The sequence below is a fragment of the Neisseria sp. HMSC069H12 genome, assembly GCF_001812735.1.
Lineage (GTDB): Bacteria > Pseudomonadota > Gammaproteobacteria > Burkholderiales > Neisseriaceae > Neisseria > Neisseria subflava.
On the sequence record NZ_KV810303.1, the window covers coordinates 646 to 47,709 of the forward strand.

The window sequence follows — 47,064 nt, forward strand, 5'->3', positions numbered from 1 at the left end:
AGAACTGTTTTTTACGGTTGAGAAAGATTGATGTTAGATGATTGAACAAAAAACTTAAATTTTTAAGCATTAATCAGCTTGGAATGAAAAAAGAAAGGCCGTCAGAAAATTATTTTTCAGACGGCCTTTGATACTAAGTTTTGTTGGGACGGGACCCAAGCTACGTTTGCTGCTGACTATATTATAATTATTCGGTAACAACAAAAACCGCGTACATACACACGCGATTGGAAAATATGTGAGTTACGGCTTGCTATTTGTTAGATTTCCTTCGGTTGCAGTCCCGGCACAACATCTGGCAATTCTCTTCAACCGTTTTCCCACCTTCACACCACGGTGTAATGTGATCGCCTTCCATTTCCGACAATTCAAATTTCTGTTCGCAGTGTGGGCAAATGCCGTCTTGTTTTTCGTAAATCTTCTGTTTGATGCTGTCTGAAAAAGCACGGATGTTTAAATACTTTTCATTGTGCGTTAGGACATATTGGTAAATCCCTTTTTTGTTTTCTACATCGTCGTCGGCAATCAGTTTGGCAATTTCCGCTTCCAATATATCTTTATCCAAATCGGTATCTTTGAAACGGTTGTATAGAAATCCCCAAGGCTGTCCTTTCATCAGTTTGATGCGTTTATTGGGAAATTTTAGTTTTACCCATTCAATCACATTTTTGAAATATAGCCATAAATCATCAGCATTCTTATCATGTTGGTGAACCGCCATATATTTGCAGACTGCTTCGTCTCCGTCTTGGTTGGCAATCCACCCGATAGCGGTTTTCAAATAGTCTTGGCGGATGGCTGTACCGTTCAAATAGTCTTTTCCGATTTGGTAGGCGGCACAGTTGGTTTTGCTGAAATGACGTTTGGCATCCGTTACCCAGTTGCCCGAATACACGGCGTTGCGCAATTCTTGGTCGGTCAGTTTCTCACCCGCAATATTGATGGTTTTGAACCAGTCCAGCTTTTCGCTGTCTGTTCCTTCACATTGGTATATGGTCAGTTCGTAATCTAAAATTTTATCCTGTTCATCTGCCCGTAAATTGTGGAAGTAACGCATCATATAGGCAAAATCGCCGTTCACATATTGGCAGATAGAAACGGTACGCTGTTGCCCGTCCACGATTTCAAACGTGCCGTCATCGCGCACCGCCCAATACATCACATTAAGTGGAAATCCTTTCAATACGGTATCAATCACGGCATCGCGCTGTTTGTCTTTATAGACGAATTCGCGCTGGTAGGGCGGACGCACGTCCAGTTTGCCGCCATAGGCGAGCACGCCGTTTTCGTTGTTGTCGATGTAGCCCGCCGCTTTTTTGGTTTTGCTGTCGTAGCCCGTCAGTTCGCGGATGGTCAGGGTGGTCATTTGGATTTTCATGGTTACACCTTAAATTTTTTGAATAAGAATGCGTGCATAAACAATACTTAATGCGCCATTTGCATTATCAGCAACGTAATAAATGCCTTTTGGTTTTTCAGATAAGGGCAATGTAGCCCGCGTATTGGCTTTACTGCCATTGCTTTCCGAACCGTCCAGATTAATCTGTTTGGGATTGATATACCGTTTTGTTGGTCTGGCTTCAAATTCATCCCTACCCGCCGTTATACCCATAATCTTAAATTGTTGTGGGTTGTATTTGTCCAAAAACGTAATCGGCACACCCATTACACCATCGTAATCACAGGGAATATCGGCAACTTTGGACACTTCTATGGCATCGTAGTTATCGTATTTTGGATAATCTTCGGGGTTGTAGGTTCGGTATAAAATCAGTTCTTCATGGCGTTTAGCTATATCCAGGTTGGTAAACCAACAGATATTTCCCATACTCCGCCATTTTTGTCCTGTTTCATCCTGCCAATAGCGTGTCGCTTTTGGTTCATAGTAATCAGGTACTTGGAATGCCATATCACCATTATGGTTGCCAAGCCATATTTTGTTTTCTTTTAATAAGGGAAAAATTTCTTTATAAGTAATGGCATTCTGATTGCCGATGATAATGAATTTCTTACTGTATTCGACCAACTGTGCCACATATTCTCGAAACAGCGAAAACGGCGGATTGGTTACGACAATATCGGCTTGCTTCAGCAATTCAATACATTCTTGGCTGCGGAAATCGCCATCTCCTTTCAGCGGTTTGACTGCTATTTCTTCGGGCGTGGGAATGCCGTTGCCGTCTTTGTCCCCTGTATATTCCAACCAAACCGCCTGTTCGCTGTCGTTTTGGCTGAACAGGTCGCTGTTTTGGTTTTTGTAGCAGGTGGCAATCAGCTTTTTCAGGCCGAGATGCTCGAAATTGTAAGAAAAATAATGGAAGAAATTGCTGACGCGCGGGTCGTCGCAGTTGCAATAAACAGTTTTGTCTTTGAAATGGTGTTTGTAGTGCCGCAGCTCGTTTTCGATGTCGGAAAGCTGGGTGTAGAACTCATCGTTTTTGGCTTTGTTCGCCGCGTGAAGGGATTTGTTGCCTGCCATATCAAACCCCTTTAAAAATACAAGAAAGGTTTGATATTGTGTTGATTTTTAAGTTATAATTGCTGTGCTGTGCTGTGCTGTGCTGTGCTGTGCTGCTATATCTGTGTCTGCTGTTCATATGATGTTTCCTTGTCTTAATTTATTCAAACAGGCTGCCTGAAACCCACTTTCAGGCAGCCTGTACATTTCTATATTACAGCTTCTCTTTAACCCAACCTTCCACGTTTACCAGCATTTCAGGCAATTTGTCGGCATCTGTGCCACCGGCTTGAGCTAAGTCAGGACGGCCGCCGCCTTTGCCGCCGACTTGTTCGGCTGCAAATTTAACCAGATCGCCTGCTTTGACTTTGCCAGTCAACGGTTTGGATACGCCTGCGCACAGGGAAACTTTGCCGTCGTTTACTGCGGCGAGTAATACGATGGCTTGTTCTGATTTGCCGGTCAAGTCGGTCACGATTTCGCGTAGGGCTGCGGCATCGGCTTCGATTTGTGCGGCAACGAGTTTGGCTGAGCCCAAGTCTTTTGCATCGTCCAAGAGTTTGGCACCTGCGTGGACGGCGAGTTCGGCTTTGGCGCGTGCTAATTCTTTTTCCAATGCTTTGGCGTGTGCTGCGCCTGCTTGGATTTTTGCCAGTACGTCTTTTTCGGTTTGAGCTTTGGTTTCGGCAATGATGTCTTTCACCAAACGCTCTTGTTCTTGCGCCCATTTGAGTGCGTTCAGGCCGGTGATGGCTTCGATACGGCGTACGCCTGCGGCAATACCGCCCTCGCTGATGATTTTGAAGAGGCCGATGTCGCCGGTGCGTGAAACGTGTGTACCGCCGCACAATTCGGTAGAGAAACCGCCCATTTGCAATACGCGCACTTCGTCGCCGTATTTTTCTCCGAAGAGCATCATGGCGCCGGTTTTTTGTGCATCTTCCATGCTCATAATGGCTGCGTTGACGGCAACGTTGGCCAAAATGGCTTCGTTGACGCGGCGTTCTACTTCGGCGATTTCTTCGGCAGTTACCGCTTGAGGATGGGAAATGTCGAAACGGGTGGATTCGGCGGTAACCAAAGAGCCTTTTTGTTCAACGTGTTCGCCCAATACATCGCGCAGGGCTTTGTGCATCAAGTGGGTGGCGCTGTGGTTGCGCATATTGGCATTGCGGATTTCGTCATCCACTTTAGCGGTAACGCTGTCGCCGACTTTCAGACGGCCTGAAGTTTGTACGCCGAATTGACCGAATACGGCCGCTTTGATTTTTTGGGTATCGCGTACTTCAAAGCGGTTTTCGCCTGTGAAGATATAGCCAACATCGCCGACTTGACCGCCGGATTCTGCGTAGAACGGGGTAAAGTCGATAACAACGGCACCTTCGTCGCCTTCGTTCAATTCGTTGACTTGCTCGCCGTCTTTATAGAGGGTGAGGACTTTTGATTCGGTTTGGCGTTCGCTATAACCTTTAAACTCGGTGTCCTGACCGTCGTAAGGCAGTTGGGCGTTGGCTTTGAAGCTTTGTGCGGCGCGTGCGCGTGCACGTTGGGCTTCCATTTCGCGGTTGAAGCCTTCTTCGTCCAGTTCGATATTGCGCTCGCGGCAGATGTCGGCAGTCAAGTCGTATGGGAAACCGTAGGTATCGTAGAGTTTGAAGATGATTTCGCCTTCCAAAATAGAAGGGGCAGATTCTAACTCTTTGGCAAAATATTCTTGAAGTGCTACAACATATTTTTTAGCATGAATACTATCCCAGTTGTCACTTGCTAATAATAAGCTCTGGTCTTGGAAACATACAACAATGTTACCATTATCAATAGGTATGGCTTTAAAAGTTTTGCCGATATCCTGCTGAAGTTCAATAGATAAAGGATATTCTCCATTTGAATAATCGACAAAAGGAATATCAACACCTTGTGTAAATTTGCCGGTTTCTTGATAAGATTTATCAATACTATTCATTGAAACAACTTCAGTTTTTTTCGATAAGCTAGTCCAATTATTTGATAAATACAATTGGTTAATTGCTTTATTGAATAAACCCATACCTTTTTCTAGTGTCTCACCAAAACGGCTTTCTTCGTTTTTCAACGCTTCTTCGATTTGAACTTGTTTTTCTTTCAATTCAGGGTAGGCATCGCCCATCTCTTTAACCAAATCGGCCACCAGTTTGTGGAAGAATGGTTTGCTTTGACCTAGTTTGTAACCATGGCGTACGGCGCGACGGATAATGCGGCGCAATACGTAGCCGCGGCCTTCGTTGGAAGGCAATACGCCGTCTGCAATAAGGAATGAGCAGGAGCGGATGTGGTCGGCGATGACTTTCAGGCTTGGTTCTTCCATGCTGAAAGCTGCACCGGTTTCGCGGGCAACGGCTTTAAGCAGGTCTTGGAACAGGTCGATTTCGTAGTTGCTGTGAACATGTTGCATGACGGCGGCCATGCGCTCCAAGCCCATGCCGGTATCGACAGATGGCTTAGGCAGCGGATTCATATTGCCTTGCTCGTCGCGGTTGAACTGCATGAACACGCAGTTCCAAATTTCAATCCAGCGGTCGCCGTCTTCTTCAGGGCTGCCCGGAATGCCGCCCCAGATTTCTTCGCCGTGGTCGTAGAAAATTTCGGAGCAAGGTCCGCAAGGGCCGGTGTCGCCCATTTGCCAGAAGTTGTCGGATGCGTATTTTGCGCCTTTGTTGTCGCCGATGCGGACGATGCGCTCGGCAGGCATGCCGATTTCGTTCAACCAGATGTTGTAGGCTTCGTCGTCTTCTGCGTAAACGGTCGCCAAGAGTTTGTCTTTAGGGATGTTCAACCATTCAGGGGAAGTCAGGAATTCCCAAGCGAAGTGGATCGCGTCGCGCTTGAAGTAGTCGCCGAAAGAGAAGTTGCCCATCATTTCGAAGAAGGTGTGGTGGCGGGCAGTGTAGCCGACGTTTTCCAAGTCGTTGTGTTTGCCGCCCGCGCGTACGCATTTTTGCGCGGTAGTGGCGCGGTTGTATGGGCGTTTGTCAAAGCCGAGGAATACGTCTTTAAATTGGTTCATGCCTGCGTTGGTAAACAGCAGGGTCGGGTCGTCGTGTGGCACGAGCGAGGAGGAGCGGACGATGGTGTGGCCTTTAGATTCGAAAAATTTCAGGAATTTTTGGCGTAGTTCGGTGGTTTTCATAATGTCTCGATAAATTTTTTACAAGGATTTCAGACGGCCCGGACGGCACGTTGCGATTAAAAACGAATGGGCGTTATTTTACCGCAAAACCATATTTCAAGCTATCGGCAGAAAGGTTTTAAGTTGGCTGCAATCCGTCTTTCAGACGGCCTCAAGCGGGACGATATCTTTTAACAATGAAGCCTATCCGCTCGGGCTTGCCTGCTTTATAATGCCTCTCTATTTTCAACCGGATACGCAAGGAATGATAATGACCAAACATCTGCCCCTTATCGTACTGACTGCGCTGGCATTGGCCGGCTGCGGCGGCTCGGACAAAACTGCTGCCGACAAGGCGGCTCAAACCGATAATCAAAAGGTATTGAGTATTTACAACTGGTCGGAATATGTCGATCCCGAGACGGTTGCCGCGTTTGAGAAAAAACACGGTATCGCAGTAACTTACGATGTATATGACAGCGATGAAACGCTGGAGAGCAAGGTATTGACCGGCAAGTCGGGTTACGACATCGTGGGTCCTTCCAATGCGTTTGTCGGTAGGCAGATTAAGGCAGGTGCGTATCAGAAAATCGACAAATCCCTGATTCCAAACTATAAAAACCTGAATCCTCAGTTGATGAAGCTGATGGAAGGTGTCGATCCGGGGCATGAATATGCAGTGCCGTTTTATTGGGGTACCAATACTTTCGCCATCAATACCGAGCGTGTGAAAAAGGCTTTGGGTACGGACAAACTACCGGACAATCAATGGGATTTGGTGTTTAACCCCGAATACACGTCCAAACTCAAACAATGCGGCATCAGCTATTTGGACAGCGCGGCGGAGATTTATCCTATGGTGTTGAACTATATGGGTAAAAATCCGAATAGCAGCGAAACGGCGGATATCAAGGCGGCTACGGAAGTCTTGAAGAAAAACCGTCCGTACATCAAGCGTTTTACTTCGTCCGGTTTTATCGATGATTTGGCGCGCGGCGATACTTGCGTAACGATTGGTTTTGGCGGCGATTTGAACATTGCCAAACGCCGTGCCGAAGAAGCAGGCGGCAAAGAAAAAATCCGTGTGATGATGCCGAAAGAAGGCGTGGGGATTTGGGTGGATTCGTTTGTGATCCCGAAAGATGCCAAACATGTGGCCAATGCCCATGCGTATATCAATGATTTCTTAGATCCTGAAGTTGCAGCGAAAAACGGCAATTTTGTTACTTATGCGCCGTCCAGCAAACCGGCTCAGGAGCTGATGGATGAAGAGTTTAGAAACGACAATACGATTTTCCCGACCGATGAGGATTTGAAAAACAGCTTTATCATGGTGCCTATCCAACCTGCGGCGTTGAAATTTATGGTCCGTCAATGGCAAAGCGTGAAAGCAGGGACATAAGCTGATTTGAACGTATTAAGGCCGTCTGAATGGTGTAACCGAAATCCTTGATTTCGTTTTACGGCTGTTCAGACGGCCTTTGGTTTGTGTCAGATTGGCTTGGAAGGTTTAAAAACAAAGGGCGTGTCTATCAATCACGCCCTTTGTGTTTGTTTCAGACGGCCTTAGAATTTCACGCCTTTATGCAGGGCAACGATGCCTGCACTCATGTTGTGGTAATCCACGCTGTCGAAACCTGCATCCAGCATCATTTGCTTCAAGGTTTCTTGGTCGGGGTGCATACGGATGGACTCGGCGAGGTATTGGTAGCTATCGGCATCTTTGGCAATCAGTTTGCCCATAATCGGCAACAGTTTGAAAGAGTAGAGGTCGTACACGCCTTCCAAAGGTTTGTATACTTTGGAGAATTCCAACACCAGCAGGGTGCCGCCCGGTTTCAATACGCGGTACATTTCTTTCAGCGCGGCATCTTTGTGCGTCATATTGCGCAGACCGAATGCGACGGAAACCAAATTGAAATAGTTGTCGGGGAACGGCAATTTTTCAGCGTCTGCCAACGATACAGGCAGAATCATGCCTTCGTTGAGCAGGCGGTCGCGGCCGACGGTCAGCATGGAGGAGTTGATGTCTGTCAGCCAAACTTCGCCTTCTTTGCCCACACGTTTCGCCCAGCCTCGGGACAAATCGCCTGTACCGCCGGCGATATCCAATACTTTGTCGCCTTTTTTCAGGCGGGCGGTATTGATGGTGAAATGTTTCCAAACACGGTGCAGACCGCCGGACATTACGTCATTCATAATGTCGTAGTTTTTTGCCACGGAGTGGAAGACTTCGGCAACTTTGCCTGCTTTTTCGTCTTCGTCAACAGTCGTGAAGCCGAAATGGGTTTTGTGGTCGCTCATAGTGTCTGCCTTCTTAAAATAATACGGATTCAGGTATCGAATACGTCGAAATCGCCAACCACTTTCGACGCGGGAAATATAGTTTGTGCCTGTTGTTCCAGCATCAGGCGTTGTCCTTCTTCGGTATAACGTGCGCTGATGTGGGTCGGGTAAAGTTGTTTCACATTGGCCTGCAAAGCCAGCTTGGCGGCATCGGATACGGTCGAATGGAACACTCGTTCCGCTGTCTTTTCATCACCTGCCGCAAAGGTTGCTTCATGCACCAAAACGTCTGCGTTTTGCACGGCGCGCATTGCCTGCGGACAGGCCTTGGTATCGCCGAATATGGCTACTACCCGTCCTTTTTTTGGGCGGGGAGAGGAATGTTTTGCTGTCAATGATTCTGCCGTCGTCCAATGTTACGGCCTCGCTTTTTTTTTCAGACGGCCTTTCCGCCACAGCCGCCGCTACCGCAGGAATGTGTGTGTTTGGGTTTCAGATCTTCGGCACTTGGCGTTCTGGACGCGCCGGCTTTTTGGAGGCGGTCAAGATAGTCTTGCCAAAGCGCGTCTTGATTGTGCGCCAGTCGGTAGAGATAGTTCCAATCGTAAAGGCCGCTGTCGTGGCCGTCTGAAAAAGTAATTTTCAAGGCGTATTGGCCGACGGGGTCTAAATCGGTAATGCTGACTTCGGCTTTGCCTGTTTGCAAAACATCTTGGCCGGCACCGTGTCCGCGCACTTCCGCGCTGGGCGAGTACACGCGCAGGTATTCGGCAGGAAGGCTCTTGGCACCGTCAACATAGACCAAAGTCAGTACGCGCCGCTCTTTCTGAAGGCGGATTTCTTGTGGGATTTTATCGGCTTGGGTCATGTCATGCTCCGTTCTTTTTACGCAAATAGGCAACGCGTACAGAAAAAATACCGCCAAGTACAGCAAACAGCACGATTGTGTAGAGTGAAAACCGTATCAGGCTCACTTGTGTGTCCGCCGTCAGCCCCAAGGGCAGCAACATCACGGCAACGAACAGTAAAAATGCGGCCAACATGGCGGCAATGCTGGCAAAGGCATAGCGGGTATTGGCTGCTGTTTGCGGATGTTTGGTCATATTGGATAGCTTGCCGTAGGGTAATGAGGCGGTATTTTATCAGTTTTTTGGTGCTTCATGCCGTCTGAAAACGGCTTTATTTCCATAAATAAAGTGTAATGGCGCGCCTGTCTTCGCCTTCTGGCATTAAGCGGATGCTGCTGCCTTTGCTTCCGTTGACACGGATAATGATGCCGCCGGCCTGCCGCTCGATGATGTCGAGTTGGGTGTCGCGGTTCATGCGGTAGTTGTAGCGTTCGCATTGTTTCAAGCACCAAAAATCCTGCCAATGGATAAAATATTTTTGTCCGGATTCGATGGCCAGCGTTTCGCCGCCTTTGACGATGAAGTAAGGGTAATCGGGTTTTTGCGTGCTGAATGTCCATTCGGCCGTTCTGTTTTTTCCGTTTTGACGGTATTCGAACACGGCACGGTAGTCGGTATCGTATTCCAAGGGCTGTAAAGGAAACAGCGCAAATTGGCGTTCGGTCAGGAGGCGGTTTGGGTCATTATCTTTATCTAAGATTTTGACGTTTCTGATTTCTTTTGTGTCCCGATACAGTTTGAACGAACGCATTTTGACCGGAGGCGATTGTTCTGAGAACGCGATGCTGACCGGATTACCGGTCATTTCATAATGCGGCATAGGGTCGGGACGTTCGTCGTGGAAAACCGGCGAAGCGAAGTTGCCTTGCGGATAGGTAATGTAAGGCCGGAGTTTACGGTTGGAAATTTCATCCGCATAAACAATGGCATGACCATGACAGGCATCTTGATAAAACGAACGGCTGAGGTCGGATAGGGGGCGGTTTTTTTGGCAGAGGTTGTTGAATCTGCTGTCGCCCTGATTGATGCTCAACGCGATTTGTTTACCTTGCGATTCGAACGCGGCTCCAGCCTCGTCGATATTTTGATCGAGTAAGGAGAGGCGGTGGTAAATCGCCGTCATCAGGTTGTCCAGCTGATGTTGGGCAGGAAGGTGGTCGTTGATTTTTTCGTTTGGCGGATGCTGGCCGGTACTGACGTTTTCGTGCACGCCTTTATAGGCATAACCGGCTTTGCGCGTGCGGTCTGATGGGCGTGGGCCTGTATAAAAGGGATTGCGCGTATTGTGTTCGTCATGGCCGTCGTCAGGGTTTTGCAGTAGATAGCGGGCATGATTGCGCGCGGCGCGTTCGAGTGTGGCTGAGTGCGCCAGTGCGGGCAGATTGGCTGAGGAGCGGAGGAAGTTTAAATACGCCAAGGCGTCAAAATCGGCAACGGCAGAACGATTTTGCGGCGGTTGGGCGTAGATGAGCTGGTCTTCGGAATAGCGATGGGTTTCGTAGTATTGAAATATGCCGAGGGCGACGACAAAACCACCCAGCCAGTAAAGAATGTGTTTCATTATATGTACTGCGTTCAGACGGCCTTGAGCTACGGCTCTTTCCCCTTGAAACTCATGCCGTTAAATGATTATTTTGATAGCGGCTTGACTTGGAATGCTTCAGGATGGGATTTGAAATATTCGACAGCGATAAATCCGCCGCCAATAATAATCAACAGGGCAATGGCCATGCCGATCATCGCTAAAATGAATTTGTCCATATTTGTCCGTTTGAATGAAGGCCGTCTGAAACACTTGAAAGTGTTCAGACGGCCTTAAAGTCAGGTTAATTAACGTTCGATTTGCGATACGTCGCGTACTGCGCCTTTGTCGGCGGAAGTCGCCATCGCGCCGTAGGCACGCAGGGCCGCGGAGACGTAGCGGTCGCGGTTTTCCGGTTTCCACGCTTTGCTGCCGCATGCTTCCATTTCGGCACGGCGTGCGGCAAGCTCTTCATCGGAAATGACAAGGTGGATGCTGCGGTTTGGAATGTCGATTTCGATGGTGTCGCCTTCGTGTACCAAACCGATTGCGCCGCCTTCTGCCGCTTCAGGAGAAGCGTGGCCGATGGATAGACCTGATGTGCCGCCGGAGAAGCGTCCGTCTGTCAACAAGGCGCAGGCTTTGCCTAAGCCTTTGGACTTCAGGTAGCTGGTCGGATACAGCATTTCCTGCATGCCCGGGCCGCCTTTCGGGCCTTCGTAGCGGATGATGACGATGTCGCCGGCGACGATTTGGTTGCCCAAAATACCTTCTACTGCGGCTTCTTGGCTTTCAAACACGCGGGCGCGGCCGGTGAATTTGAGGATGCTCTCGTCCACGCCTGCGGTTTTCACCACGCAGCCGCGTTCGGCGATGTTGCCGAACAAGACCGCCAAACCGCCGTCTTGCGAGTAGGCGTGTTCGACGTTGCGGATGCAGCCTTTTTCGCGGTCGAGGTCGAGGGTTTTCCACATGCGGTTTTGCGAGAACGCCTGAGTAGTACGCACGCCGCCGGGTGCGGCTTTGAAACGTTCGATGGCATGGGTGTTTTCAGGATTGGTCACGTCCCATTTTTCAATCGCATCTTTCAAGGTCGGCGCGTGGATGGTGTACACGTCGGTGTGCAGTTTGCCCGCTTTGTCCAATTCTTTCAGGATGGCGAAGATACCGCCTGCGCGGTGCACGTCTTCCATGTAGTAGTCGTGGTTGTTTGGCGCGGTTTTACAGATGCAAGGTACAACGCGGCTTAAGCGGTCGATGTCGGCCATTTTGAAATCGACACCGGCTTCGTTGGCAACGGCGAGCAAGTGCAAAATGGTATTGGTAGAGCCGCCCATGGCGATGTCCATGGTCATGGCGTTTTCAAACGCTTTTTTGGTGGCAATGCTGCGCGGCAACACGGTTTCGTCGTCTTGCTCGTAATAGCGTTTGGTGATTTCGACAATCATGCGGCCTGCTTCGAGGAACAATTCTTTGCGGCCTGCGTGGGTCGCCAAGTATGAACCGTTGCCCGGCAGGGAAAGGCCGAGTGCTTCGGTCAGGCAGTTCATGGAGTTGGCGGTAAACATGCCGGAGCAGGAGCCGCAAGTCGGGCAGGCGTTTTGCTCGACTTCTTCGACTTGTTTGTCGCTGATATTGTCGTCAGCCGATTCGATCATGGCATCAATCAAGTCCAAACGGCGTTCTGGTTGAATATTGGCCACGCCGATAACTTTACCGGCTTCCATCGGGCCGCCGGAAACGAAGATGGTCGGAATGTTCAGGCGCATGGCGGCAATCAGCATGCCCGGGGTGATTTTGTCGCAGTTGGAAATGCACACCAACGCGTCGGCGCAGTGGGCATTGACCATGTATTCGATGGAATCGGCAATCAAATCGCGGCTGGGCAGGGAGTACAGCATGCCGCTGTGTCCCATGGCGATGCCGTCGTCGATGGCGATGGTATTGAATTCTTTGGCGATTGCGCCCGCTTTTTCAATCTCGCGGGCAACCAGTTGACCCATATTATGCAGGTGCACATGGCCTGGAACGAATTGGGTGAAGGAGTTGGCAATGGCGATAATCGGTTTGCCGAAGTCGGTTTCCATTACGCCGGTCGCACGCCACAATGCGCGCGCGCCTGCCATATTGCGGCCGTGGGTAGAGGTTTTGGAGCGGTATTCAGGCATTTTTGTTCCTTTGTTTTATGCTGAGGCCGTCTGAAATAGGCTGGTTGGTTGGCGGCCCGTTGTAGAAATAACTGGCTATTTTATACCAATTACGAGCGATGAAGCACGCTATTTTGTAATAAAACTAAACTGTATTTGCTTCACCTGAATTTGCTGCTCATTATTTCAGACGGCCTGAAGTTTTCTTAAGATGAAACGCTGTCTTTCTCAGTTGCAAAAGATGTTGGCATCAAAAAGTGATATGATAGGGAACTTCTCACATTTCTAAGGATAAGACGATGAAAAAAATCATGTTTGCATTGTGTTCGGCCATGTTGGCTTCTGCTGCGTCTGCCGCTGTTTATAAAGTGGACGAATTTCATGCCAATGCCCGCTTTGCCATCGACCATTTCAACACCAGCACCAACGTCGGCGGTATTTATGGTTTGACCGGCAATTTGGAATTTGACCGTGCCAAACGCCAAGGCTCTATCGATATCGTATTGCCTTTGTCAAAACTGCAAACCGGTTCTGACCACTTTACCCAACACTTGAAATCTGCCGATATTTTCAATGCAGACAAATACCCTGAAATCCGTTTTGTATCCACTAAATTCAATTTCAACGGCAAAAAACTGCTTTCCGTTGACGGCAACCTGACCATGAACGGCAAAACTGCGCCGGTGAAACTCAAAGCCGACAAATTTAACTGCTACCAAAGCCCGATGGCTAAAGCTGAAGTGTGCGGCGGCGACTTCAGCACCACCATCGACCGCACCAAATGGGGCTTGGATTATTTGGTGAGTGCCGGTATGAGCAAAAAAGTAAACATCAATATCCAAATCGAAGCCGTGAAACAATAATCCTGCTTGATTTCAAAATAAAGGCCGTCTGAACGGAATCTGTTCAGACGGCCTTATAATTATACGTAGTTAGGAGTGTTGATTTTTGTCGGCTTTGGCTGCCCAATAAGTTGCCAGAAGCGAGCCGGAGATATTGTGCCACACGCTGAACAATGCGCTGGGAACGGCAACAACCGGCGCGGCGGCAAAGTGTGCGGCGGCAAGGGCGGCGCCTAATCCTGAGTTTTGCATACCGACTTCGATGGCCAGCGTTTTTTGTGCATCATAAGGCAGGCCGGTCCATTTGGCGGCAAAAAAGCCGAGCAGATAGCCGATACCGTTGTGGAGTACGACAACTGAAAAAATCAGCAGGCCGCTTTCAATAATCTTGCCTTTGCTGGCGCCGACTACCGCGCCGATAATCAGCACGATGGCGGCAACGGAAACCAGCGGCAGCGCATCGGTCAGTTTTTCAGTTTTGTTGCCTAAGGCTTTATGGACAATCAAGCCCAAAACGATGGGGAGCAAAACCATTTTGACGATGGACATCAACATACCGCCCGCTTGGATTTCCAGCATTTCACCGGCAAGCATCAGGAAGATGGCAGGGGTCAGCAATGGGGAAATCAGGGTGGAAACCGACGTAACGGCAACCGATAAAGCCACATTGCCGCGCGCCAAATAGGTTATCACATTGGAAGCCGTACCGCCCGGACAGCAGCCGACCAAAATCACACCGACCGCGATTTCGGCGGGCAGATTCAACACTTTCGCCAGCAGATAGGCAGTTGCAGGCATGATGGCGAATTGGGCAATCACGCCGATAATGACGGCTTTGGGGTGTTTGAACAAAATGTCAAAGTCGGAGGGTTTGAGGGTCAAGCCCATGCCGAACATGATGACGCCCAGTAGCCAAGGAATGTAAGGGCCGACCCATTTGAAGGTGTCGGGTGCGAAAAAAGCGATGCCGGCAAAGAGCGCGGCCCAGAGGGAAAAGGTCTTTCCGATAAAATTACTGATTTTGTTGAGGGTATTCATGATGATATGTTGTGAAGTTGTTTTTAAGGGAAACCAAGGATACACGCCTTAACCTTAATTTGCAAAATGGATTAAAATAAATAAGGCCGTCTGAAGATAAGAATTGATTTTCAGACGGCCTGTGATTTGTATTTGCTATATAGACGGCATTATTCTTTTGATAAAATATTGCGCAGCCATCGGGCGACAGGTGCGATTTCTCCGGCGAGCATACCGGTTTCGATTTGGCTGCTGTATTTGATGACATCGGCCGCCGCTCCGTGCAGCCATACGCCGGCGCAGGCGGCTTGGAATGTCGGAATGCCTTGCGCCAGCAGGCTGCCGATAATGCCGCTTAAGACATCGCCGCTGCCCGCGGTGGCCAAACCGGCATTGCCGCTGGTGTTGGTATAGACTATGCCGTCTGCCGTGGCCACCAATGTATGATGGCCTTTCAATACAACGGTCGCGCCATATTTACGGCTGATTTCGGTCACGGCTTTTTGCCTGTCGGCTTGAATTGATTGGGTATCGGTGCAGAGTAGGCGGGCGGCTTCGGCCGGATGAGGTGTCAGGACGATATGTTTGTACAATTTGAGGCGTTCGGTTAATTCGGAAGAGCGGGCAAGCAGTGTCAAAGCATCTGCATCGAGCAATAAAGGCTGGTCATGGTGTGTAGACAGGATTTGGGGCAGCAGCTGCTCTGATAATCCATCCAAACCAAAGCCGCAGCCGATTACGCGTGCGCTGACATCGTTGCGCTCCATCAGTTGGGCCGCAGTGGCGAGCATAATTTCAGGGCGTTTGGGAATAATGGCAAAGGGCAGCGTGGCTTGATTGAAGCCAGCCCAGACCTTGCCGCACCCTTGATACATCGCGGCTGTGGCTGCCAAAACCACCGCACCGCTCATTCCTGTTGCGCCGCCGATAATGGCAAGCGTGCCGTATGTGCCTTTGTGCGATTCTTGGGCGCGGGGGCGGAATACGTCGGGAAATGCTAAGGCCGTCTGAAAAGCTTGAAGCGATTCGGGAAGCGTGTAGATGGGCTGCATGGCGTAACCTTCCAAGATAAGAAATTTAATTTTAAATCAGAAAGTAAAAGGTAATGAAGCAAAAAATAAAAGTTTGGGACGCACCAACGCGCCTGTTCCATTGGCTCTTGGTATTATTGATGGGATTCATGTGGTACAGCGCAACCCAAGGCGGCGATATGCTGGTATGGCACTTGCGCGGCGGCTTGTTGATGCTGGCTTTGGTGTTTTTCCGCTTGTGTTGGGGGATTTGGGGCAGCGATACGGCAAAATTCAGCCGATTTGTGCGCCCGTTTTCCGAAATCCGCCGCTATACGCAAGGCCAAATGTCTGAAGACGAATTGGTCGGCCACAATCCTTTGGGTGCGCTGATGGTGATCGCTTTATTGGCAGCCTTGGTTTTTCAGACGACCACAGGCTTATTTGCCGCCGATGAAAATACGTTTACCAATTCCGGCTTTTTGAATCATTTGGTCAGCGAACACGCCGGTACGCTGGCGCGAAAAGTCCATGTCAATTTCTTTAATGTCTTAGCTGTTTTGGCGGGCGTACATATCGCGGCTGTTTTGCTGTATCGCTTTGTGAAAAAACAGGATTTGATTACGCCGATGATTAACGGCTTTAAAACCATCGATGCCAAGCAGCCTAAATTGGCCGGAATGGGACAACTGTTTGCCGCTTTGTTGGTGGCGATTGCTTTAGTGTGCGCAGTATGGATGTTGCGCGGCTGATGTTTTAAGGCTGATACCTAAAAACAAACCGACCCCGATAGCCGAAATGGCTGTTGGGGTCGGTTTCTTTTTAGGGTTTAAAAGATGATGTTCAGACGGCCTTAACGCAGCGCAAGATGCTGTGGCCTCGGCCGATGCCGTCTGAAATTTCCGCGACTTTCAATCCGGCTTTTTCAACGCAACGGATCAGGTCTTCAGAGTGGAAGATTTTGCTGTTGCCGTTGGCCATGGCAGTGAAATACAGGCTGGTCATGGTCAGGCAGTAGGCGGCGGTTTCGTAGCGTTGTCTGTCCCAGAAAGGTTCCATGATGTAGAGGCTGGTGTTTTCGCTCATAGATGCAGCGGCGCGTTGAAGAATGCTGGTGGCTTGTTCTTCGGTGAAACAGTCTAGGAATTGGCTCATCCAGATGGCGTCAAAACCGGTTGGGAACGGAATTTCAGGATCAAGCAGGTTGGCCGGATGAGCATGGATACGGTCTGCGCCGTTTTTGCCTTTGGTCGCTTCGCGCATCAAGCCGATTTGTTGCGGCAGATCCATGATGGTTACTTCGACTTCGGCATTGTGGTTGACGCATTGCTCCGCCCAGCGGCCGGTATTGCCGCCGACATCGAGCAGTTTTTTAACCGGTTTGGCGAACACGGTGTTGAGTGCTTCTGCGAAGGAGTTGTCGGAATAATAATGGTCGAATGCAAACCATTTTTCCTGCGCGATGCTTGGCAATGAAGACAAGCCTTCGTAAATGGTCGGCCAGTCGCCGAATACTTTCAGGCCTTCGGGCTTGCCGGTTTGCAGGGTTTTTTCCAGATCAAACATGCCTTGGTAGCAGATTTCCTGCGTGAAATCCATATTGACGCGGGCCATTTTGTCTTTGAGGACAAACCAACCGGCCTTGCTGATGAAATAGCGGTTGTCGCGAGTCAAGACAGTGCCGATAGACAGCGAGGCTTCCAGCAGGACTTGTGCCGCGTAGTTGCTGATTTTCGCTTTTTCGGCAATTTCGGCTTGAGTGAGGCCGTCTGGATGGTCGTTCAGCAGGTCCAGAATGCCAAATTTCACCATCAGGCGGGAAACTTGGAACACAATCGGTGCAAAAGCGATTTCTTGAGCCAGACGTTGAGCCTCGCCTGCGGACTGGTGTTCGTGGGAATAGCGTTGTTCTAGGGCAGGGAAGAGTTGCATATTGTTGGTTTTCCACTAAAAAGTTAATAAGTATATTCAGACGGCCTCAAACACAATCCGTCCTGATGCACACGGATGCTCTCCGTTGTTGATTTTAAAGCTCAGTTTGTTTTTACCTTCATCATATTTCAGCTCTACCGACACTTCATCGTGAGGACGGATAAACTGCTGATATTTTAGATTTTCAATGCGGATAACGCGCTGTTTACTCCATGGCTTGGACGCGATCAGGTTGCGCACCCATTGCAGCTCGACCACGCCTGGAACCAGCGGGAAGGTGGCAAAATGGCCGCCGAAATAAACCAAATCCAAAGGCACGCGCCCGATAAAAGTTTCGGTATTGGTTTCGTCGTCAGATGATGTTTTCGACCAAACGGGCGAAGTTTGGGCAACGGTAAAGGCCGTCTGAAAATCCGCCGCAGCGATTTTGGCTTGGGCGTTGCGCGGCAGGCTATCGGTAAAACGCCAGTAGCGCGGCAGGGCGATGGTGTCCTGCGTGGCGGCCAGATGGCGTTTAAGCGTATCGGCAACCGCAGCACGGCCTTTCTCACGCAAGGCGGCGATACCGTCTGCGTTCAATGCCGCCCATATGGCAATGCGTTGATGTTGCGGATGGCGGCCGCAGTGGGCATCGGCAATCCAAGGGTGTTGTAAAAGTTCGTGTTCGATTTGGGTCAGCGACACGCGTTTGTCCTCAAATTTAATAATGCGGTCTTGGCGACCGAGTAACAGAAAACCGTCATCTTGCGGCTCGATCAAATCGGCTGTTTGACGGCGTTCGGGCGACCAAGGCGAAGAAGCCCAAAGTGCGCCTTCTTCGTTTTGTCCGATTTCCACGCCTTTGAAAGGCTGCCATTCTTGGCGTTCGCAACGTGAGGCAATCACGCCGGTTTCGGTGCTGCCATAGACTTCAAACGGGCGGACGGCAGCTTGTTGCAGCAAATCCGCCGTGGCTGCGGGCAATGCACCACCGGCCGAGACAATGCCTGCAATTTTATGGCCGATACTTTGCCAGTTGCGGTTTTCACCCAAGCGGTTGAGTACGGCCGGGCTGGCAATCCAAACCACTTTATCATGTGCGGCCGTGCTGGAAAGCAGGTTTTCCGGATAAACCGCCTGCTGTCGTTCCATAGTCCAACCCATTGTCAGCGCGAGTGCGAAGCGGAACGTGAAGCCGTAAAGGTGTTGCGGGATCACGCTGCCAACCACAGTTTCACCATGTTGTCCAAATGGCAGCGTATTTGCTAAAGTCAGGGCTTCTGCCTGCATTTGCGCGGCGGTTTTCACAATAATCTGCGCTTCGCCGCTGGAGCCCGACGTTTTCAGCCATGCTTCGGCATGGTCGGGAATCAGATAGTTTTCAGGATAGGTGTTCAGCCCTTCCAAATCTGTTTTAGCTAATACATCAGGCAAGTGCCAGATGTTTAGGCCGTCTGAAGACAGCTTTTTATCTGTTGAATCCGTTAAAAACGCTTCTGCCGTTTTCCCCCACGCCACATTGTCTTGCGCCAAATTGGGCAGCAATAAAACCTTTCCGCCAGAATGCCACACTGCCAACACAGCACAGGCAAACAGCGCGGCATCATCAAACCACAACGCGGCCGTTCGCACGCCTGCCTGTTTCAGACGGCCTGACAGATGAAAAACCGCACGGTTGAAATCAGCACGCGTCCAATTCGGATGGGTGGCGATAAGGTCATGTTGGGGTAGATCGGGGGATAGGATTTGGGTAAGGCGCATAATTATAATTTATTAATTAATAAAGAAATTAATTGCATCGGAAATGCGATTAATGGCTTTCATATCTTGTTTATTAATAGCTTGATGCAGTAAACCTGCAAGGATTGCGGAACGTGTTTCAGCAGGTATGACGCAAGGAGCCAAAATACCTCTTGATTGAGGGTAATCTCCCCAATGAATGCCCAATGCTTTTTCGGCTTTATTTTGGTTTTTGTGATTATATGTACCAATAATAAAGACTAGCCCCTCTTTGTCTTCATAAATCTCCAAGGGTTCTGGTTGACCGTCAATCCCTTTCCAGTAAGAAATCATTTTCATTGATTGTTTCCTTTTTATTAATATCTTAGGTAAGTTTAGGTTGGGTTGGAAAAACAACATTCCAAAAGTAAAGAAGCAAAGGTATGTTGCAGTTGTCTGTCAAAATCTAACTACCGTCATTCCGGTCAGTACAGGAATGGTGGTAAAAAGGGTAACCACAGCCTGCGGGGTTGATAATCTAATCTGAAAACTCTCTCCAATACCAAGTTATACCAAACCTTTCGCGTGCTGTGATTCGAGAATGCCCTCGTTGTTGAAGCTGTATTTTCCTTTGATATGAAATGAGTAATGATTGATGCGTTTTCAGACGACCTACACCTTCAATACGGCTTTCCGATACACCCACTCTCCAGCAAATAAAAGCCCCATTAACACATACGACACGATGCCTGTATAAGCCGCCCACCAATCGTAATATTGCAAGCCTGCCAAAATGGCAGCGGTTGCGCCGTTGAAGATAAAGAACGCGCACCAGATTTGCGTAACGCGTCGAGTGTGGCGCACGCCTTCGGGCGGCAGGTCGGGATGTTGCAGTCGGGCGAGGCGTTCGATGACGGTTTGTTTGGCAAACAGGCTACCGCCGAAAACGGCAAGCATCAGCGCGTTGACGGCGACGGGATACCAATACATCGAGTCGGGTCGTCTGAAAATCAGTACGGCGGCGAAAAAGGCGGCAAGGATAATCGCCGTAATGCGTTGGGCTGTGGTTTGCGGCATGGCGGCGCGTATCAGCCACAGGATGCACATGGCGGCGGCAAGCCAGACGAACGCGCCGTTTTCCCTGCCGTAATACCATAGGAGCGGATAGGCGAGGCTGGCGAGGGTCAGTAGGAGTTTTCCTAATATTTTCATGGTTATGATTGATTTTCAGACGGCCTTGCGGATTGACAAGGCCGTCTGAAAATATGCTGATTCAAAGCGGAATCAGGAATCTTGTTGTACTTTCAAAACCGCTTGAACCACGTCTTCTACAGTACGCACATTACGGAAGTCTTCGGCTTGCAGTTTGCGGCCGGTTTCGCGTTTGATGTGGTCGATAAGGTCGATGGCGTCGATGCTGTCGATTTCCAAATCTTCGTAGAGGTTGGTTTCGGGTTTGATGCGTTCCGGTCCGATTTCAAACAGGTTGACCAGTGCATCGGTCAGAAGGGTGCGTACTTCTTGTTCGGTCATATCGCTTCTCCTTTTATGCCTGACGGCTTTTGACGAATTCTGCCAGTGTTTTGACGTTGGCGAAGTTTTCGCGCAGGTTGTCGTTTTCGCCGTCGAGCTGGAAGCCGAAGGTTTTTTGCACTGCCAAACCGAGTTCCAGCGCGTCGACAGAATCCAGACCCAAGCCTTCGTCGCCGAAGAGCGGGTCTTCGCTGCCGATGTCGGCAGGGGTGATGTCTTCCAGCCCCAAGCTGTCGATGATCAATTCTTTGATTTGGTTTTCTAAGTTATTCATGTGGTTTTCCTTGTGAAATAGTCTTGAAGGTATTCGTTTAAACGCCTTGCGGCGATGGGTAAGGGTTTTTCCTCCAGCCATTCTTCGGGCAGGATGTCGTCGCCGACGGTGATTTCATAATGGATTTTGTGCGGCGGTATTTTGTACCAAGGCTGGCCTTTTTTGAAATTGGGCGGCGTCATTTTGATGCACACGGGGGTGATGACCGATGCGCTGCGCAAACCGAGCGATACCGCGCCACGGTGCATTTTAACCTGTCCGTCCCAGCCTGTGCGCGTGCCTTCGGGGAAAATCAGCATACTTTGCCCGCTTTTGAACACGGCGTCGATTTCTTCCAACATTTCCATGCTTTCGTCGTTGGGGATGTAGCCTGAAGCGATAATCTGGCTTTTCATGCTGGGGTTGTGCAACAGGTCTTTTTTAACCAGTACGTTCGGCTCGGAATAGTGGCTGATCAGCAAGACGATATCCAAAAGCGAGGGATGGTTGGCAAGAATGAGCTGGCCGGGCCTGCCGAGTTTTTCCAATCCGTTGAAACGGACGCTTAATACTCCCGACCATTGCAGGTAGCCGACAAAGAAACGCCAAACTCTGCCTATCATGCGTCTTGCTTCAAGTTGGCGTTTGATGTCGCCTTTGGTTGATTTGAGTGTATAGGGTAAAAGTGCGATTTTGAACAATACGCCTGCAACGCCGAAGAGGATGAAGCCGAAGAGTGTGGCAAAAAAGCGACGGAAATAGTCTAAAGTCTTCATGCGTTTTTCTGCCAGTGCCAGTTTCTACCGGCATAGTGTTGCGTGTGTTGTCGGCCGTCTGAAAGTAGGAAGCGTACCCACTCCAAGCTGCTCCAATAGGGCTCGACTGTTGTATCGTTAGGGTTTTCAGAGGGTCTTGCTGATGTGGTTTCCAAGCTTAAGGTATAGTCTTCGCCTTTGGTGATGACCAGTGCCAATGCATAGGCAAACGGCGCACGGGTAGCCAAGACGGGATAGTCTTCAGACAACGGATCATTGGCGACAATCACTAAAACGGATGTTGCATCGTCTTGTAAAAGCGCAAATGCCTCGGCCAGCGCGGTTTCAAAGGAATCGGCGGCAACGGCCAACGCGGTATGCTCGCTCATGTCTTTGCGCAACATCGACCATTGCCCAATCGTTGCATTGTGAACGGACAGGCCGAATGAGGTTGGCGATACGGTATGCGTGTTCAAAAGCTCTTGCCACAATTCAAAGCTGCGGTTGCTTTCGCCGTCGTGCGAAACGTACACCGGTACGCTTTCAGGATATTGGTCGGCCAGATTCCATGCGGCATCACAAACCAAGCGCGCCGCTTTTCCCAAGCGGCGGCGTTGCATAGGCGGCAAAAAGGAGAGCGCGGGTTTGCACTCCGGTAGTGAGGCGGTATCGAGTTTTCCCTGCGCCCAGTCCTGCCATTGCTCCGGCGTACTGATTTTGCTGGAGGAGGCCTGCCATGCGGCGATATTGAAGCTGAAACGGCAAACGTTTTGAGGCATGATGTCTTTCAATGTTTTACATTTTCATACATTGTAATGAAATGGGTTAGTAAAAGCTAGGCTCTGTTATAATGCATATTGTAACGTAATTTATTCCCGGATGACATTTTATGCCTTCAATACCGAGTGCCCCGATTTATGATGTGGCTTCGCTGCTTCCGCACAGCGGACATATGGTGCTAATCGATTGTGTGAAAGAATTTGGCGATGACTACACGGTTTGCCGTGCGCCGGTTGGCGACAAGCATATTTTGCTGAAGGATGGCGTGTTGCCGTCTATAGCTTATATGGAATTGATGGCGCAGGGCATAGGCGCGTTTGCAGGCATTGAGGCTTTAAAGGCCGGAGAACCTGTCCGCTTGGGTTTTTTATTGGGAACGCGCAAGCTGGATTTGTTTGCCGATTCCGTGCCTGTCGGTACTGAGTTGGAAGTCAGGGCGCATGTGTCCATTCAGGATTTGGGCGGCATGGGTGTATTTGATTGCGAGTTGCGCTGGACGGATGCGCCGGAGGATGTGAAGCATCTGTTGCCGCCGGACGGTTTACTGGCAAAAGCTTCTTTGAATGTGTACAGTCCGAAAGACGGTCAAATCATTTAAACCGTTTACAAGGCCGTCTGAAAAGACAAAGATTCAGACGGCCTGTCGATATAGTGAGAAAACGTATGAGTGAAACTATTTTAATTACAGGGTCTAATCGCGGTATCGGCAAAGCCGTCGCGCTTGGTTTGGCGCAGGATGGCTTTGATATTGTCGTCCACTGCCGCAGCCGCCGCGATGAAGCGGAAGCCGTCGCGGAAGAAATCCGTATATTGGGTAGAAATGCGCGCGTGTTGCAGTTTGACGTGTCCGACCGAGAGGCCTGCCGTGAAATTTTGACTGCCGACATTGAGGCAAACGGCACATATTACGGCGTGGTGTTGAATGCCGGCCTGACGCGCGACAATGCGTTTCCTGCGTTTACTGATGACGATTGGGACTTGGTGCTGCGTACCAATTTGGACGGTTTTTATAATGTGTTGCACCCTTTGACCATGCCGATGATCCGCCGCCGCAAAGCCGGACGGATTGTGTGCATGGCGTCGGTGTCCGGTTTGACGGGCAACCGCGGTCAGGTCAATTACAGCGCGTCCAAAGCGGGCCTAATCGGCGCGGCAAAAGCCTTGGCGGTTGAGTTGGCAAAACGCAAAATTACCGTCAACTGCGTGGCGCCGGGCCTTATCGATACTGATATTATCGATGAGAACGTACCTGTTGAAGAAATCTTAAAGGCCGTCCCTGCCGCACGTATGGGATTGCCCGAGGAAGTGGCGCATGCGGTGCGCTTTTTAATGGATGAAAAAGCGGCGTACATTACGCGCCAAGTGATTGCTGTGAACGGAGGTTTGTGTTGAATACCAGAAGAGTCGTTGTAACAGGTATCGGCGGTATTACCGCTTTCGGCCGTGATTGGCAAAGTATTCAGACGGCCTTTAAAGCCGAAAAAAACGCAGTCAAACACATGGACTGGAGCGAACGCTTTCCTGAATTAGAAGCGCAACTGGGTGCGCCGATTGAAGGCTATTCTCCTCCCGAACATTGGACGCGCAAGCAGCTCAGAAGCATGGGGCGCGTATCGCATTTGTGTGTCGATGCGGCGGAACAAGCTTTGACGGATGCAGGTTTGCTGGGGGATGAACGCATTACCGACGGCCGTATGGGCGTAGCGTGCGGTTCGTCTGTCGGCAGTACTAAAGACATTGGCGATATGGGCGAACTTTTGCTGACAGGCACATCGCGCAATTTTAACGCCAATACTTATGTGCGCATGATGCCGCATACGACTGCCGCCAATATCGGTATTTTCTTCGGCTTGAAAGGCCGCATTATTCCGACTTCAAGCGCGTGTTCTTCGGGCAGCCAAGGCATTGGTTATGCCTATGAAGCGATTAAATACGGCCTGATTGATATGATGCTGGCTGGCGGCGGCGAAGAGTTTTGTCCGTCCGAAGTGTATGTATTCGACTCGCTTTATGCCGCCAGCCGCCGCAACGGCGAACCTGAGCTGACGCCACGCCCTTACGACAACGCTCGAGACGGCTTGGTCATCGGCGAAGGTGCAGGCATATTCGTATTGGAAGAATTGGAACACGCTCGTGCGCGCGGTGCGAAAATCTATGCCGAGCTTGTCGGCTATGGCGCCAACAGTGACGGCAGCCACGTTACTCAACCGCAAAAAGAGACCATGCAAAAATGTATGGAGCTTGCGCTGAAAGATGCAGGTATTACGCCTGATAAAGTCGGCTATGTCAGCGGTCACGGTACGGCGACCGAAAAAGGCGATATTGCCGAAACATTAGCGACCGAAGCCGTGTTTGGATTCATTCCCATGAGTTCGCAAAAAAGCTATCTCGGCCATACACTCGGCGCCTGCGGTGCATTGGAAGCCTGGTTTACCATCGAAATGATGAACAACGGCTGGTTTGCGCCGACCGTCAATTTGGAAAACATCGATCCGCGTTGCGGTAAGGTGGATTACATTCAAACAGGCGGACGCGAGATTCAAACCGATTATGTGGTCAGCAATAACTTTGCTTTTGGCGGCGTCAATACTTCGCTGGTGTTCAAACGTTGGCAAGAATAATCATTGCTTGATGTTATGATTAAAGGCCGTCTGAAACTTATCTTGAGTTTCAGACGGCCTTTATTTTATTAAGAGTTTGAGCCGCTTTTGGATTTTATTCGTTTGTTTTCTTCTGATTCAAATCCACCAGCCTTGTTCCAGCCAAGAAGTCGTAGAGGAACTGGCGGTCGGGATGGAACAGGGCGAAACCCCATGGCAGAATGAGCCAAATGAGCGCGGCGCCGAATGCGCCTTTAGGAGGGATATTGAGCAGATGGCGCAATCCGGCGTAGGCAAATAGGGGAATGAACACAATGAAAATGCTTGCCCAAATAAAGCGCAGGCGCAGCTGTGGCAGAGGCGGTTGGGTATCGTTTTTATCGGCTAAACCGATTTTCCATGTCTGCATGGCGAGGGTTTGGCCTTTTTTGTGCCAGTTGGCGCGAAAGTAGAGCCACCATGCGTAGAACAGAATCAGACAGGTTGTCAGCATGGACAGACGCGTGGAAATGGGATTGAGAAAGATGGCGACAATGCCGGCTGCAAGGGCGGAAATGCTGGTAACGGCGCCGGTCAGCAGAAGTTCGTAAACCAATGCGGCGAGGCGGCGTTTGAGTGGGGCGGTAGGAAGACGGGTCATAATGCGATGGAAACGGAAATGGGTTTGTTGGAAATAAAAACAGGCCGTCTGAAACGGGATAGGATGTTCAGACGGCCTGTTACTGTCGGGATTAGCGATGTGGACGTTTTTGACCGCGTGCCTGTTGGGCAGCCATTTGGTTCATTTCCTGACGGGTCGGACGCTTTTTGAAGATGGCGTGCGCTTCGTCAACGGAACATTTTTGTGACAGGCAAACCAAGGTAATCGCGTCTTTTTGATGTTGGCCGCCGCTGTGGTACATGCGGCGCAGGTTGGCTTCGTTGATACGGCCTTTTTCCGGATCGATGTCGAATTTTTTCAGGCGCTCGAGGAATTGGCGTTGCTGACGGCGTGAAGTCCAAACGAAACCGCCTGCGGCAGCGGCCACGATGATGACGGCCAACAGAATGGCCAGCGGCCATGAATCGGCGATCAGAACGATGATGAGGCTTAATACGGCAGTGGTCAGCAGGGCCAGACCGCCGATGCGAAGTTTGGTTTTATTATCCATATGGTTGGTGTTTCCTTGTTTTTTGCTGGAAGAGGCCGTCTGAAATGCGAGGTTCAGACGGCCTGAATTTAAGTTTACGCTATTTTACAGTATTTTCTGTTTTTGGGGCGTATTGCGTGCAAGTTTCTTGACGCGTGGCAACGGTTTCAGGCGGCCAGCGAGGTAACGAGCTGTTTGAACTCGATCCATGCATCGCCTTCTTCCGCGCCTTTGATGATACGGTCGATTTTGGAGCAGGTTTTGAGCGCATCGAGCAGGCGGTTGATGGAAATGCGTTTGGCAGCCATCGGTGCAAGGGTCTGTTTGTCGCCCCATAAGCGCAGGCTGTTGCGCAGGCTTTGGATGTTTTGGCCTTGCTTGAGTGCGGCAGTGAGGCGGATTAGGGTGCGGATGTCTTCGGCAACCGCCCACAACAGCAAAACCGGCTCTTCGCCTTCTTCTTCCAAACCGTCCAGCAAACGGGAAACGCGCAGGGCATCGCCTTTCATCCATGCGCCTGCCAGTTGGAATACGTCGAAGCGGGCGACAGTGGCAACTGCGGCTTCTGCGTCGGCAATATTGATTAAATGGCCTTGGGGATGGAGCAGGGCGAGTTTTTCGATTTCCTGACGGGCGGCCAAAAGATTGCCTTCGACGCGCTCGGCAAAAAGGGCGAGTGCTTCAGGTTCGATATCCAAACCCTGCTGTTTCAGGCGGCCCTGTATCCATTGCGGCAAAGCATATGGCGCAACGGCTTTGGCTTCTAAGACGATGCCTTTGCCTGCCAATGCGGAAAACCATTTGGACTGGATTTGCGCTTTTTCAAGCTTAGGCAGGAGGATGAGCGTAACCGTATCTTCGGGCAGGCGTTCGGCGAAGGTTTGCAGGGCATCGCCTCCGTTTTTGCCGGGCTTGCCGTTGGGGATGTGGATTTCCAGCAGTTTTAAATCGGCAAATAAACCTGCGCTGCCGGCACTTTGCAACAGCTCGTTCCAGTCAAAATTGTTTTCGGCGGTATAGACTTCGCGGTTGAGATAACCTTGTTTTTTTGCGGCTGCGCGCAGCGTATCCAAAGCCTCGATGCGCAACAAATCCTCTTCGCCGTGAATAATGTACAACGGTTGGAGCGGCGTATCCGGGCGCAGGCTCTCAATGGGTGCGGCAGCCATTATTGCGCCTTCAGGAAAGTCAGGCGGCGGACGATTTGATCTGCGGCGTCGATGCGCATTTCAGACCAAATGGTTTCTTCCTCTTCCTGTTTGCCCAAAACTTCGCTGTCGGCGTAATCCATGGTGCGGTGAACCTTAACTTCCATCGGTTCGCCAACCGGCTCGCCATTGCGGAAGGCTTGGGCTTTGACGGTCATGGCCAGCAGGTATTCGTTAATCGCGGCAGCGCGGGTGATGGTGTAGATATCACGGCGTTTTTGAAAGTCGACAACGCGCAGGGTGATTTGTGATTCGGCTTCGCTAACCGGATGACCGTCGGCACGGCGTAAGGCATTTTCCAGCGCTTTTTGCATGACGGCTCCGCCTTCTACATGCCAGTTTTGATAAGGTAGCGGCTGCGAAGTTACGCCAGTGCCTTTCAGGTGGAAACCGCAAGAGGCAAGCAATAGGGCGAGTGCAGGCAATAGGATTTTTTTCATTGGATATTCCTTCGTTGAAACCAGTTACGGTATCGTCGGATTATAACGAATAATGTTTAGGCCGTCTGAAACCGTAAACGGAAAGTATTTCAGACGGCCTTGTCTTTGATGGCGCAAATCTTATTTTTCCAACCAAATCAGGCTGACCATGCGGCCGGTTTGTCCGTCGCGGCGATAGGAGAAGAAAGTATCGCGTTCCAAGACGGTGCAATGGGTGCCGCCATAAATCATGTTCACGCCTTCGCGATGCAGAATCATACGCGCCAAAGCGTAAATGTCGGCAAGGTATTTGCCGCCGCCGATGTCTTCAAACGCATCGACAGCTTCCGGCATGGGGGTGCAAAACGCATCAAATACATCTTGCCCCACCTCAAACGCATCAGGGCCGATGGCAGGGGCGAGATAGGCCATGATTTCCAGTGGCTCGACATTCATTGCCGCAATGGTATTTTGCAAAACGCCACAGGCCAAACCGCGCCAACCTGCATGAGCCGCCGCAACAACGGTCCCTGCTTTGTCGCAAAATAAGACAGGCAGGCAATCGGCAGTCATTGAGGCGCAGGCAACCGTACCCGTCGTATCAACCGAGGCATCGGCGTCAGGCGTATTGCCTAATGCTTCTGCGGCATTTACAACAATGCTGCTGTGGATTTGATTAAGGTAGGCTACGGGCAGGCCGACTTGTTCCTGTACGATTTCGCGGTTGCGGAGTACGGCTTCCAGATTGTCGCCGACGTGCGAACCGACATTCAGGCTGCGGTACACGCTTTCGCTGACACCGCCGTTGCGCGTGGTAATAAGCGTTTTGACATTGGCAGGGGCAGGCCAGTCGGCAGTCAAAAAATTCTTGCCTTGGGGAGCGAGGTTTAGGGTATCTGTGATGGTTTTCATAATCTTTGAATCGCTGAGATAGTTGGAACGGATTGATTTCAGACGGCCTCAGATAATATTTTAGGCCGTCTGAAAAATGGGTTTAATCCCTTACATAAACGACTTCGACATCGTAGTCGTCTTCATTCCAATCGTCGTCATCGTCCATGCCGAATTTCTCTTGCCATTCTTCCTCGTTGCTTAGGGACGAATCTAAACCGGCTTCCAGACGCAGGACGGAAAGCAGGTGGTACATATCGTCAGGTATAGGCGCTTCAAAGGAAACGGTTTCGCCGGTTTTCGGGTGTACAAAGCTCAAGCGGTAGGCATGCAGGGCTTGGCGCGCGCCTAGGGCTTTGATGGCTTCTTTAACCGCATCGCTGCATGGATGGCGCAGGTTGCCGTAAACAGGGTCGGCGGCCAGCGGATGGTTGGCTTCGCGCATATGAACGCGGATTTGGTGTGTGCGGCCGGTTTCGAGCGAGCATTCGATGTAGCTGTGGGAAAGATAGCGTTCTAACACTTTGACGTGGGTAATGGCAGGTTTGCCGCCGAATTTGACGACTGCCATTTTCAGGCGGTTGTGCGGATCGCGGCCGATTTGGGTTTCGATTTTGCCGTCGAAAGGAACAATGCCGTTGGCGACTGCACGGTAAATGCGTTTGACTGTGCGCTCTTGAAGCTGTTGAACCAGTGAGTTTTGCGCTGGCAAGGTTTTGGCGACCACCATCAGACCGCTGGTTTCTTTGTCCAAACGGTGTACGATGCCCGCACGCGGCACTTGGCTTAATTCGGGACAGTGCGCCAACAGGCCGTTGAGCAGGGTGCCGCTCCAGTTGCCTGCGGCAGGATGGACGACCAATCCGGCCGGTTTGTTGATGACGATGACGGTATCGTCTTCATAAATGATGTCTAAATCCATAGGCTCGGGCGTGAATGCGAGGTTTTCTTCGCTCGGACGTACCGTAACGGCAATCAATTCACCGCCTATCATTTTATCTTTGGGTTGCGCGGGCTTATCGTTTACAATGACTGCACCCTCTTTAATCCACGAACTCAGGCGGCTGCGCGAGTAGTCGGGCATGAGTTTGGCCAATACGGCATCCAGCCTTCCGCCTGCCATTTCGAGCGGAACGGTCAAATTAACACAACTTTCTGTTTCAGGGGATGACGGAAAGTCTAAATCATCGCTATAATCTGCTTCGTTATCAAAGGAAGTATTCTGCATGAAAAAAATTCTTTTAGTAGTTTCTTTAGGTTTGGCACTGAGTGCCTGCGCAAATAAAGGCACAATCGATAAAGACGCCCAAATTACTCAAGATTGGAGTGTGGAAAAGCTTTATGCCGAAGCGCAAGACGAATTGAACAGCAACAATTATACGCGAGCTGTCAAGTTATACGAAATTTTAGAGTCCCGTTTTCCAAACGGCCGCTATGCACAGCAGTCCCAGTTGGATACGGCGTATGCCTATTATAAAGACGATGAGCCGGAAAAAGCCTTGGCTGCCATTGCGCGCTTCCAACGCCATCATCCGCAACATCCGAATATGGACTACGCGCTGTACTTGAAAGGTCTGGTCCTGTTTAACGAAGACCAGTCTTTCTTGAACAAGCTGGCTTCCCAAGACTGGTCCGACCGCGATCCGAAAGCCAACCGCGATGCTTATCAGGCGTTTGCAGAGTTGGTTCAACGTTATCCAAACAGCAAATACGCTGCCGATGCAACCGAGCGTATGGCTAAGTTGGTGGACGCTTTGGGCGGTAACGAGATGTCTGTGGCGCGTTATTACATGAAACGCGGTGCTTATGTCGCAGCGGTCAACCGCGCGCAAAAAATCGTCGCCCGTTACCAAAATACCCGTTACGTCGAAGAAGCTTTGGCGATGATGGAATTGGCGTACAAAAAACTGGACAAGCCGCAACTGGCTGCCGATACGCGCCGCGTTTTGGAAACCAACTTCCCGCAAAGCCCGTTCTTGCAACACGAATGGCGATCTGACGATATGCCTTGGTGGCGTTACTGGCGTTAATCGTCGAGTTGTTCAGGCATGAATAAGGCCGTCTGAAAACGATGCAGCTATGCATTTGGTTTTCAGACGGCCTTTGTTTTTAATGTTTTTTACGCTCTCTGTAAACAGGGTGCAAAATTCGTTTTAATATGGTAAAGTCTGATTTTAATAACTCGACGGTTTGAAGCCGTTACTCAGGGGCTGTTTAAATTTAAAATCAGTTTTGTTGAAGCCGCATCAGATTTGCTATTGATGCATTCAGGAAAATTTCAGTCGTCAGGCTGATTTGGTTTTAAATTTAAGCAGCCCTTTATGTTTACAAAAAAACAGAGGTAGATTCTCATGAAGTCTTGGCAGCTTCCTGAACACGTTGCCGACGTGTTACCGACCAATGCCCGACAACTGGAAAGCGCCCGTGAGCGGCTATTGGCTTTGTTCCGCGTGCATGGTTATGAATTGGTGCAACCGCCATTGATGGAATACAGCCATTCCTTATTAACGCATATCGATGCCGGTTTGTCGTTGAAAACCATTTTGGTCGTTGATCAGCTCAGTGGCCGTCAACTCGGTATCCGCGCGGATATTACACCGCAGGTGGCGCGTATTGATGCCCACTTGCTTTCCGCCAATCAAGGCATCAACCGCTTATGCTATGCAGGTTCAGTGCTTCATGCGCGGCCTGACGGATTGCTCAATATGCGCGAGCCTTTACAGGCCGGTGCGGAAATGTACGGCTTGGAAGGCATTGAAGCGGATATTGAATTGATTGATTTGATGCTGAAAAGCATGAAAATCGCCGATATGGGCGAAGTTTTGCTTTCATTGGGTCATATCGGCGTATTCCGTGCTTTGGCAAATGCCGCGCATTTGGATGAGCAACAATCGGCAACCCTGCTTTCATCAATGCAGGACAAAGATGCCGAGGTCGTCAGCCAGTTGGTCAAAGAGTGGAAACTCGACGGTATGTGGGCAAAAGCGTTTTCATTGTTGCCCCGACTGTACGGCGGTCGTGAAGTGCTGACTTTGGCTAGAGAGAAATTACCGGAATTGTCCGCAGTCAGTGCGGCCTTGGATGAATTGCAGGCAGTATGCGATGCGTTCCCAAATCAAAAAGTGCATATCGATTTGTCGGAACTGCGCGTTGACAATTACCATACCGGTTTGCTTTACGCGGCTTATGGTTCGAACCGTCATGATGCCGTGGCACGCGGCGGCCGTTATGACGGATTGGGTGGATACTTTGGACGCGCGCGTCCTGCAGCCGGATTCAGTTTTGATTTACGCAGCTTTATCGGCCGCCTTCCTGCTATCGGACGGGAATCCGTGGTGGCTGTCGATGTAAAAGACATGCCTGCGGCTCAAGAAGTGGTAGATGCTTTGCGCGAACAAGGACAATGTGTCGTTATCGATTACGGTATCGGCTATAACGGTTCGGAAGAGGTTACAGGCCGTCTGAAACAGGTAGACGGCGTTTGGAAAGTAATCGCTTTGAACGATTGAGTTTTATTTTGAAATTTTGTATCTGAAATAAGGTTAGATGGCTATGGCTAAAAATGTTGTCGTAATCGGTGCCCAATGGGGTGATGAAGGCAAAGGTAAGATTGTTGACTGGCTGGCGGAAGAAACCAGTGGTGTAGTACGTTTCCAAGGCGGCCACAATGCCGGCCATACTTTGGTCGTCGGTGGCAAAAAAACCATTTTGCGCCTGATTCCAAGCGGCATTTTGCATGAGACTTTGGACTGCTTCATCGGCTCAGGTGTTGTCGTTTCTCCTGAAGCATTGTTGGGCGAAATCGATGAATTGAACGCTGCCGGTGTGAAAAACGTCGAAGGCCGTCTGAAAATTGCGCCAACCTGCCCATTGATTCTGCCTTACCACATCGCGCTTGATCAAGCTCGCGAAGCTTCCCGGGGTAAAGGCAAAATTGGTACAACCGGTCGCGGCATCGGCCCCGCTTATGAAGATAAAGTTGCCCGCCGCGCGATTCGCGTGGTGGACTTGTTGCACCCTGAAAAACTGGTTGAGAAACTGGAAGCTGTTTTGGCTTATTACAATGTTCAGTTGCAACACCTGCACAATGCCGAGCCGGTAAAAGTTGAAGATGTGATGGCGGTCATTGAAAAAGTTGCACCGCGCATTACGCCGATGATTACCGATGTTTCCCGTGTTTTGAACGAGAAAAACCGAAAAGGCGAAAGCCTGTTGTTTGAAGGTGCACAAGGTACGTTGCTGGACATCGACTACGGTACTTATCCGTTTGTGACTTCCTCCAACTGCTTGGCTGGTGCCGCTTCTGCCGGTGCAGGTGTAGGTCCGCAAATGCTGGATTACGTTTTGGGTATCGTTAAAGCCTATACTACCCGCGTGGGTTCCGGCCCATTCCCGACTGAATTGTTTGACGAAGTGGGCGCAGGCTTGGCTGAACGCGGCCATGAATTCGGCTCTGTAACCGGTCGTGCGCGTCGTTGTGGCTGGTTTGACGCGGCTGCTCTGAAACGCTCTATTCAAGTTAACGGCATTTCCGGCATGTGCATTACCAAGCTGGACGTGATGGACGGTATTGAGAACATCAATATCTGTGTAGGTTATGAATTGCCTGATGGCAGCAAAACCGACATTCTGCCTTGCGGCTCCGATGCGGTAGAAACCTGCAAACCGATTTACGAAACCATGCAGGGTTGGAGCGAGTCGACTTTCGGCGTGAAAGAATATGACAAGCTGCCTGAAAACGCTAAAGCTTATCTGAAACGTATTGAAGAAGTGTGCGGTGCACCTGTAGCCATTGTTTCAACTGGTCCTGACCGTGAAGAAACCATCGTTTTGCACCACCCGTTTGCTTAATTGATTAAGTGAATAAAAGGCCGTCTGAATGTTTCAGACGGCCTTTTATATGAAATGCAATAAAAATTCAGCCCTGAAGGATGTCTGTCTTCAGGGCTGATTTTTGTATTCTACGCCGTTTTTAAACACGAGTGTTTGGAAACCGAGATGTAGTGCCAAGTAACAATTATTCTCATTGATGTAAGTCAAGAAAAGGCTAGTCTGTAATTTTATTTCAAGAAAACTCCTGTAAATGGAAGGGTATTAGTGCTATCCTTTCAGAAAATTTACGGTCTATATTTTCAATAAAATTAGGAGCTTGATATGTCAAATGATGTTCAGCAACGTCCAGCCGCTTGGGAAGGTTTTACTGGCGGCAACTGGGAAACCAACGTAGATGTTCGCGATTTTATTCAGAAAAACTACACGCCTTATGAAGGCGATGCCTCTTTCTTGGCACCTGCAACCGAAGCCACAACCAAACTGTGGGCGGACGTATTGGAAGGTATTAAAGTAGAAAACCGTACGCACGAGCCGTACAAAATCGACGCGCAAATCATATCCGGTATTACCAGCCACGCTCCAGGCTACATCAACAAAGATTTGGAAACCATCGTCGGCCTGCAAACAGACGAGCCTTTGAAACGCTCCATCATGCCGTTTGGCGGTTTGAAAATGGTGCAAGACGCATGCAAAGTGTACAACGTTGAATTGAATCCTGAAGTCAGCGAAATTTTCACCAAATACCGCAAAACCCATAACCAAGGCGTGTTTGACGTTTACACTCCCGACATCCGCCGTTGCCGTAAATCAGGCGTGATTACCGGTCTGCCGGATGCTTATGGCCGTGGCCGTATTATCGGTGACTACCGTCGTGTTGCATTGTACGGTATCGACTTCTTGATGAAAGACAAACTCAACCAGTTCAACTCACTGCAAGCCGATTTGGAAAACGGTGTGGACTTGGAAGAAGTGATCCGCCGCCGCGAAGAAATCAATGAGCAATACAAAGCATTGGGCCAAATGAAAGAAATGGCAGCTTCTTACGGCTACGATATTTCCGGTCCTGCAAAAAATGCACAAGAAGCCATCCAATGGACTTACTTTGCCTACCTCGCTGCCGTTAAATCCCAAAACGGTGCGGCAATGTCTTTCGGCCGTGTATCTTCATTCTTGGATATCTACATCGAACGCGACCTGAAAAACGGTGTGATTACCGAAACCCAAGCGCAAGAATTCATTGACCACTTGGTGATGAAACTGCGTATGGTTCGTTTCCTGCGTACTCCGGAATACGATCAACTCTTCTCCGGCGACCCGATTTGGGCAACCGAATCTATCGGCGGTATGGGCTTGGACGGCCGTACCTTGGTAACACGCACCAACTTCCGCGTGTTGCACACCTTGTACAACATGGGTCCGTCTCCTGAGCCGAACATCACCGTATTGTGGTCTGAACAACTGCCACAAGGCTTTAAAGAGTACTGCGCAAAAGTATCCATCGACACTTCGTCTATCCAATACGAAAACGACGACTTGATGCGTCCTGACTTCAATAGCGATGACTACGCTATTGCCTGTTGCGTGAGCCCGATGATTGTCGGCAAACAAATGCAGTTCTTCGGCGCTCGTGCCAACTTGGCAAAAACCCTGCTGTACGCAATCAACGGCGGTGTGGATGAAAAATCTAAAGAACAAGTTGGTCCGAAAACCGAACCGATTATGGACGAAGTCTTGGACTACGACACTGTCTTTGCGCGCATGGACAAATTCATGGATTGGCTGGCAACCCAATACGTTACCGCGTTGAACATCATTCACTACATGCACGACAAATACAGCTACGAAGCCGCATTGATGGCATTGCATGACCGTGATGTGATCCGTACGATGGCTTGCGGTATTGCCGGTTTGTCTGTGGCTGCCGACTCTCTGTCTGCCATTAAATACGCCAAAGTGAAACCGATTCGCGACGAGAACGGCATTGCCGTTGACTTCGAAATCGAAGGCGAATACCCACAATTTGGTAACAACGACGACCGCGTGGACGACATTGCCTGCGACTTGGTGGAACGCTTCATGAAAAAAGTGGCAACCCACAAAACTTACCGCAACGCCACTCCGACTCAGTCCGTACTGACCATTACTTCCAACGTTGTTTACGGTAAGAAAACCGGTAATACTCCAGACGGCCGCCGTGCAGGTGCTCCGTTTGGTCCGGGTGCAAACCCAATGCACGGCCGTGACGTCAACGGTGCAGTCGCTTCATTGACTTCCGTAGCCAAACTGCCATTTGAGTTTGCCAAAGACGGTATTTCTTATACCTTCTCCATTATTCCAGGCGCGTTGGGTAAAGACGAGCATTCTCGCGAACGCAACCTTGCCGGTCTGATGGACGGTTATTTCCACCATGAAGACGGTATTTTGGAAGGCGGTCAACACTTGAACGTCAACGTATTGAATCGCGAGACTTTGGAAGATGCGATGCACCATCCGGAGAAATATCCGCAGTTGACCATTCGTGTGTCCGGTTATGCGGTTCGCTTCAACTCGTTGACCCGTGAACAACAGCTTGACGTGATTACCCGTACGTTCACAGAAACCATGTAATTCGGGGGAAAAACAAACCGGAAGCTAAATTTGCATTTGGTTTGTTTTGAAACAAAGCTCCAAGGCCGTCTGAAATGTTCAGACGGCCTTTATTATCGTACAATCCATATAAGCAAAAATATTTTTGAGCCGAACACTATGTCCACGACTTTTGCCATTACCCCCGAGCCGGAACTGAAAGACCTTGGCCACCGTCACTATAACGGCAAAGGCATTATTCATTCGATTGAATCTTGCGGTGCTGTCGATGGTCCGGGCTTGCGCTACGTGCTCTTTTTGCAAGGTTGTCTGATGCGCTGCCTGTATTGCCATAATCGCGACACATGGGATCTCCATACCGAGCAGGCGCAGGAATTGGATGTGGCAACCGTGATGAAGCAGGTCATGACCTATCGTCATTATCTGCGTGCGACAGGCGGAGGCGTAACGGCAACCGGCGGCGAGCCGTTATTGCAATATGAGTTTGTACGCGATTGGTTTACGGCCTGTCGGGAACACGATATCCATACTTGTCTCGACAGCAATGGCTATGCTTTGCACTATGACTCTATTTTAGATGATTTGCTCGATCATACCAATTTGGTTATGCTCGACTTAAAACAAATCGATCCTGAAATCCATAAAGTGCTTGTCGGTATCCCAAATACCAAAACGCTGAAATTTGCGTGCTATCTTGCGGAACGCAATCAGCCGACACGGGTACGTTATGTGGTTGTTCCCGGTTATACCGATGATGAGCGTTCAGCGCATTTATTGGGCAAGTTTATCGGTGATATGGATAATGTCGAAATGGTCGAGCTTTTGCCGTATCACGAATTGGGCGCACACAAATGGGCTTTGTGCGGCGACAAATACAAATTAAAAGGCGTACATCCGCCGCCTAAAGAAACCATTTTGAAAATCAAAGAAATATTAGAGAGCTACGGAAAAAACATTATTTATTAAAACAGAAAAAGGCCGTCTGAAACGAAATAATCAGTTTCAGACGGCCTTGTCATGATTGAAAAGACTTAAGCGTTCAATGCGGCCAGAACCTTGGCGACAACTTCTGATACTGCAACAGCTTGCGCCTGATTGTCACGGCGTTCGGCATATTCGACATTGCCTTCTTTCAATGCGCGATCGCCGATCACTATGCGGTGAGGAATACCCAACAGCTCGGAGTCATTCAGCAATACGCCTGCACGTTCGTCGCGGTCATCCAACAATACATCCGCACCGGCAGCCAAAAGCTCGGCATAGATTTTGTCAGTGGCTTCGCGTACGGCTTCTGATTTTTTGTAGTTCATCGGCACGATAACGACTTCAAACGGCGCCATTGCTTTGGTCCAAACAATGCCTTTTTCGTCGTTGTTTTGCTCGATGGCGGCAGCGACAACGCGGGTAATACCGATACCGTAGCAGCCCATTTCCATGATTTGGGATTTGCCGTTATTGTCCAAGAAGCTGACATTCATGGCTTGGGTATATTTGTCGCGTAATTGGAAAACGTGGCCGACTTCAATACCGCGCGCCAGTTTCAGACGGCCTTGTTCGTCGGGGCTGATGTCGCCTTCGATGACATTGCGCAAATCGACAAATTCAGGCTCGGCAGCATCGCGGCCGAAGTTGAAGCCGGTATAGTGGTAGTCGTCTTCGTTCGCGCCGATAACCCAGTCTGCGCCTTTTTCGGTGGCGAAATCGGCATAGACTTTACCTTTGAAGTTGACAGGGCCGAGAGAGCCGCCGTTTGCACCGAACTGTTCAACAATCGCGGCAGGGCTTGCCATGGTCAGTGGCGATTTCACACCAGCCAGTTTTTCTGCCTTGATGTCGTTAAATTCATGGTCGCCGCGTAACAGCAGCAGAACGAGTTCGCCTTCGTTTTCGCCTTCAACCACGATGGATTTGAGGGTTTGTTCAACCGGAATATTGAGGAATTCAACCAAAGACTCAATGGTTTTGACGTTTGGCGTATGTACTTTGGTTAACTCGGCCTGAGCAGCGGCGCGTTCGCCTTTAAGCGGCAAAGTTGGTGCCAATTCGATATTGGCGGCGTAATCGGAAGTGTCGCTATATGCAATAACGTCTTCGCCGCTTTCAGCCAATACTTGGAATTCGTGAGAGCCGGTACCGCCGATGCTGCCGGTATCTGCGGCAACAGGACGGAATTCCAAACCCAAACGGGTGAAGATACGGCAGTAAGCGTCGTACATGGCATCATAGGTCGTCTGAAGCGAGGCGTAGTCGGCATGGAAGGAATAAGCATCTTTCATGACGAACTCGCGCGCGCGCATCACACCAAAACGCGGACGTACTTCATCGCGGAATTTGGTTTGGATGTGGTAAAAGTTTTTTGGCAGTTGTTTGTAGCTGTTGACTTCTTTGCGCACGATGTCGGCAATCACTTCTTCACAAGTTGGACCCATACAGAAATCGCGGTCATGACGGTCTTTCAGGCGCAGCAGTTCTTTACCGTAAAACTCCCAGCGGCCGGATTCTTGCCACAGTTCGGCGGGTTGTACCACCGGCATCAGCAGCTCTACGCTACCCGCGCGAGCCATTTCTTCGCGCACGATATTTTCAACTTTGCGCAATACGCGCAGGCCCATCGGCATCCAAGTATAAAGACCGGATGCGTTGGCTTTGATCAAACCGGCACGAATCATCAGCTTGTGGCTGGCAAGTGCGGCTTCGGCAGGGGCTTCTTTAAGGGTAGAAATGAAGAACTGGGAGGCTTTCATGGCGTATTTTTCTTTCTTAAAAATAAGTGCGTATTGTAACGCAAAATGTATGGCCGCGTGTCTTTTGAATGGCATCTGATGAAATTGGCCGTTGTTTCACAGAGCTTTTGATTCGGGGCGATTTTTAGGGATGTCAACCCTAATTTATGCACAAAGCCGCATAACCTTGTTTTACCTATAAATTTTCACTGTATGATTATAGTAAAATTCTATAAATATAACTACTTGATTTTATTATAGTTTATTTGATTAAATTTTAGTCAATTTAAGACTTGGTTTGTTCCTAAAGAAAATTTTACGATTACCCAAAGCTTATCAACAGATTTATCCACAGAGATTGTGTATAGATTTTAAATGCTGTCAGCGTAATGATTTCGCATGATTGGCAAGCCTTGTTTAAAGCAGATTTGGTTGCTTTAAAAAGAAGGGGCAACAACACGATGGGCAGGTTTTGCGCTAACATTCTGCTTATTGTTGTTTCCTTACAAGGAATAAAATGAAAAATTCAGAATTGCATTTGCTGGAACGCAGAAAGATGTTTAACGGGCATCAGGAACGCTACCGCCACTTTTCTCAAACCTGCCGGACGGATATGGTATTTGATGTCTATCTGCCGCCACAAGTCTTAAAAGGTTATCCTGCGCCTGTTTTATATTTTCTTTCCGGCTTAAATAGTGATGGTTCTGAATTGGTTCGGCAAAGCGGAATCCAGCGTTTTGCGGCGCAATGGAATATTATCGTGGTTTTTCCGGATACCTCGCCACGCGGTCAGCATGTTGCCGACAGCGAGGAATATTATCTTGGACAGGGTGCCGGATTTTATGTTAACGCAACTGAAGCACCTTGGGCGCAGCATTACCAAATGGAAAGCTATATCAGCCAAGAATTGCCTGATTTGATCGAGCATAATTTCCCAGTAACAAAAGAGCGCAGCATTGCAGGTTTCAGCATGGGAGGGCATGGTGCGCTGCATTTGGCTTTGAACTATCCCGGCCGATATGCCGCGGTTTCCGCTTTTGCACCTTTATGTCATCCTATCGATACGGAAGGCGGCAGGCAGGCGTTTTCAGCTTATTTGGGTCAAAACGTAGAAACATGGAAATGCTATGACAGTACAGAGCTGCTTCAGGCGGCCTCGCATAAATTGCCTGTTTTGATTGATGTCGGCAGTGAAGATGCTTTGTATCCTGAAGTCCTGCAACCGGAAGCATTTGTCCGCTCAGCGCGTGAAAAAGGTTTCAATATCCAATATAAAGTACGTCCGGGCTATGGGCATGACTATTTCTTTATTGCCAGCTTTATTGATTCGCATATTGAGTTTCATGCCCAAGCATTGGGGCTTTAAACCATATTAAATAAAAGGCCGTCTAAAATCCGATTAATGGTCGGATTTCAGACGGCCTTTATTTGGTCTTTTTTGACCTTTTATTTCAAACAGACTTATTCCTCAGGACGTTCGCCGTCGGTATCGTCTAATTTGCCTTCGGTAATATCGACATTGATACCGACTGCTGCACGGATTTTGGCATTAATTTCGTTGGCGATATCAGGATTTTCTTTCAGCCAAACGCGTACATTGTCTTTACCTTGGCCGATTTTTGCGCCGTTGTAGCTGTACCATGCACCGGATTTTTCAACGATGTCGTGTTTGACGCCCAAGTCGATCAATTCGCCTTCCCAGCTGATTCCTTCGCCGTAAAGAATATCGAATTCGGCTTGACGGAATGGAGGCGCAACTTTGTTTTTGATGACTTTGACTTTGGTTTCGTTACCAATGACGTCATCGCCTTTTTTAATCTGACCGGTACGGCGGATGTCGAGGCGGACGGAGGCGTAGAATTTGAGCGCGTTACCGCCGGTTGTGGTTTCAGGGCTGCCGAACATCACGCCGATTTTCATACGGATTTGGTTAATGAAAACAACCAATGTATTGGTGCGTTTGATGTGGCCGGTCAGTTTGCGCAGGGCTTGGCTCATCAGGCGGGCTTGCAGGCCGACGTGGCTGTCGCCCATTTCGCCTTCGATCTCGGCTTTAGGCACAAGTGCGGCTACAGAGTCGACAACGACCATATCGATACCGCCTGAGCGCACCAATGTATCGCAGATTTCCAATGCCTGCTCGCCGGTATCCGGTTGGGAGAGATAGAGTTCTTCGACTTTTACACCGAGTTTGCGGGCGTAAATCGGGTCAAAAGCATGCTCGGCATCGATGAATGCGCAGATGCCGCCATTTTTTTGGCATTGGGCAATGGCTTCGAGACAGAGTGTGGTTTTACCGGAGGATTCCGGGCCGAAAATTTCAACCACGCGGCCGCGGGGCAGACCGCCGACGCCGAGTGCCAAGTCCACGCCGAGGGAGCCGGTGGAAATAACATCAAGGTTTTCTTCCTGTTGGCTGCCGTCCATTTTCATGATGGAGCCTTTGCCGAAGTTTTTTTCGATTTGGGCAAGGGCGGCGGCTAAGGCTTTGCTTTTTTCGTCTGACATGTTTTCTCTCCGAAAGGAAATATGAATCGCTAAGAATTTATTTAGCTATTATCGCATAAATTAAGAAAAAGTATAGTTTTATTTTTATTTTTCAGACGGTCTGTGTTTTTTGTATGCAACAGGCCGTCTGAAACGTTGAATAATCAATCAGTTGGTCAATGATGCAAAAACTTGGAAATAGTCGGGGAAAGTTTTATGCGTACATTTCGGGTCGTTGATGATGACGGGGACGCCCAAAAGCGAAGCCAGTGAGAAACACATGGCCATGCGGTGGTCGTCGTAAGTATCGATGACGGCATCAGGAGTAAGTGTTTCGGGAGGCGTAATATGAATAGCTTCGGCTTCTTCAACGACTTCTGCACCCAGTTTGCGCAGTTCGTTTGCCATGGCGGCGATACGGTCAGTTTCTTTGACGCGCCATGAGCCGATATTACGCAGGGTGCAGGGCTGTTTGGTGGCCAGTGCGACGATGGCCAAGGTCATGGCCGCGTCTGGAATATGGTTGGCATCCAAATCAAAAGCCTGAATCTTGCGTTCGGCAGAACGGGAAATTTCAACAAAATTTTCGCCCCAAATGATATCCGCACCGATTTTCTCCAGTTCGCGTGCGAAGGCAATGTCGCCTTGAATGCTGTGTGCGCCGACGCCAGTCACGCGGATGGGTGTACCGGCAATCAGACCTGCGCCTAAGAAATAAGACGCGCTGGAGGCATCACCTTCTACATATAAATGTTCGGGCGCATGATATTTGGCACCAGCCGGGATTTTAAATACACGGTAGTCTTCATTGATGATGTCCACACCGAACTGCGCCATCAGCTTGAGCGTGATGTCGATATAAGGTTTGGAAATCAATTCGCCTACCATGTGGATTTCAAAAGCTTGTCCGGTCAAGGGCAAAGCCATCAGCAGGGCCGTCAGGAATTGGCTGGACACATTGCCTTTAATCGGAATAACGCGCTCGCCGTTGTCTTGGCGTTTGCCGATCTGAAGCGGAGGGTAGTTTTCATTGTCCAGATATTGTACATCTGCACCGGCAATGCGCAACGCGTCCACTAAATCGCCGATGGGGCGTTCGTGCATACGCGGTACGCCGTGCAGATGATAGTCGCCACCCAAAACGGCAAGCGCGGCAGTCAAAGGGCGGAATGCCGTACCGGCGTTGCCTAAAAACAAATCGGCGGTTGAGTTGGGAAAGTGGCCGCCGGCGCCATGAACTTTCAGACGGCCTTCAGGTAAAGATTCAATTTGTACGCCGAGTTTGTCGAGTGCTTCAAGCATTCGGTCGGTATCGTCGGATTTGAGCAAAGAATGGATTTCGCAAACGTTGTCGGAGAGTGCGGCTAAGAGCAGCGTGCGGTTGCTGATGCTTTTGGAACCGGGCAGGGCAACGGTGGAGGGCTTGAGTGTAGAAGCGGGCAGGCGGATGGATTCGGTCATGGCTGGGCTAAGCTCGTTTGAATTGTAAATCAGACCGATATTATACGCAGGCAAAGGCCGTCTGAAAAATGAAGAGAGCACAATTTATTTGTGAAAAAATGAATTTTTATATCGTTACACTATTTTCCAATCGTTTATTTTGAAATTTTCTGCTCCTGTTTTGTGTTTGTCGCTATAACTTATTTTGTTGTGGCAGGGATATAACCAAACACCATAAGAAAATCAGAAACCATTCTTTCCTATTTTTTCAGACGGCCTTGCCTTATTTAAAAGCTTGGCAATATTGCTGATAACGTTCTGCCAGTCCATATAGGATGATTGCTGTCAGTCCCCAAATGTCGTAGTGCCGAAAAGGTAGGGTGGGGAGGGCGAGGGTTTGATTGTTGTGATGAAGCTGACGGAATGTGTAGTTTCTCAGGTTTAAGGCGAAGCTCAAAGGCAGATAAAAAATTTCTGCTACTTCGTCGGGGTTGACTTTGGGGTTGACGGAATGGGTGCAAATTGCCGGAATAGGCGTAACACGATAGCCGGAAGGCGTGTCATAGAAGGGTAGCGGCGCAAAAGTCTGCCATGCGGTAATCGGAATGGCAGTTTCTTCATAAGCTTCTCTTAACGCCGTTGCCGTTAGGCTGTCGTCTTGAACATCTTTGCGGCCGCCGGCGAAGGCGATTTGTCCGGTATGCTGCCTTAAGGTCTCGGCCCTTTTGGTCAGTAAAATTTGCCATGCTCCTTCATGCAAGACAATGCTGACCAAAACGGCTGCTTCTTTAACCGTTTTTGGGGTAACTAATTGATTGCGCTCTGCTTGTATACGGCTACTGAAGTGTGAAGCTTGAGTTAGAAAATGGATAAGTTGGTCGGTATTCATCTTTGATGCTGATCGTTTTATGCAGATGAGGATTACACAAGGTTTACGGTTACCGTGTCAACAAAATAGGGTGCGTGTGTTACAGTTATGCCTGAATGATAAATAAAGCTTTGCGTCTGTTTTGCAAGTGCTTAGGCCGTCTGAAAATGTCGGCAGGTTCTCAAAAAGGATAGTTATGTTGTTTTCCCCATCCCGTATTCGAGTAGCAGCTGCGGCTGTAATGATGTTGTTTGCTACACAGACTTTTGCCGCGCCCAACGATTCAAAAACAGTTTTTGAATCGGCTAAGATTATTAAAAAGAAAAGCCGTGCCGACCGTTTTTCTCCTGAAGAGCGCGAGCAGGAGCGGATACGTCTGTTGGGTATACAAAACCGTACCTCGCAGGTTTTCACTTTGTTAAATTCAGAACTGGTCCTGCAAAAGGGTGATGCGGCTTCTGCGCTGTTTACGTATATTTTGACGTTGCATCGCACCAAATCTCCCGAAGTGGCCGAACGCGCTTTGGAGATGGCAGTTTCTTTAAATGCCTTTGAACAGGCTGAAGCCATTTACCAAAAATGGCGCGAAATCGAGCCGGAGCCTGGTGAAACACAAAAGCGTATGACTTGGTTGCGCAATTTGCTGTTGGGCAAAGCCGATAAGAATTTGAGCGGATTGGACAAGGTGATTGCCGGCGGTAGTGAAGACGAGCAAAAGCGCGTGTTCCTGCTTTTGGCACAAACCGCAGCACAACAGCCGAATCTGACCAGCGATGCGGTCAAGCAGGTACATAAAACGGCACTGAATTATAAAGACTTTCCAGAAGCAGCGATTGCGGATGCAATTTTTAGTGCAAAAGACGGTCAAAAGAAAAACGCCATTGCAGCATTGCAGCGATTGGCTAAGTTGGACAACGAAATCCTGCCGCCGACTTTTGTTACGTTGCGACTGATGGCGCAACGGCATCCTGATATTCTGGACGGCTTCTTCAAAGATACAGACACCAAAACCTTATCTCCGATTTGGCAGGAGTTGGACATCGCCAATTTGATCGCCCATGGTCAAAATGATCAGGCCTTTAAGCGTTTGCAGACTTTGTTGGAAGAAAATCCAAACCCTGATTTGTATATTCAGGCCGCCTTATTGTCCGCCAGCAAGACGGAAAATATTTCTGCGGTAAACAGCTATCTGGAAAAGGCTTATAAAGCCGGTACGGAAGAGCAGCGCAGCCGTGCGGCGTTGATTGGTGCGGTTTCTTATAATGATGCTGAAGAATTTGCGAAAGCCAAACAATGGCTGGACAAGGTAACGGCAACGGCTTATACGTTTGATAAAACTATTTTGGCCGCTTCTATCGAAGCCAAACAGGGCAACCATAAAGAGGCTTGGGCTTTGGTGCAACGCGCACAAAAAATGCCCGAGCAAAGAGGACGTTATTTTGAAGCCAGTGATTTGCTGAATACGGCTTTGTTTGTATTGTCTAAAAATACCAATCTTCAAGAATCGTTGAACGCTTTGAACAGCTTGGTAAATTCCACTGAAAAATCCTTGAAAACCCAAGCTTCTCCCGAGCTGCTTGCCAATGTGTTGTATCAGCGTTCGATGGTGTATGAGAAGCTGAATCAGCCAGGCAAGGCGATTACCGATTTGCGCCGAGTTGTTGAGTTGTATCCGGATAATCCACACGGTTGGAATGCTTTGGGCTATACCTTGCTGTCCAACGGCAAGGATTTGGAGGAAGCGTTTAAAATGGTTCAGACGGCCTATCAAATGGAGCCGGAAAGCGCAGCAATTAATGACAGTGTAGGCTGGGCGTATTATCTTAAAGGCGATGCACAAATGGCGCTTCCATATATCCAATATGCCTATGAAAAAGAACCTGAAGCCGAAGTCGCCGCGCATTTGGGCGAAGTCCTATGGACGCTTGGAGACCAAGACAAGGCCAAAGAAATCTGGAATGATGGTTTGAAGCGCGGAAGCAATCTCCGAGTATTAAAAGAGACAATGTCCAAATTCGGTATAACGTCCAGCAAACCACATCCTCAAAAACACAAATAAAACCAAAAGGCCGTCTGAAAAGTGTTTGATTTCAGACGGCCTATGAAGGAATGTCCATGAATGTAAAACAATTATCATCGGTTGCAGCCTTATTGCTTTTAGCTGCCTGTGCGCAGCCAAATTTGCCTCAGCAAAACAGTTGGCAAGCAGCAGAGCAGGTGCAGGATTTTAGCGCAGACGGTCGATTGGCTGTTAAAGCGGAAGGAAAAGGCTCTTATGCCAATTTTGACTGGACTTATCAGAATGCGGTTCAAACCATTGATGTTAATACACCGTTGGGCAATACCGTTGGCCAGCTGTGTCAAGACAGTGAAGGCGTATTGGCAGTGGACAGTAAGGGTAAGGTTTATCAAGCGGAAACGGCTGAGGAATTAAGCAGACAGCTTTTGGGCTTTGCTTTGCCGGTTCAATATCTGCATATTTGGGCGGATGGTAAACGCGTCGCCAATGCGCCATACAAAATCCTGCCTGATGGCCGTCTGGAGCAGTTTGACTGGACAATATCGCGTACTTTAAATAGTTCAGGACAGCCTAAAACGCTTCAACTTGAGAATGCTAAGTTTAATATCCGCTTGGTGTTCGATACAGTAAATCACTCTTTGGATAAGAATGGACAAACCCGATGCGCAGCACGCAAATAGAGGATGCCATGTCTGTTTCAGAGGAAATCCAAGCCTTTCCTGCGCCGGCCAAATTAAATTTGGATTTGAGAATTACCGGCCGTAGGAGCGATGGTTATCATAATTTGGAAAGTATTTTCTGTTTGATCGGCTTATACGATACCGTTCATTTGAAAATGCGTACTGATGGGCAGATTATTCTGCATACGCCGGTCGAAGGGCTTGAGCCCGAACAGGACTTGACTTATCGGGCGGCTAAATTATTGTTGCCATATGCAAACGTACCGCACGGTGTTGAAATTTGGTTGGATAAAGTGATTCCGACGGGCGGCGGATTGGGCGGCGGCAGCTCCGATGCGGCCACAGTTTTAATGGTTTTAAACCAATGGTGGCAATGCGGTTTGAGCAGGCAGCAACTGATTGATTTAGGTGTAAGTCTTGGTGCGGATGTTCCTTTTTTTATTTTTGGAAGAAGTGCTTTTGCCAAAGGAGTAGGCGAGAAGCTGGCTGAAATAGATGTCCCTAAACAATGGTATGTTATCGTTAAGCCCCCCGTCCATGTGGCAACAGCTAAAATTTTTGCACATGAAGGCTTGACACGTGATTCCAAACCCAGCATAATGCCGACTTTCCAATCATTACAGCCGTTTCAAAATGATATGCAGGCGGTTGTATTTCAGGAATATCCTGAAGTTTGGAAGGCTTATGTTGAGTTATCCCAATATGGTTATGTAATAATGACAGGTTCTGGGGCTTGTTTGTTTATAGCAAGTGCATCTCATCAAGAAGCAAATACAATTTACCAACAGGTTTTTCAATCATATGAAGCTTATTGTGTGGAAGGATTAGATATTCATCCTCTGTTTCATATGATTTAGTAAGTTGGGGAGTCGTCAAGCGGTTAAGACACTGGA

Annotated in this window: 44 protein-coding genes and 1 pseudogene; 15 read left to right on the forward strand and 30 right to left on the reverse strand. The window is 49.3% G+C overall.

All coding sequences use genetic code 11. The annotated features are described in order from the left end of the window. Positions 1–253: 253 nt before the first annotated feature. From HMPREF2872_RS10705 to alaS, 3 genes and pseudogenes are all read right to left on the reverse strand, one after another. Positions 254–1,378 (reverse strand): HNH endonuclease family protein, encoded by a 1,125-nt coding sequence (locus tag HMPREF2872_RS10705; protein ID WP_070633515.1) that lies wholly within the window; start codon positions 1,376–1,378, stop codon positions 254–256. Positions 1,379–1,387: 9 nt separating this feature from the next. Next, complete coding sequence (locus HMPREF2872_RS10710) at positions 1,388–2,479, reverse strand: adenine-specific methyltransferase EcoRI family protein (protein WP_070633517.1); 1,092 nt, start codon at positions 2,477–2,479, stop codon at positions 1,388–1,390. Between the two features lie 193 nt (positions 2,480–2,672). After that, positions 2,673–5,624: pseudogene (alaS, locus tag HMPREF2872_RS10715) on the reverse strand (alanine--tRNA ligase); the annotation flags it as partial. 250 nt (positions 5,625–5,874) lie between these two features. Between alaS and HMPREF2872_RS10720 the strand changes: the two are divergent. Next, entirely contained in the window at positions 5,875–7,005 is a 1,131-nt protein-coding gene (locus tag HMPREF2872_RS10720; RefSeq protein WP_070633521.1) for a polyamine ABC transporter substrate-binding protein, read from the forward strand. Positions 7,006–7,169: 164 nt separating this feature from the next. Here the strand turns inward: HMPREF2872_RS10720 and ubiE are convergent, their stop codons facing one another. The 7 genes from ubiE to ilvD all read right to left on the reverse strand — a co-directional run bounded on the left by ubiE (position 7,170) and on the right by ilvD (position 12,487). Continuing rightward, a complete protein-coding gene (gene ubiE, locus HMPREF2872_RS10725) occupies positions 7,170–7,907 on the reverse strand; it encodes a bifunctional demethylmenaquinone methyltransferase/2-methoxy-6-polyprenyl-1,4-benzoquinol methylase UbiE (protein WP_003746386.1) in 738 nt (245 codons plus the stop codon). Positions 7,908–7,936: 29 nt separating this feature from the next. After that, positions 7,937–8,284: an MBL fold metallo-hydrolase gene (locus HMPREF2872_RS10730; protein WP_083311794.1), complete on the reverse strand. Its 348-nt coding sequence runs from the start codon at positions 8,282–8,284 to the stop codon at positions 7,937–7,939. A gap of 41 nt (positions 8,285–8,325) precedes the next feature. Next, positions 8,326–8,757 carry a gamma-butyrobetaine hydroxylase family protein gene (locus tag HMPREF2872_RS10735; RefSeq protein WP_070633528.1) on the reverse strand — a complete coding sequence of 144 codons (432 nt, stop codon included), beginning with the start codon at positions 8,755–8,757 and terminating at the stop codon, positions 8,326–8,328. Position 8,758: 1 nt separating this feature from the next. Beyond that, positions 8,759–8,992, reverse strand: a complete 234-nt coding sequence (locus HMPREF2872_RS10740; RefSeq protein WP_070633530.1) for a cytochrome b6 — start codon at positions 8,990–8,992, stop codon at positions 8,759–8,761. Positions 8,993–9,068: 76 nt separating this feature from the next. Further along, positions 9,069–10,358 (reverse strand): CAP domain-containing protein, encoded by a 1,290-nt coding sequence (locus HMPREF2872_RS10745; protein WP_070633533.1) that lies wholly within the window; start codon positions 10,356–10,358, stop codon positions 9,069–9,071. A 68-nt stretch (positions 10,359–10,426) separates the two neighbouring features. Then, complete coding sequence (locus HMPREF2872_RS12115) at positions 10,427–10,558, reverse strand: hypothetical protein (RefSeq protein ID WP_256388404.1); 132 nt, start codon at positions 10,556–10,558, stop codon at positions 10,427–10,429. A 69-nt stretch (positions 10,559–10,627) separates the two neighbouring features. Beyond that, entirely contained in the window at positions 10,628–12,487 is a 1,860-nt protein-coding gene (gene ilvD, locus HMPREF2872_RS10750; RefSeq protein ID WP_070633536.1) for a dihydroxy-acid dehydratase, read from the reverse strand. 278 nt (positions 12,488–12,765) lie between these two features. Between ilvD and HMPREF2872_RS10755 the strand changes: the two genes are divergently transcribed. Next, positions 12,766–13,329 (forward strand): YceI family protein, encoded by a 564-nt coding sequence (locus HMPREF2872_RS10755; protein WP_070589246.1) that lies wholly within the window; start codon positions 12,766–12,768, stop codon positions 13,327–13,329. Between the two features lie 69 nt (positions 13,330–13,398). Here the strand turns inward: HMPREF2872_RS10755 and HMPREF2872_RS10760 are convergent, their stop codons facing one another. Beyond that, positions 13,399–14,346, reverse strand: coding sequence for a bile acid:sodium symporter family protein (locus tag HMPREF2872_RS10760; RefSeq protein ID WP_070633539.1), 948 nt, complete (start codon positions 14,344–14,346; stop codon positions 13,399–13,401). 149 nt (positions 14,347–14,495) lie between these two features. Further along, complete coding sequence (locus HMPREF2872_RS10765; protein ID WP_070633548.1) at positions 14,496–15,377, reverse strand: NAD(P)H-hydrate dehydratase; 882 nt, start codon at positions 15,375–15,377, stop codon at positions 14,496–14,498. Positions 15,378–15,430: 53 nt separating this feature from the next. On the opposite strand from HMPREF2872_RS10765, the gene HMPREF2872_RS10770 reads away from it, so the two are divergent. Next, positions 15,431–16,087 (forward strand): cytochrome b/b6 domain-containing protein, encoded by a 657-nt coding sequence (locus HMPREF2872_RS10770; protein ID WP_070633552.1) that lies wholly within the window; start codon positions 15,431–15,433, stop codon positions 16,085–16,087. A 91-nt stretch (positions 16,088–16,178) separates the two neighbouring features. Here the strand turns inward: HMPREF2872_RS10770 and HMPREF2872_RS10775 are convergent, their stop codons facing one another. The 8 genes from HMPREF2872_RS10775 to HMPREF2872_RS10810 form a co-directional block, all read right to left on the reverse strand. Then, positions 16,179–17,267: a FlxJ family methyltransferase gene (locus tag HMPREF2872_RS10775; RefSeq protein ID WP_003685414.1), complete on the reverse strand. Its 1,089-nt coding sequence runs from the start codon at positions 17,265–17,267 to the stop codon at positions 16,179–16,181. A gap of 36 nt (positions 17,268–17,303) precedes the next feature. Next, positions 17,304–19,007, reverse strand: coding sequence for an ApeI family dehydratase (locus HMPREF2872_RS10780; RefSeq protein ID WP_070633555.1), 1,704 nt, complete (start codon positions 19,005–19,007; stop codon positions 17,304–17,306). 12 nt (positions 19,008–19,019) lie between these two features. Next, a complete protein-coding gene (locus tag HMPREF2872_RS10785; protein WP_241479487.1) occupies positions 19,020–19,325 on the reverse strand; it encodes a hypothetical protein in 306 nt (101 codons plus the stop codon). Between the two features lie 312 nt (positions 19,326–19,637). After that, positions 19,638–20,177 (reverse strand): COG4648 family protein, encoded by a 540-nt coding sequence (locus HMPREF2872_RS10790; RefSeq protein ID WP_070633558.1) that lies wholly within the window; start codon positions 20,175–20,177, stop codon positions 19,638–19,640. Positions 20,178–20,249: 72 nt separating this feature from the next. After that, positions 20,250–20,498 (reverse strand): acyl carrier protein, encoded by a 249-nt coding sequence (locus HMPREF2872_RS10795; protein ID WP_070633561.1) that lies wholly within the window; start codon positions 20,496–20,498, stop codon positions 20,250–20,252. A gap of 13 nt (positions 20,499–20,511) precedes the next feature. Then, positions 20,512–20,772: a phosphopantetheine-binding protein gene (locus HMPREF2872_RS10800; protein ID WP_003757545.1), complete on the reverse strand. Its 261-nt coding sequence runs from the start codon at positions 20,770–20,772 to the stop codon at positions 20,512–20,514. Continuing rightward, the gene (locus tag HMPREF2872_RS10805) at positions 20,769–21,527 is read right to left on the reverse strand and encodes a lysophospholipid acyltransferase family protein (protein WP_070633564.1); all 759 of its coding nucleotides are present in this window, start codon (positions 21,525–21,527) and stop codon (positions 20,769–20,771) included. Before HMPREF2872_RS10805 ends, HMPREF2872_RS10800 begins: the two co-directional genes overlap by 4 nt. After that, on the reverse strand, positions 21,524–22,285 hold the full coding sequence (locus tag HMPREF2872_RS10810; protein WP_070633566.1) for a beta-ketoacyl synthase chain length factor: 762 nt from the start codon (positions 22,283–22,285) through the stop codon (positions 21,524–21,526). The genes HMPREF2872_RS10805 and HMPREF2872_RS10810 overlap by 4 nt, the downstream gene beginning before the upstream one ends. 110 nt (positions 22,286–22,395) lie before the next feature. Here HMPREF2872_RS10810 and HMPREF2872_RS10815 point away from each other — a divergent pair, with 110 nt between their 5' ends. The 3 genes from HMPREF2872_RS10815 (at position 22,396) to HMPREF2872_RS10825 (ending at position 24,907) form a co-directional block, all read left to right on the forward strand. After that, positions 22,396–22,884 carry a hotdog family protein gene (locus HMPREF2872_RS10815; RefSeq protein ID WP_141752889.1) on the forward strand — a complete coding sequence of 163 codons (489 nt, stop codon included), beginning with the start codon at positions 22,396–22,398 and terminating at the stop codon, positions 22,882–22,884. Positions 22,885–22,949: 65 nt separating this feature from the next. Beyond that, positions 22,950–23,678 carry a 3-oxoacyl-ACP reductase FabG gene (gene fabG, locus HMPREF2872_RS10820; RefSeq protein ID WP_070633570.1) on the forward strand — a complete coding sequence of 243 codons (729 nt, stop codon included), beginning with the start codon at positions 22,950–22,952 and terminating at the stop codon, positions 23,676–23,678. Next, the gene (locus HMPREF2872_RS10825; protein WP_070633573.1) at positions 23,672–24,907 is read left to right on the forward strand and encodes a beta-ketoacyl-ACP synthase; all 1,236 of its coding nucleotides are present in this window, start codon (positions 23,672–23,674) and stop codon (positions 24,905–24,907) included. Before fabG ends, HMPREF2872_RS10825 begins: the two co-directional genes overlap by 7 nt. 94 nt (positions 24,908–25,001) lie before the next feature. Here HMPREF2872_RS10825 and HMPREF2872_RS10830 read toward each other — a convergent pair whose 3' ends face one another. The 6 genes from HMPREF2872_RS10830 to rluD all read right to left on the reverse strand — a co-directional run bounded on the left by HMPREF2872_RS10830 (position 25,002) and on the right by rluD (position 29,762). Then, complete coding sequence (locus tag HMPREF2872_RS10830; RefSeq protein WP_070633575.1) at positions 25,002–25,526, reverse strand: RDD family protein; 525 nt, start codon at positions 25,524–25,526, stop codon at positions 25,002–25,004. 91 nt (positions 25,527–25,617) lie between these two features. Further along, complete coding sequence (locus HMPREF2872_RS10835; RefSeq protein ID WP_070633577.1) at positions 25,618–26,037, reverse strand: hypothetical protein; 420 nt, start codon at positions 26,035–26,037, stop codon at positions 25,618–25,620. A gap of 146 nt (positions 26,038–26,183) precedes the next feature. Next, positions 26,184–27,185: a DNA polymerase III subunit delta gene (gene holA, locus HMPREF2872_RS10840; protein ID WP_070633578.1), complete on the reverse strand. Its 1,002-nt coding sequence runs from the start codon at positions 27,183–27,185 to the stop codon at positions 26,184–26,186. Continuing rightward, positions 27,185–27,664 (reverse strand): LPS-assembly lipoprotein LptE, encoded by a 480-nt coding sequence (gene lptE, locus HMPREF2872_RS10845; protein ID WP_003680809.1) that lies wholly within the window; start codon positions 27,662–27,664, stop codon positions 27,185–27,187. The genes holA and lptE overlap by 1 nt, the downstream gene beginning before the upstream one ends. Before the next feature lie 120 nt (positions 27,665–27,784). Beyond that, positions 27,785–28,555: a peptidoglycan editing factor PgeF gene (gene pgeF / locus HMPREF2872_RS10850; RefSeq protein ID WP_070633580.1), complete on the reverse strand. Its 771-nt coding sequence runs from the start codon at positions 28,553–28,555 to the stop codon at positions 27,785–27,787. Positions 28,556–28,637: 82 nt separating this feature from the next. Next, on the reverse strand, positions 28,638–29,762 hold the full coding sequence (gene rluD / locus HMPREF2872_RS10855) for a 23S rRNA pseudouridine(1911/1915/1917) synthase RluD (RefSeq protein ID WP_070633583.1): 1,125 nt from the start codon (positions 29,760–29,762) through the stop codon (positions 28,638–28,640). Here rluD and HMPREF2872_RS10860 point away from each other — a divergent pair. The 5 genes from HMPREF2872_RS10860 (at position 29,761) to pflA (ending at position 36,919) form a co-directional block, all read left to right on the forward strand. Next, on the forward strand, positions 29,761–30,564 hold the full coding sequence (locus HMPREF2872_RS10860; RefSeq protein ID WP_003685748.1) for an outer membrane protein assembly factor BamD: 804 nt from the start codon (positions 29,761–29,763) through the stop codon (positions 30,562–30,564). The two genes, rluD and HMPREF2872_RS10860, sit on opposite strands and share 2 nt — an antisense overlap. Positions 30,565–30,885: 321 nt before the next feature. Further along, positions 30,886–32,043, forward strand: a complete 1,158-nt coding sequence (locus HMPREF2872_RS10865; RefSeq protein ID WP_070633585.1) for an ATP phosphoribosyltransferase regulatory subunit — start codon at positions 30,886–30,888, stop codon at positions 32,041–32,043. A 43-nt stretch (positions 32,044–32,086) separates the two neighbouring features. Next, on the forward strand, positions 32,087–33,385 hold the full coding sequence (locus HMPREF2872_RS10870) for an adenylosuccinate synthase (RefSeq protein WP_049351236.1): 1,299 nt from the start codon (positions 32,087–32,089) through the stop codon (positions 33,383–33,385). Positions 33,386–33,688: 303 nt separating this feature from the next. Continuing rightward, positions 33,689–35,974, forward strand: a complete 2,286-nt coding sequence (pflB, locus tag HMPREF2872_RS10875) for a formate C-acetyltransferase (protein WP_070633587.1) — start codon at positions 33,689–33,691, stop codon at positions 35,972–35,974. Between the two features lie 138 nt (positions 35,975–36,112). After that, complete coding sequence (pflA, locus tag HMPREF2872_RS10880; protein ID WP_070633641.1) at positions 36,113–36,919, forward strand: pyruvate formate lyase 1-activating protein; 807 nt, start codon at positions 36,113–36,115, stop codon at positions 36,917–36,919. A 65-nt stretch (positions 36,920–36,984) separates the two neighbouring features. On the opposite strand, the gene HMPREF2872_RS10885 is transcribed toward pflA, so the two are convergent. Continuing rightward, positions 36,985–38,697 (reverse strand): proline--tRNA ligase, encoded by a 1,713-nt coding sequence (locus HMPREF2872_RS10885; RefSeq protein WP_070633643.1) that lies wholly within the window; start codon positions 38,695–38,697, stop codon positions 36,985–36,987. 496 nt (positions 38,698–39,193) lie between these two features. On the opposite strand from HMPREF2872_RS10885, the gene fghA reads away from it, so the two are divergent. After that, positions 39,194–40,042, forward strand: a complete 849-nt coding sequence (gene fghA / locus HMPREF2872_RS10890; protein WP_070633589.1) for an S-formylglutathione hydrolase — start codon at positions 39,194–39,196, stop codon at positions 40,040–40,042. 95 nt (positions 40,043–40,137) lie between these two features. On the opposite strand, the gene recA is transcribed toward fghA, so the two are convergent. From recA to HMPREF2872_RS10905, 3 genes are all read right to left on the reverse strand, one after another. Next, positions 40,138–41,184, reverse strand: a complete 1,047-nt coding sequence (gene recA / locus HMPREF2872_RS10895; RefSeq protein WP_070633591.1) for a recombinase RecA — start codon at positions 41,182–41,184, stop codon at positions 40,138–40,140. A 147-nt stretch (positions 41,185–41,331) separates the two neighbouring features. After that, entirely contained in the window at positions 41,332–42,624 is a 1,293-nt protein-coding gene (gene aroA / locus HMPREF2872_RS10900; RefSeq protein ID WP_070633592.1) for a 3-phosphoshikimate 1-carboxyvinyltransferase, read from the reverse strand. A 262-nt stretch (positions 42,625–42,886) separates the two neighbouring features. Beyond that, complete coding sequence (locus HMPREF2872_RS10905; RefSeq protein WP_070633594.1) at positions 42,887–43,492, reverse strand: CoA pyrophosphatase; 606 nt, start codon at positions 43,490–43,492, stop codon at positions 42,887–42,889. 175 nt (positions 43,493–43,667) lie between these two features. On the opposite strand from HMPREF2872_RS10905, the gene HMPREF2872_RS10910 reads away from it, so the two are divergent. From HMPREF2872_RS10910 to ispE, 3 genes are read left to right on the forward strand one after another with little or no spacing between them, the layout of a single operon-like run. Further along, positions 43,668–45,530, forward strand: a complete 1,863-nt coding sequence (locus HMPREF2872_RS10910; RefSeq protein ID WP_070633596.1) for a tetratricopeptide repeat protein — start codon at positions 43,668–43,670, stop codon at positions 45,528–45,530. A 56-nt stretch (positions 45,531–45,586) separates the two neighbouring features. Next, on the forward strand, positions 45,587–46,171 hold the full coding sequence (lolB, locus tag HMPREF2872_RS10915) for a lipoprotein insertase outer membrane protein LolB (RefSeq protein WP_070633598.1): 585 nt from the start codon (positions 45,587–45,589) through the stop codon (positions 46,169–46,171). 8 nt (positions 46,172–46,179) lie between these two features. Further along, positions 46,180–47,028, forward strand: a complete 849-nt coding sequence (ispE, locus tag HMPREF2872_RS10920; RefSeq protein ID WP_070633645.1) for a 4-(cytidine 5'-diphospho)-2-C-methyl-D-erythritol kinase — start codon at positions 46,180–46,182, stop codon at positions 47,026–47,028. The last annotated feature ends 36 nt before the right edge of the window (positions 47,029–47,064 follow it).

Coding starts and splice junctions, on each gene's coding strand:
- HMPREF2872_RS10705 (WP_070633515.1), bottom strand. CDS start 1,378: ATGAAAATCCAAATGACCACCCTGACCATCCGCGAACTGACGGGCTAC.
- HMPREF2872_RS10710 (WP_070633517.1), bottom strand. CDS start 2,479: ATGGCAGGCAACAAATCCCTTCACGCGGCGAACAAAGCCAAAAACGAT.
- HMPREF2872_RS10720 (WP_070633521.1), top strand. CDS start 5,875: ATGACCAAACATCTGCCCCTTATCGTACTGACTGCGCTGGCATTGGCC.
- ubiE (WP_003746386.1), bottom strand. CDS start 7,907: ATGAGCGACCACAAAACCCATTTCGGCTTCACGACTGTTGACGAAGAC.
- HMPREF2872_RS10735 (WP_070633528.1), bottom strand. CDS start 8,757: ATGACCCAAGCCGATAAAATCCCACAAGAAATCCGCCTTCAGAAAGAG.
- HMPREF2872_RS10740 (WP_070633530.1), bottom strand. CDS start 8,992: ATGACCAAACATCCGCAAACAGCAGCCAATACCCGCTATGCCTTTGCC.
- HMPREF2872_RS10745 (WP_070633533.1), bottom strand. CDS start 10,358: ATGAAACACATTCTTTACTGGCTGGGTGGTTTTGTCGTCGCCCTCGGC.
- HMPREF2872_RS12115 (WP_256388404.1), bottom strand. CDS start 10,558: ATGGACAAATTCATTTTAGCGATGATCGGCATGGCCATTGCCCTGTTG.
- ilvD (WP_070633536.1), bottom strand. CDS start 12,487: ATGCCTGAATACCGCTCCAAAACCTCTACCCACGGCCGCAATATGGCA.
- HMPREF2872_RS10755 (WP_070589246.1), top strand. CDS start 12,766: ATGAAAAAAATCATGTTTGCATTGTGTTCGGCCATGTTGGCTTCTGCT.
- HMPREF2872_RS10760 (WP_070633539.1), bottom strand. CDS start 14,346: ATGAATACCCTCAACAAAATCAGTAATTTTATCGGAAAGACCTTTTCC.
- HMPREF2872_RS10765 (WP_070633548.1), bottom strand. CDS start 15,377: ATGCAGCCCATCTACACGCTTCCCGAATCGCTTCAAGCTTTTCAGACG.
- HMPREF2872_RS10770 (WP_070633552.1), top strand. CDS start 15,431: ATGAAGCAAAAAATAAAAGTTTGGGACGCACCAACGCGCCTGTTCCAT.
- HMPREF2872_RS10775 (WP_003685414.1), bottom strand. CDS start 17,267: ATGCAACTCTTCCCTGCCCTAGAACAACGCTATTCCCACGAACACCAG.
- HMPREF2872_RS10780 (WP_070633555.1), bottom strand. CDS start 19,007: ATGCGCCTTACCCAAATCCTATCCCCCGATCTACCCCAACATGACCTT.
- HMPREF2872_RS10785 (WP_241479487.1), bottom strand. CDS start 19,325: ATGAAAATGATTTCTTACTGGAAAGGGATTGACGGTCAACCAGAACCC.
- HMPREF2872_RS10790 (WP_070633558.1), bottom strand. CDS start 20,177: ATGAAAATATTAGGAAAACTCCTACTGACCCTCGCCAGCCTCGCCTAT.
- HMPREF2872_RS10795 (WP_070633561.1), bottom strand. CDS start 20,498: ATGACCGAACAAGAAGTACGCACCCTTCTGACCGATGCACTGGTCAAC.
- HMPREF2872_RS10800 (WP_003757545.1), bottom strand. CDS start 20,772: ATGAATAACTTAGAAAACCAAATCAAAGAATTGATCATCGACAGCTTG.
- HMPREF2872_RS10805 (WP_070633564.1), bottom strand. CDS start 21,527: ATGAAGACTTTAGACTATTTCCGTCGCTTTTTTGCCACACTCTTCGGC.
- HMPREF2872_RS10810 (WP_070633566.1), bottom strand. CDS start 22,285: ATGCCTCAAAACGTTTGCCGTTTCAGCTTCAATATCGCCGCATGGCAG.
- HMPREF2872_RS10815 (WP_141752889.1), top strand. CDS start 22,396: ATGCCTTCAATACCGAGTGCCCCGATTTATGATGTGGCTTCGCTGCTT.
- fabG (WP_070633570.1), top strand. CDS start 22,950: ATGAGTGAAACTATTTTAATTACAGGGTCTAATCGCGGTATCGGCAAA.
- HMPREF2872_RS10830 (WP_070633575.1), bottom strand. CDS start 25,526: ATGACCCGTCTTCCTACCGCCCCACTCAAACGCCGCCTCGCCGCATTG.
- HMPREF2872_RS10835 (WP_070633577.1), bottom strand. CDS start 26,037: ATGGATAATAAAACCAAACTTCGCATCGGCGGTCTGGCCCTGCTGACC.
- holA (WP_070633578.1), bottom strand. CDS start 27,185: ATGGCTGCCGCACCCATTGAGAGCCTGCGCCCGGATACGCCGCTCCAA.
- lptE (WP_003680809.1), bottom strand. CDS start 27,664: ATGAAAAAAATCCTATTGCCTGCACTCGCCCTATTGCTTGCCTCTTGC.
- pgeF (WP_070633580.1), bottom strand. CDS start 28,555: ATGAAAACCATCACAGATACCCTAAACCTCGCTCCCCAAGGCAAGAAT.
- HMPREF2872_RS10860 (WP_003685748.1), top strand. CDS start 29,761: ATGAAAAAAATTCTTTTAGTAGTTTCTTTAGGTTTGGCACTGAGTGCC.
- rluD (WP_070633583.1), bottom strand. CDS start 29,762: ATGCAGAATACTTCCTTTGATAACGAAGCAGATTATAGCGATGATTTA.
- HMPREF2872_RS10865 (WP_070633585.1), top strand. CDS start 30,886: ATGAAGTCTTGGCAGCTTCCTGAACACGTTGCCGACGTGTTACCGACC.
- HMPREF2872_RS10870 (WP_049351236.1), top strand. CDS start 32,087: ATGGCTAAAAATGTTGTCGTAATCGGTGCCCAATGGGGTGATGAAGGC.
- pflB (WP_070633587.1), top strand. CDS start 33,689: ATGTCAAATGATGTTCAGCAACGTCCAGCCGCTTGGGAAGGTTTTACT.
- pflA (WP_070633641.1), top strand. CDS start 36,113: ATGTCCACGACTTTTGCCATTACCCCCGAGCCGGAACTGAAAGACCTT.
- HMPREF2872_RS10885 (WP_070633643.1), bottom strand. CDS start 38,697: ATGAAAGCCTCCCAGTTCTTCATTTCTACCCTTAAAGAAGCCCCTGCC.
- fghA (WP_070633589.1), top strand. CDS start 39,194: ATGAAAAATTCAGAATTGCATTTGCTGGAACGCAGAAAGATGTTTAAC.
- recA (WP_070633591.1), bottom strand. CDS start 41,184: ATGTCAGACGAAAAAAGCAAAGCCTTAGCCGCCGCCCTTGCCCAAATC.
- aroA (WP_070633592.1), bottom strand. CDS start 42,624: ATGACCGAATCCATCCGCCTGCCCGCTTCTACACTCAAGCCCTCCACC.
- HMPREF2872_RS10905 (WP_070633594.1), bottom strand. CDS start 43,492: ATGAATACCGACCAACTTATCCATTTTCTAACTCAAGCTTCACACTTC.
- HMPREF2872_RS10910 (WP_070633596.1), top strand. CDS start 43,668: ATGTTGTTTTCCCCATCCCGTATTCGAGTAGCAGCTGCGGCTGTAATG.
- lolB (WP_070633598.1), top strand. CDS start 45,587: ATGAATGTAAAACAATTATCATCGGTTGCAGCCTTATTGCTTTTAGCT.
- ispE (WP_070633645.1), top strand. CDS start 46,180: ATGTCTGTTTCAGAGGAAATCCAAGCCTTTCCTGCGCCGGCCAAATTA.